The sequence below is a fragment of the Kribbella sp. NPDC055110 genome (assembly GCF_053607525.1).
Genome location: NZ_JBSGTS010000010.1, coordinates 112353 through 168766, shown reverse-complemented (window position 1 = coordinate 168766; position 56414 = coordinate 112353). Strand labels below are relative to the sequence as shown.

Here is a 56414-nt window from a genome sequence, read left to right as displayed (position 1 = left end):
TGATGCCGGCCAGACGTTCATCAGGTGTTCCCTGGATGGTCAGAATGCCGGCGATGCCGTCCAGCCAGCGGTCCAGGAGTTCGGCCGCCAGTTGCTCCTTGGTGGCGAAGTAGTACGAGACGAGGCCGCGGGAGACGCCCGCGGCGGCGGTGATGTCGGAGATCGACGCGGCCTCGAAGCCCTTGGCGGCGAAGGTCTCCAGCGCCGCGGCCAGGATGCGTTCGCGGGAGCGCTCCCGCAGTTCCTGGTTGAGGCTCGCCGATCGCGGCACGGATACCCCTTCTGGACGGAGTACGACGCCGCCGGTCGAAGCCTGAAGCGCCGGGCAACCCCCATCCTCGTGCCCGGCGCCTCGGGCTGACCCCCCGTGGTTTTCGGCCCCTCCCCAGGCGCCGTCTATAGACTGGACGTCCAGTCAACAAATGTCAAAGACCGAGTCGATGTCCTGGCCCGTTTTCTGGACACGAGCGGTGACGGGTAGAATGAGAGGGCTGCGCCCTGTGTCGAGTGGCACGTGAAACCGCCGTAGCCACCGCCAGATCCCTCTCATTGCTTGGAGCGCTTCCTCATGCCTGTCCGTAACGACCTGCGCAATGTCGCGATCGTGGCCCACGTCGACCACGGGAAGACCACCCTCGTCGACGCGATGCTGTGGCAGTCCGGCGCCTTCGGAGCCCATCAGCACGTGGATGAGCGGGCGATGGACTCCGGCGACCTGGAACGTGAGAAGGGCATCACGATCCTCGCCAAGAACACCGCCGTACGGCACAAGATGGCCAACGGCGAGCAGATGACGATCAACATCATCGACACCCCCGGCCACGCCGACTTCGGTGGCGAGGTCGAGCGCGGCCTGTCGATGGTCGACGCGATCGTGCTGCTGGTGGACGCCTCAGAGGGCCCGCTGCCGCAGACCCGGTTCGTGCTCCGCAAGGCGCTGGCGCGGCAGATGCCGGTGATCCTGGTGGTCAACAAGGTCGACCGGCCGGACGCCCGGATCTCCGAGGTCGTCGACGAGACGTACGAGCTGTTCCTCGACCTGCTCGACCACGACGCCGACCAGTCCGCCCTGGACTTCCCGGTCGTCTACGCCTCGGCCCGGGCCGGCCGCGCCTCGCTGAACCAGCCTGCCGACGGCGGTATGCCGGACTCCGAGGACCTCGAGCCGCTGTTCGAGACGATCCTGAACAACGTGCCGGCCCCGGAGTACACCGAGGGCGCGCCGCTGCAGGCGCACGTCACCAACCTGGACGCGTCGCCGTTCCTCGGCCGGCTCGCGCTGGTCCGGGTCCACGAAGGCACCCTGAAGAAGGGCGCGCAGGTCGCGTGGTGCCGCCACGACGGCACGATCCAGAAGGTCAAGATCACCGAACTTCTGGTCACCGAGGCGCTCGAGCGCGTCCCCGGCGACTCGGCCGGCCCGGGCGACATCGTCGCGATCGCGGGCATCCCGGAGATCATGATCGGCGACACCCTGACCGACCCCGAGAACCCCAAGCCGCTGCCGCTGATCACCGTGGACGAGCCGGCCATCTCGATGACGATCGGCACCAACACCTCGCCGCTGGCCGGCCGGGTCAAGGGCACCAAGGTGACCGCCCGCCTGGTCAAGGACCGGCTCGACCGCGAACTGGTCGGCAACGTGTCGCTGAAGGTGCTCCCGACCGAGCGCCCGGACGCCTGGGAGGTGCAGGGCCGTGGTGAGCTGGCGCTGGCCATCCTGGTCGAGCAGATGCGCCGCGAGGGCTACGAGCTGACTGTCGGCAAGCCGCAGGTTGTCACCCGCGAGATCGACGGCAAGCGGCACGAGCCGGTCGAGCGGCTGACGATCGACTGCCCCGAGGAGTACCTCGGCACGGTCACCCAGCTGCTCGCGGTCCGCAAGGGCCGGATGGAGCAGATGACCAACCACGGCACCGGCTGGGTCCGGATGGAGTTCCTGGTCCCGGCCCGCGGCCTGATCGGGTTCCGCACCGAGTTCCTCACCGACACCCGCGGTACGGGGATCGCGCACCATGTCTTCGAGGGGTACGAGCCGTGGTTCGGCGAGCTGCGCACGCGGCCGTCGGGTTCGCTGGTGTCGGACCGGTCCGGCGCGGCCACGTCGTACGCGATGATCAACCTGCAGGAGCGCGGCACCATGTTCGTGGAGCCGACCACCGAGGTGTACGAGGGCATGATCGTCGGCGAGAACTCGCGCGCCGACGACATGGACGTCAACATCACCAAGGAAAAGAAGATGACGAACGTCCGCTCGAACGCGGACGAGTTCGAGAAGCTGGTGCCGGCCCGCAAGCTGTCGCTGGAGCAATCGCTGGAGTTCTGCCGCGAGGACGAGTGCGTCGAGGTGACGCCGGACGCGATCCGGATGCGCAAGGTCGCCCTCACCCAGATCGAGCGCGCCAAGCTCGGCCGCAAGTCGAAGAGCTGATGACGGTGGACGAGCTCTTCCCCGCCGACCTTCCGGAGCCGGCGCACTGGGAAGAGCGGTATCCGGCGCGGGAGCTGCCGGAGGGGGCGAAGGTCACGCGGATCGGACCGTCGCCGACCGGGTTCATCCACATCGGCGGCATCTACGTCGGGATGATCGACCGGGACGTCGCGACGGACTCCGGCGGGGTGTACCTGGTGCGGATCGAGGACACCGACCAGGCGCGTGAGGTGGAGGGGGCGCTGGAGCAGTTCGACCGCGCCTTCGACTACTTCCACATCAGCAGCGACGAGGACCGGAACCACGGCTCGTATGGGCCGTACATCCAGTCCGAGCGCGAGCAGATCTACCTCACCTACGTGCGGCACCTGCTCCGGCAGGGCAAGGCGTACCTGTGCTTCGCCACGAAGGACGAGCTCGCCGACATCACGTCCCGCCAGCAGGCGTCGAAGGTCCCGACCGGGTACTACGGCAAGTGGGCGATCTGGCGCGACGCCGACCCGTCCGCCGTCGCCGAGAAGCTGGCCGAGGGTACGCCGTACGTCGTGCGCTTCCGAGCACCCGAAGGCGAGGCCCGGACCAGCTTCGTGGACGCGATCCGCGGCCGGCTCGAGCATGAGGCGAATCGCAACGACGCGGTGATCCTGAAGTCGTCGGACCAGTCGCCGCGACTTCCGACGTACCACTTCGCGCACGCGGTCGACGACCATCTGATGCGGGTGAACCTGGTGATCCGCGGCGACGAGTGGATCTCCTCGGTTCCGCTGCACCAGCAGCTGTTCGCGGCGCTCGAGTTCGAGCCGATCACGTACGCGCATATCGCGCCGCTGATGAAGCAGATCCCGGGCGGGAAGCGGAAGCTGTCCAAGCGCAAGGATCCCGAGGCGGGCGTCGACTTCTACATCGGCGCGGGCTACCCGGCCGACGCGGTCCTGTACTACCTGCGTGGCCTGGCCAACGGTCGGCTAGCGGAGCTGCCGCTGGCCGAGGCGCTGACGACGCCGATCGACCTGAGCCTGTGCGGGGTCGCCGGTCCGCTGGTCGACCTGGTGAAGCTCGAGGACATCAGCGCCGACCACATCGCGACGTTGAGCGGACAGCAGATCCTCGACGCGGTGCGCGCCTGGGCCGTGCAGTACGACGCCGAACTCGTTCCCGTGCTCGACAACGAGAAGGACCTGGCGCTGCGTGCGCTGGCGGTCGAACGCGACGGCGTCGAGAACCCCCGCAAGGACCTCCGCAAGTGGTCGGACTTCCGGCCGGCGTACGGCTTCTTCTTCCCCGAGCTGTTCGTCCCGGTGGCCGGTCCGGGCGACGAGCGGCTTGCTCCGCTCGGTGTCGCGGCGGACGTCGTCACGGCGTTCGCGGGCGATCTCGTGGCGAACTACGAGCATCTGGACGACCCGCAGGAGTGGTTCGACCAGATCCGTACTCGGGCCGGCAAGCACCGGTTCGCGCCGAACGCCAAGGAGTACAAGAAGGACCCGGACGCGTACGTCGGTTCGATCCGGGAGGCCTCGCAGCTCGTGCGCGTCGCGATCACCGGCGCCACCCGCAGCCCCGACCTGCACGCGACCGCGCAAGCGCTCGGCGCCCCCGAGGTGCTGCGTCGCCTGCGCGCGCTGACGTCCTAGAGCACGAACTGGAAACGGTGGCTGACAGAGCGTGCCCTGGGCTCTGTCGGTGTGATACACCATTTCTCGGCCACCGGTGGGGCAGGGGCCGGGGGGAAGAAAGTTTTGATTCGTTACCAACCAGACGTGAAGTAGCGACGTCTGTCTTGTGGAAGCACTCTTTGGGGGAAGGACAAGGGAAACATGGGCATTCTGCGTAAGTTCGGCGCTACCCTGACGGCCGCCGCGTTCGTGGGCGTCGGCGCTCTGTCGGCGACCACGTCGGCCGAGGCCGCGCCTCAGGTTTCGGCGTCGGCGCAGAACTCGATCACGGCACCGGCTCCGGTCGGTCTGCCGCCGAAGGCCGCGGCGGCGACGCCGAAGGCGGCCTCGACCAGCAAGGCGATCGCCAAGTACCGGATCGACAGCCGGTGCCTGACCAAGGGTCGCGTGCTGTGCATCAACAAGAAGACCCGCAAGCTGGTCTACCTGGTGAACGGCAAGCCGGTGCAGGTGATGGACGTCCGGTTCGGTTCCAGCCGCACCCCGACGCGTAACGGCGTCTTCCGCGTCTACCGCAAGTCGAAGAACCACGTGTCGTCGCTGTACCACTCGAAGATGCCGTACGCGATGTTCTTCAGCGGCGGCCAGGCCGTCCACTACTCGTCGGACTTCAAGGCCCGTGGCTACAACGGCGCGTCGCACGGCTGTGTGAACGTCCGCGACAAGAAGAAGGTCGCCTGGATCTTCTCCCGGGTGAAGGTCGGCGACAAGGTCGTCGTCTACAGCAAGTGACCTGAAGCACCATCTCGCACAGCGGCCGGGGAACTACTCCCCGGCCGCTGTCGCGTTCCGGAACGCCTTGTACAGCCGCGGTTCCAGCAGACAGAACGTGGCCTCGACGACGTTCGTCGGCGTCCGGCGCAACGCCCGTACGGCGATGTCCGCGGCCGACTGCGCGGGCCAGCCGTAGATCCCGGCCGAGACCGCAGGCAGCGTCATCGTCCGTACGCCGAGCTCGTCCGCGATCCGCAGCGCGTTGCGGTAGCAGGACTCGAGCAACGCCGGATCCCGCTGCCCGGCGGTGTAGTTCGGCCCGACCACATGGATCACGTACGTCGCGGGTAGAGCGCCGGCCATGGTCCACACCGCCGTACCTGTGGGAGTGCCGTTCGGGTACCGCTCGATGAGCTCGGCGAGGATCTCACGCCCGCCCGCCCGGTGGATCGCGCCGTCGACGCCACCGCCGCCGCGCAACGCGTTATGAGCGGCGTTCACGATCGCGTCCGCGGGCACCGTGGTGATGTCGGCGGTGCTGAGTGCGATCTCCATGCGGAGTTCCTCCGGTACGCTGAGGAGCCAACCGAAATGGCCGTGAGGACGTCCTACAAGTGTAGGAACGGGGCTACCAGAGGGGTGTCCGATGCGTGGGCTGCTGATTCGCAAGTTGCTGAGCGGGCTGGTCGCCGGGGGCGCGATTGCTGCGCTTCTGAGTACCGGAACGAGTGCGAACGCGGCCCCGCAGGATCTGAAGACGGTGCCCTTCGAGGTCAGCGGGGAGTTGCCGATCTTCCCGAAGGCGCTGTGGAAGAACGGCTCCAGCGGCGTGAACGTCCGCAAGGTCGAGGCGCGGCTGGTGCAGCTGAAGCTGCTCGAGAAGCGCTACCTGGACAACGAGTTCGGGACCATGACCCGGTCCGCGGTGAAGAAGTTCCAGAAGTCGAAGGGCATTCCCCAGCTCGGGTACGTCGACCAGAACACGCTGGACCAGCTGGCCAAGGTGACTCACGAGCCGACCCAGACCGAGCTGTACCCGCCGGTGCCGGTGGTGAACGGCAAGAAGCTCGACGCGCGCTGCGCGACCGGTGTGGCGCTGTGCATCGACAAGACCACCCGCAAGCTGCGGTACGTCGTCGACGGCGTGGTGAAGATGCAGCTGGACGTCCGGTTCGGCGCGGTGAAGACCGCGACCCGGGAAGGCAGCTTCACGGTCGGCTGGAAGAGCCGGAACCACGTCTCGAAGCTGTACGACTCGAAGATGCCGTACGCGATGTTCTTCAGCGGCGGCCAGGCGGTCCACTACTCGTCCGACTTCGCAGCCCGCGGCTACAACGGCGCCTCCCACGGCTGCGTCAACGTCCGCGACCTGGCCAAGATCAAGATCCTCTTCGACGAGATCCACGTAGGCGACAAAGTCATCGTCTACCGCTCCTAACCCCGAAGCACAGCGCCCCCTCGGCCCCGTGCACCACGCGCCGGGGAGCGAACAGCATCTGGTGCGGTGCGCCCGGGCCCCCCCTCCGGGGTTGTGAGACAGGTAGTGGTGGGTGGGGACCTGGTATTGCCTGTCTCCTGCAGCCATTTCCTGTCCCCCGGTCTCCTGACCCGCGCTGATCGCGCCGCTTGGCCAGCGAGCCGGACGACGACCAGAAAACGAGCGGATATCCCCTCGCGTTGTGGGTTCTCCCCTCTAGCACCAACGGAGAAGCCACAACCCCGCCGGATATCCCCTCGTGTTGGGGTCCTCGCCGCGGTCGGTGCGCGTGCGGCGTACGTCGGCGTGGTGCGGTGCGCTGTGGTGCGCGGCGTACGGCGAGGTGCTGCGACGTACGGTGACGGGTTACAGGGGGCGGGGGCCTCGGCGGCGGCGGAGGGCGCCCCAGCCGCCACGGCCGCGGCCGGTGGCGGCGCGGAGGGCGGGGCGGGCGTCGACGAGGTAGACGGCGGACGCGACGATGCCGATCAGGCCGAAGAAGCTCAGCCAGCCCTGGAACACCTGACTCAGCGTGAACACGACCAGGATCAGCACCCAGCCGGGTTTGGTGAGCTTGTCGGCGGCGACGAACACCGCCCGTGGCCGGAAGACCGCGTCGGCGAGCGCGACCAGCTTGAACGCAAGCAGCACCCACCAGATGACCGACAGCGGATCGTCGAACCCGGGGATCAGGCCCTGGAAGGTGATCATGCTACGAGCCTAACCGACAGACCGGGCGGCCCACCTCTGCTCAGTCGCAGCTGTGGACCGCCCGATCCCAGGATTCACCCGGAGATGGGTGAATCGTCACCGTCTGTGGTGTATCGAAACAGGTGCTCAGTCGCCGATCTTGTCGGCGGCGGCCTCAGCAGCCTTGCCGGCCGCCTTCGCGGTCTTGCGGGCGCTGGTCGCGGTCGCCTTGACGTTGCGGGTCGCGCTCGTGGCGGTCTTCTTCACGGTGGTGCGGGTGGCCTTGGCCTTGCTCACCGTGGTCTTGGCGGCCGCCTCCAGGTCCTCGGTGGCCTGCTGGTGGCGGATCCGCTCGACCAGGTCCTTGCCGCGGCCGGCCAGGTCCTCGTAGGTCTCCTCGGCCTGACCGAGGACGGTGGTGAAACCAGCCTGCGCGGTCTTCGGCAGCTCACGCAGCTTCGCCGGGGCGGTGCGCGCGTCGGCGACGATCGCCTCGAAACGCTTGGTCAGCTCGGCCTGCGCCTTGGTGAACTCCTTGGTGAGCTCGGTCTGCAGGTTCTTCTGGTCGATCTTCGCGAACCGGGCGGTCACGTCCTCGCCGACGGCGCGGACCTTCTCGACCGCGAGGTCGCCGGCGCCGGCGATCGCGTAGAACGGGGTAACTGGCGTACGGGTAGCCATCGGGCTTCTCCTCGGGTGTGTTCAGCAGGTTCAGTCGGTGCTGCGTTTGCGAGCCGTTGGCTTCTTGGCCGGCGGCTCTTCAGGGGCGTTCTCGCGGACGAACGACGTGTACACGTCCAGCAGGACGCGCTTCTGGCGCTCGGACAGTGCGGGGTCGAGCAGGACGGCGTCGACCACGCCGGTGGCCTGCCGGGCGCCATCAGGGTTGTCGTCCGGATCGAGAATTCCGGCCCGTACGTAGAGGGTCTCCGCAGAGATCCGCAACGCCTTCGCGAGCTGCTGCAGTACGTCGGCCGACGGCTTGCGCAGACCGCGCTCGATCTGGCTCAGGTACGGGTTGGACACTCCGGCCAGGTCGGACAACTGCCGCAACGACAGCTGCGCGTGCCGCCGCTGCTCGGCGAGGTACTCCCCGACGGAGCCCACCGCCCCAGCTGCCCGATCACTCAACTTGGCCATGTCCCCAGTGTGCTAGCAAGCTGCTTGCAATTGCAAGCACCCACCCCGTGACCCGCCTCACGCACGCAAAACGTGCGGACAAACCTGGCGGATCAGGACTCGCGGTGGACCTTGTGCTGGGCGGCCTGGGCGCGGGGGCGGACCGTGATGCGGTCGATGTTGACGTGGGCGGGGCGGGTGGCGATCCAGGCGACGATGTCGGCGACGTCGTCGGACGTGAGCGGTTCGCGGACCCCGGCGTACACGGCGTCGGCCTTGGACTGGTCGCCGTTGAAGCGGGTCAGGGCGAAGCCTTCGCTCCGGACCATGCCGGGGGCGATCTCGCTGACCCGGACCGGCTGGTCGTAGAGCTCCAGGCGGAGCGTGTCGACGACGGCCTTGGCGCCGTGTTTCGCAGCGGCGTACCCGCCACCGCCCTCGTAGGCGACCTGGCCGGCCGTCGAGCCCATCACGATGATCGTGCCGTGCCCGGCGATCAGTGCCGGGAGCAACGACTTGGTGACCGCGGCGACCGCGATCACGTTCACCTCGTACATCCGCCGCCAGGCGTCCAGATCGGCGTCGGCCACCGGCTCCAGACCGAACGCACCGCCGGCGTTGTTCACGAGCACCTGCAACGAGGAGCCGACCGCCGCGGTCAGTGCGGCGACGTCCTCGGCGGACGTGACGTCGCACTGCACCGCGCGGCCGTCGATCTCCTTGGCCAGCGCCTCGATCCGGTCCAGCCGCCGCGCGGCGCAGATCACCTCGAAACCCTCGCGGGCGAGGTACCGCGCCGACGCGGCCCCGATTCCACTGCTAGCACCCGTCACCACGGCCAGAGGACGATCGCTCGAAGTCATACCCCAAGCTTCTCAAACCGGCCGGACGACGAAACCGGCTGTCTCACGACCGCCCCGCGTCGACGGGCTGCCGCGGCGCCGCGTGCGCCGGTACGACGGGACGCCGCCGAGCGGATGTGACGACGCCGGCGGCCGCCGCGAGGCTGACGGCCAGGAAACCGCCGACCATGCCCAGCGTCTGTACGTCGGGGTGAATCAGCGCCTGCCCGCGGAACGCCTGGACCGTCACCGTGATCATCACGCCCGTGTACCCGAAGGCCGCGACGCCGACCAGGCGGTGCCGGACGCGCTCCGGCCGCAGCCACTCGACGCGCGCGGCGAGGAGGCTCAGCGCGAGGACCGTCAGCAGCAGGAAGTGGATCGCGTGCAGCCCGACGAAGTGTGGGATCCGTAGGTCGCCGCCGACGGTGCTCCAGTGCGTCAACGGCATACCAGGACCGCCCGCCTCGACGCCGATGCCGTGGCTGCCGGCGAGCGTGACCGGGTGCCCGTACGCGTCCGTGACCTCTTGCCGCTGACCCTGCGAGCCGACCAGGTAGAACGCCAGCGCCATACCGGCGACGGCCAGCCCGATGCCGACCCGGATCGCCCGGTTCAGCGGCGCGTCACCGATCCGCTGGAACAGCAGCATGATCGCGACCACCAGACTCGCCCCGAACAGCCCCATGACCCCCGACATGAAGACCTTCTGCCCGACCTGGTTGAACGTGTCGGAGTTGTCGTTGAAGTGGCTGAACGTCCCGCGCGCGGCCTGTACGGCGATGAACCCGACGTCGACGATCCCGGTGATCGCGAACACGGTGCCGGTCCACCAGCCGAAGCGTCTCGCCTTACGCAGCTTGGAAAGCAGCCACGCGAGCGTCGCGCCGTACAGGACGAACGACAGGCCGAACTTGAACGGCTTGAGCCACACGGACTCGTTGAGGATCTCCCGGCCGTCGACCGCGAGCCCGATGCCGGCGGTGAGGACGAGACCGGCCATCGCGAGCACCATCAGCATCAGCGGGCGATGCCAGGACTTCACTTCTTCGAGGACTGTACGCATGGCTCAATGCTTTCGGCGCACAGTCCGTGAAGCAGTGGTGTGAGTCTGTCAGTGGTGGTGGACGTAGGCCCACCACCCGGTCACGCCTGGCGGGTCGGCAGCGCGATGATCTGGCGCAGGTTCAGCTCCCGGCGTCGGCTCACCGCGAACGTCACCACGTCGGCGATGTCCTCGGCGGCCAGCGGCCCGATCTGCTCGTTCATCGACGCGATCAGGTCCTGTCCGGGGGTGTCCAGGTGCGTCGCCAGCTCGGTGTCCGTCAGCCCGGGCTCGATGTTCGTCACGCGGACGTCGTACGGCGAGAGGTCGGCGCGCAACGACGCGGACAGGTGGGTCAGCGCCGCCTTCGTCGCGCCGTACACGGCGTACCCGGGGAAGACGGCATGCGCCCCGATCGACGAGATGTTCACCAGGTCGGCGGTCCGCCCCTCGCCGGCCGCCGCGATCAGGTCGGGCGTGAAGGCCCGGACCAGACGCAGTACGCCGGTCAGGTTGGTGTCGATCATCCGGGTCCAGTCGTCGAGCCGCCCGTCGGCGACCGGCGCGGCCAGCATCACGCCCGCGGCGTTCACGACCAGGTCGACGGTGCCGAGCCGCTCGTGGATCCGGGCGACTCCGGCGTCCACGGAATCCTGCGACGTGACGTCCAGGCCGACGCCGAAGGTCCGCGGTCCGAGCTTGCCGGCCAGGTCGTCGAGGCGATCCTGCCGCCGTGCGACCAGCGCGACCGCGGCTCCGGCCTCGGCCAGTTGGGTGGCGATGGCGGCCCCGATACCGCTCGCGGCGCCGGTGACTACTGCGTTGCGAATGCTCAAGTTGGTCATGGCATCGATCCTGGAGCGGTCGCGGAGGCTTACCCAGGTGTCTGCTGAACCTGGTTCTGGCAGGACCAGGTTGCGGTTCGTGCCCGCCCTGGATACTGGAGGGCATGGATCGACGCGCGGAGCTGACCGAGTTCCTCACCTCGCGCCGGGCCCGGGTGCGGCCCGAGGACCTCGGCATCAAGGTGTACGGCGGGCGGCGCCGAGTCCCCGGCCTGCGCCGCGAGGAGCTCGCCCAGGCGGCCGGCGTCAGCGCCGACTACTACGTCCGCCTCGAACAGGGCCGCGCCGACAACGTCTCGCAGGAGATCCTGGACGCCGTCGCCGACGTACTCAAGCTGACCGACGACGAGCGCAAACACCTGGCCCTGCTGGCGAAACCGGCTCGCCGCCGGACCACTCGCCGTACGACGCAACGGATGCGACCCGGCCTGCAACGGTTGCTGGACTCGATGCCCGACGTACCGGCGTTCGTCCTCGGCCGCCGGATGGACGTCCTGGGGTGGAACCGGCTCGCCGCGGCCCTGATCGCGGACTTCGACGGCATGGACCCCAAGGACCGCAACATCCCGCGGCTGGTCTTCCTCGATCCGGCGACGCGCGACTTCTACCCGGATTGGGAGGCGGTCGCGGAGGAGACCGTCGGCTACCTGCGGATGTACGCCGGGCGCTACCCGGACGACCCGGAGCTCGCGGAGCTGATCGGGGAACTGTCCATCCACAGCCCCGAGTTCCGCGTGCACTGGGCCCGGCACGATGTGAAGGACAAGACGTTCGGGACGAAGACGCAGCACCACTCACTGGTGGGCGACATCACCGTCGGGTACGAGACCCTGCAGCCGCCCGGCGAACCGGATCAGCTGCTGGTCACCTACACCGTCGAGCCCGGGTCGCCGTCCGAGCAGAATCTGCGACTGCTGGCGAGCTGGACGGCCGCGGATAGGGAGAAGTCCCGATTCCCGGCGGAAGCCCCGGAGTTACCCTGACCGGGTGATCGAATCTCCCCTCCGGCGGGTCGCGATGATCAGCCTGCATACCTCACCGCTCGACCAGCCGGGGATCGGGGACGCCGGCGGGATGAACGTGTACGTCGTGGAGCTGTCCAAGCAACTGGCCGGCCTGGGGATCGAGGTCGACGTCTTCACCCGGTCGACCGCGTCGGTGCTGCCGGCCCGGGTCGAGCTGATGCCCGGCGTCATGGTCCGCAACGTCGCCGCCGGCCCGTACGAGGGCCTGACGAAGAACGAGCTCCCGGCCCAGTTGTGCACGTTCGCTCGCGCCGTCCTGCGCGCCGAGGCGATCCACGAGCCCGGCTGGTACGACGTGATCCACTCGCACTACTGGTTGTCCGGCCAGGTCGGCCTGCTCGCCCGCGATCGTTGGGCGGTCCCACTGGTCCACACCATGCACACCATGGCCAAGGTGAAGAACGCCAGCCTCGCGGACGACGACGTACCCGAGCCGCCCGCCCGGCTGATCGGTGAGGAGCAGGTCGTCGAGGCCGCGGATCGCCTGCTGGCCAACACCGACGACGAGGCCCGCGAACTCATCGACCTGTACGGCGCCCAGCCCGCGAAGGTCGGGGTGGTCAATCCTGGTGTGGATCTGGACCTGTTCAGCCCGGGGGATCAGGCCGCGGCCCGGCGCGAGGTCGGGTTGCCGGCCGATGCCGTCGTACTGGCGTTCGTCGGCCGGATCCAGCCGTTGAAGGCACCCGATCTGCTGATCCGGGCGGCGGCGCGGATGCTCGAACGGGACCCGTCGCTGCGGTCGCGGCTGGTGGTCGCGATCATCGGCGGGCCGTCAGGCAACGGGATGGAGCACCCCGAGTCGCACGCCGAGCTGGCGCGGGCGCTCGGGATCTCCGACGTGACAAGATTTGTGAAGCCGATGGAGCGGGCGCGGCTGGCTTCGTGGTACCGCGCCGCGTCCGTCGTGTGCGTCCCGTCGTACTCGGAATCCTTCGGGCTGGTCGCGCTGGAGGCCCAGGCCTGCGGTACGCCGGTGGTCGCGGCGGCCGTCGGCGGTCTGAGTACGGCGGTCCTCGACGGGCGGACCGGATACCTGGTCCGCGGGCACGGGGTGGACGACTTCGCCGACGCGCTGGCGCGGATCGCGACGGATCCGGCCGTCCGCGAGAGCATGAGCCACGCGGCGGTCGGCCACGCACGGAGATTCGGCTGGGAACGGACCGCCCGGAAAACGCTGGCGGCGTACCGGACCGCCGCAGACACGATGGCGACCGAAATCGCCGCGGAGGTAGCCGGGTGAGAGTTTCTGCGGCGGACGTGATCCGCCAGGTGCTGACCGAGAACGAGCTCGAGTTCACCGAGAGTGAGCCCGGCGCGTTTGTTGTGGACCTGCCGGGGGAGCGGAAGCTCAAGACCGCGGTGTCGCTGACGGTCGGGGCGCAGGCGGTCCAGGTGCACGCGTTCGTCGTGCGGCACCCGGACGAGAACCACGCGGCCGTGTACCGCTGGCTGCTGGAGCGGAACCTGAAGATGTACGGTGTCGCGTTCGCCGTCGACCACCTGGGCGACATCCACCTGGACGGGCGCGTCCCGCTGCACGCGATCACACCCGGTGAGGTCGACCGGTTGCTCGGTGCGGTGCTGGAGTACGCCGACTCGTCGTTCAACACGATCCTCGAACTCGGGTTCGCGTCGTCGATCCGGCGCGAGTACGAGTGGCGAGTGTCGCGCGGCGAATCCACCCGAAACCTGGACGCGTTCAAGGGCTGGCTGGAGCCTCGATAACATGCGGGTATGACCTATCGCCTGATCCTGCTCCGCCACGGCCACAGCGACTGGAACGCCAAGAACCTCTTCACCGGCTGGGTCGACGTCGACCTCAACGCCCAGGGCGTCGAGGAGGCGCACCGCGGCGGTCAGCTGCTGCTCGAGCGTGGGCTGCTGCCCGACGTCCTTCACACGTCGGTGCTCCGTCGCGCCATCCGGACCGCGAACATCGCGCTCGAAGAGGCTGGGCGTCAGTGGATCGACGTCCGCCGGTCCTGGCGACTGAACGAACGGCACTACGGCGGCCTGCAGGGCAAGGACAAGAAGCAGACCCTCGAGGAGCTCGGCGAGGAGCAGTTCATGCTCTTCCGCCGCTCGTACGACACCCCGCCGCCCGCGATCGAGCGCGGCTCCGAGTACGACCAGGCCGGCGACCCCCGGTACGCCGCCCTCCCGCCGGAGCTCCTGCCCGCGACCGAATGCCTCAAGGACGTCGTCGAGCGGATGCTCCCGTACTGGTACGACGCCATCGTCCCGGACCTCCGCGCCGGAAAGACCGTCCTCGTCACCGCCCACGGCAACTCACTCCGCGCCCTGGTCAAACACCTCGACAACCTCGACGAACAAACCATCGTCGGCCTCAACATCCCGACCGGCATCCCCCTCTACTACGAACTCAACGACGACTTCAAGCCGGTCACCCCCGGGGGCGAATACCTAGACCCCAAGGCCGCCCAAGCCGCCATAGAAGCCGTCAAAAACCAGGGCCGCTAACCCCACTCGCCCGCGCCTAAACCACACACCCCCACCGCAACCACCAGTTGCCGCCTCAGCCGGGGCGGGGGGGGGCTTTTGGGCGAACTCCCCGGTGCAGGCCGGTCGTTCGGGTGAGTCCCCTGCCGCGGAGCGGGCTACCGGGCGAAGGCCGCGGCACGACAACCGGCGTGGCGGTGGCGTTGAACAGGTTATTTCCTGTGCACGCCCACGCGTTCCTCGGCGACGCCCCGCCGGGCGCGGGTCAGCCAACGAGCAAACGCTCCGGCGAGACCACCTGCAGTTGCTAAGAGGACGCGCCTCCGGCGCGGCCGACTTGGTGCCGGCTCCGCCGCGGGGTGCTGTTGGGCGGATGCCCTGGCGCGGGGTGGGTTGTTGGGCGAAGGCCGCGGTACGGCAACCGGCGTGGCGGTGGCGTTGAACAGGCTATTTCCTGTGCACGCCCACGCGTTCCTCGGCGACGCCCAGCCGGGCGCGGGTCAGGCAACGAGCAAACGCTCCGACGAGCCCAGCTGCAGTTGCCAAAAGGACGCACCTCCGGCGCGGCTGACTTGCTGCCGGCTCCGCCGGGGCGGTGGTGCTGTTGGGCGAATGCACGGGCGCGGGGCGAGGTGTTGGCGATGCCTGGGGCGGGGCGAGGTTGGCGATGCCCAGGCGCGGGGTCGGCTGTTGGGTGGACGCTCTGGTGCGGTGGCCGGCGTGGCGGTGGGGTTGAACAGGCTATTTGCTGTTCACGCGTACGTGTTCCTTGGCGTTCGCACCGTGCGTGGCCGGGGATTTGTCACGTTGGCGTTGGGGGGTTCTCGAGGGGTAGGTCTTCGAGGTCGAGGGTGCGGAGGTGGGCGAGGTGTGCCTGCAGCTCGGGGCGTTGTGCGACGATCTCGGGGCTGCCCTCCAGGAGAGCTAGCTCGGTACGGCGCAGCTTTCTCATGTGCTGCTCTACCGCGTCGAGGTGCGCACGGAGCTCAGGCCCGTCCATGCCTGACACGTCAACGCTGATCAGCCGATCGGTCTCCGAGTGGTCACTCATGCCGCTGAACCTATCCATGCCCCGTCGACTCCGCCCCGCCCGGTACCACTCGACTTCACGACAGCACCAATCCACGCAACCAGGCGGTTCCACGCGGCACACGCCCAAAAACACACGGCGCTAAACAGGAACGCGTGGCGCTGCACAGGAAATAGCCTGTTCAACCCCACCGCCACGCCGGCTACCGGACCAAAGCATTCACCCAGCAGCCTGCCCCACGCCAGAGCGGTCACTCGACAGCACAGTCCGCGCCCCGGCGGAGCCGGCAACAAGTGAGCCGCGCCGGAGGCGCGTCCTTCTAGTACCTGCAGCTGGTCTCGCCGGAGCGTTTGCTCCTTGTCCGGTCGGCTGTCGGGGTGTGCGCTGAGGAACGCGTGGGTGTGCACAGGAAATAGCCTGTTCAACGCCACCGCCGCGCCGGCTGCCGGACCAGAGCGGTCACCCAGCAGCCCGCCTCGCGCCAGAGCGGTCACCCGAACACCGCTATCCGCGCCCCGGCTACCAGCTGGTTGCCGGGGGCTACTAAGAGGTCAGTTGCCGTTGGGGTTGGGGGTGGAGGCGCCGGCGCCGGAGCCGGCGGCGGTGCCGCCGATGGCTACGGGGAGTTCGCCGGTGACGAGGTAGACGACGCGGCGGGCCATGGCGACGGCGTGGTCGGAGATGCGCTCGTAGTAGCGGCTGAGCAGGGCCATGTCGACGGCGACCTCGACGCCGTGGGGCCAGTTCTCGTCCATCATCAGGCGGAACTGGTTGGAGCGCAGTTTGTCCATCTCGTCGTCGCTGGCCTCGAGCCGGCCGGCGGCCTCGACGTCGCGGGTCGAGATCACGTCGCCGGCGGCGTCGACCATCTTGCCGGCTACGGAGCCCATGGACTCGATGACGTCGTGCAGTTCGACGGGGATCGCCGGGGCCGGGTACCGCATTCGGGCGATCTTCGACACGTGTGCGGCGAGGTCGCCCATCCGCTCGAGGTCGGCGACCATCCGCAGCGCGGCGACCAGCATCCGCAGCTCGTTGGCGACCGGCGACTGCCGTGCCATCAGCTCGAAGACCTTCTCCTCGACACCTTCGCCGGCGGCGTCGAGCTGGATGTCGGACGCGATGACCTCTTCGGCCTTGCGGATGTCCGCCTCCAGGAGGGCCGCCGTCGACCGGCGTACGGCGGTGGACACCGTCCGCGTCATCCGCTCCAGCTCGGCGAGGATGTCGTCGAGCTGCTCGTGGTACGTGTCACGCATGGTGTTCGAATCCGATCTGTGGTGTCCGGTGCCGCGGCGGGGCACCACCCAGGTACCCGCCCACCGGTGACCGTATGCCGTCGAGGTTGCCGGACGGCGACGAGTGGTGAACGACCGATGAACAGTTAGGTCGTCCCCCGGTCATCCGGTGCTCATTCGGTCTTTCCCTGCTGGTCGCCCGCGTAGCATCGTTGCCGTGGACCCCACGCTGGCTGCGGTGCTGGGCGGCGTCATCGGCGCGGCCCTGGCTCTGCTTTCGCTCGGTGCGATGATGCTTTCCGAGCGGGCCCAGCGCAAGATCCCGGAGTCCCCGGAGCCCGCCGTACCGTCGGGTGTCGCCACGGTCCTGTCCGTACTGCGTTCCTCGGCAGTCGTGATGGGACCCGAGGACCAGGTGCTGCAGGCCAGCGCTCCGGCGCACGTGCTCGGTATCGTCCGCGGTGAGCGGCTCGTGGTCGACGACATCCTGGCCATGGTCCGCCAGGTCCGCCGCGACGGCGAGATCCGCCAGCAGGACCTGGAGATCGTCCGGGGCCGGCTCGGCGCCACGCAGTACGTCAGTGCCCGGGTGGCGCCGCTGGGCAGTCAGCTCGTGCTGGTGCTGGTCGAGGACCGCACCCGTGAGCGCCGTCTGGACGCGATCCGGCGAGACTTCACCGTCAACATCAGCCACGAGCTGAAGACCCCGGTCGGCGCGCTGATCCTGCTCGCGGACGCGGTCTCGGAGGCCTCCGACGACCCGGAGGCGGTGCAGCGGTTCTCGGACCGGATGCGGATCGAGGCGTCCCGGCTGAGTCAGCTGGTCAAGGAGATCATCGAGCTGTCCCGGCTGCAGGGTGACGACCCGCTGGAGAACCCGGGCCCGGTCGACATCAACGCCGTGATCGAGACCGCGGTGGACCGCTGCCGGATCGACGCCGAGGACCGCGACATCAAGATCGTGGTGAAGACCGAGCCTGCCCTCGAGGTGATGGGCAGCGAGGACCAGTTGGCGATGGCGATCGGCAATCTGGTCGAGAACGCGATCAACTACAGCCCGGACGGCACCCGGGTCGCGGTCGCCGCGCACCCGATCGGGGACCTGGTCGAGGTCACCGTGTCCGACCAGGGCGTGGGCATCCCGAGCAGCGACCTGGAACGCGTCTTCGAGCGCTTCTACCGGGTCGACCGGGCCCGCAGCCGGGAGACCGGCGGCACCGGTCTCGGCCTCTCGATCGTCAAGCACATCGCCTCGATCCACGGCGGCGACGTGCGGGTCTGGAGTGTCGAGGGCCAAGGTTCCACCTTCACCGTGAGACTCCCGTTGCGGCTCGAACCCGCGCCGGGGCAGACCGACTCCGTCAGCCAGGAGGAGGCGGCCGTCACCCTGACGCCTACCCCGTCAGGTCAGATCGCAAAGGAGACAGCTTCGTGACCCGAGTGCTGGTCGTCGAAGACGAAGAGAGCTACAGCGACGCGCTGTCGTACGTGCTGCGCAAGGAAGGGTTCGAGGTCGCCGTCGCGGAGACCGGGCCGGACGCGCTGGACGAGTACGACCGCGCCGGTGCGGACATCGTCCTGCTCGACCTGATGCTGCCGGGTCTGTCCGGCACTGAGGTCTGCCGGGCGCTCCGGAGTCGGGGCAACGTCCCGGTGATCATCGTCAGTGCCAAGGACACCGAGGTCGACAAGGTCGTCGGGCTCGAGCTGGGCGCGGACGACTACGTGACCAAGCCCTACAGTCCGCGGGAGCTGCTGGCCCGCGTTCGCGCCGTACTGCGTCGCGGTCAGGACGTCGAGCTGCTGCCGGACACCCTCGAGGCCGGACCGGTCCGGATGGACGTCGAGCGGCATGTCGTGACGGTGTCGGGGACCGAGATCCGGCTCCCGCTGAAGGAGTTCGAGCTGCTCGAGATGCTGTTGCGGAACACCGGCCGGGTGCTCACCCGCGGTCAGCTGATCGACCGGATCTGGGGCGCCGACTACGTGGGCGACACCAAGACCCTGGACGTGCACGTGAAGCGGCTGCGGTCCAAGCTCGAGAAGGACCCGTCGAACCCTGCCCATCTGGTGACGGTGCGTGGCCTGGGCTACAAGTTCGAGTCCTGAGTCACACCCCCGCAGGTCGCCACGACCTGTGGGGTTAGCTTAGGCTCTCCTTAGTTGAGGCAATTGGTCTAAGGAGAGTTCACCATGTCCTGGTCCCGTACGCGGGTCGCCCGAACTGTCACAGGTGCGGTCACCGCCGTACTGCTCGCCACGACCACGCTGGCCGCCTGCGGCAGTGACGGCGACAGGCAGGCCGACACATCGGCCAGTGCGGCGTCGTCCGGGTTCCCGGTCACGTTGAAGAACACGTTCGGCGACACCACGATCACCAAGAAGCCGGAGCGGATCGTCACGCTCGGCTGGAACGCGCAGGACGTGGTCTACGCGCTCGGCGAGACCCCGGTCGGGATGCCGAAGGTCACCTACGGCCCGACCGCCGACGGCGTCACCGCGTGGGACGCGGAGAAGTTCGACAAGTCGAAGACGACGTTGCTGGACACCGGCGACAAGTACCCGTTCGAGAAGATCGCGGCGCTGAAGCCGGACGTCATCCTGGCCCCGTACGAGGGCTTCGACGAGGCGACGTACAAGACCCTGAGCGGGATCGCGCCGACCGTCGCGTACCCGGGAGCCCCGTGGCAGACCACCTGGCAGGACCAGACGCTGCTGGTCGGCGAGGCGCTCGGTAAGAAGGCCGACGCGGAGAAGCTGATCACCGGGATCTCGGACAAGATCAAGCAGGTCGCGGCGGAGCACCCCGAGTTCAAGGACAAGACCATCACGGTCGGCTCGTTCGGCGCCGAGAACTACGTGTACATGCCGGGTGACCCGCGGGTGCAGATCCTGAACGAGATGGGCTTCAAGAACGCGCCGGGGGTGGAGGCGCTGGAGAAGACCAACACGAAGAAGGAGTTCTCGCTGACGATCAGCAAGGAGAAGGTCGCGGACGTCGACGCCGACGTACTGATCGCGTACGTCGACGGGATCGGGACGCAGAAGTTCCTGGCCGACCCGGTCTACTCGTCGCTGAAGGCGGTCAAGAGCGGCGGTGCGTACGCGATGCAGGACCAGCAGGTGATCTCCGGCATGAGCGCGGTGAGCGTGCTGAGCGTTCCGTGGGTGCTCGACAAGGTGCTTCCCGGCCTCTCGAAGGCGGCCTCGGCAACCAAGAGTTGAGAGCCGGTACGCCGAGCCGCGGCCACTGGCTCGTCCGTACCAAGCAGAACGGGCCGTCCCGCGCCGGGGCGGCCCGTTCTGTCGTTCGAGGGACTACTGCGCCGCTGGGGACGGGGAGTAGTGGTCTTCGGTGAGGACCGGGATGTAGGCGGAGACCGGGGCCGCGGTGCCGAAGGTGATCGTCACGTTGACCATCTGGCCGGGCTTCGCGCCGGTCACGACGATCGCCGGGCCGGCCTCTTCGGCGCCCGGGGTCGGAGCCGACGGAGTCTCGGTCGGGGCCGGCGACGGAGTGCCGCCCCCGGCCTTCGGGGCCTCGGTGCCGGTGCCCGGCAGGATGAGCGCGGAGTGCGGCTCCAGCTCCACCGGCTCGGTGAGCCCGGTGAACTTGACCTCGGCCGGCTGGTCGGCCCCGGCCTGGCCGTCCGCCGTCCCCGGCGCGGCCTGCGCGATGCTGACCAGGGTCTCCGGGGCGTCGCCGTCGTTGACGATCACGCTGTGCAGTTCACCCTTGCCGTCGGCATCGGCCAGCACCAGCATGTTGCGGACCTTCAGCTGGCCGGACTCGATGTTGGTGCCCTCCGCGGCCTGGTACGGCTGCAGGGTCGGCGCGGAGAAGCTCGCGCTGCACGCCGCCAGCGCGATACAGACAGTGGCGGCGGCACCCGCCAGCGCGGTACGCCGGGCGAACCGCGAGGACAACGTGATCGGCACTGGAATCCCTCTCGTGCAAGCTGTTTCGACCTGTCGCGGCACCTCTGTGCGGCAACCGCGGATCGACTGTGGACCACTGTGGACACCGTCAGGCAGCGGCCTCCGGCGCCCCACAGCGTAGCCCTCGGGGTCGGCGAGGCGGACGCCGGGATGCCGCCGGCGGCATCGGGCGGGGGCGCCCGAGCGATACTGAAAGCATCGGTGTGCGCGCGCACGAGGCATGTGAAACGACGTTTGTCAAGGCGAGAAGTGGGCCCTGACCAGCGCAAACGCCCGAACCGGACCACCGGCCGCGTGGTAGGATGGATCTTGGAAAGGGGCACTTCACACATGACTTTCACAGTCGGCGAGACGGTTGTTTACCCCAATCACGGAGCGGCCGTCATCGAGGACATCGAGACCCGTCAGATCAAAGGTGAGGACAAGACCTATCTGGTCTTGAGGATCGTCGCTCAGAACGACCTGGTCGTCCGGGTCCCCGCGTGCAACCTCGATCTTGTCGGCGTGCGTGACGTCGTGGATCAGGCCGGCCTGGAGCGCGTCTTCGACGTGCTGCGTGCACCGCACACGGAGGAGCCGACCAACTGGTCGCGACGCTACAAGGCGAACCTGGAGAAACTGCACTCCGGTGACGTGCTGAAGGTGGCAGAGGTCGTCCGCGACCTGTGGCGCCGTGAGCGTGACCGCGGTCTGTCCGCCGGTGAGAAGCGGATGCTGGCGAAGGCTCGCCAGATCCTGGTCTCCGAGCTGGCCCTGGCCGAGCACACCAACGAGGACAAGGCGGAAGCCATCCTCGACGAGGTCCTCGCCTCCTAATTAGGCACAGTATTAGGCACAGTCCGAAGCAGCTTGCATGAGTAGCGCGGTCGTGATTCCCGCGGCCGGGCTGGGGCTGCGACTGGGTGGCGAGACCCCGAAGGCATTTCGAGAGGTCGGTGGCGACTCGTTGCTGGTCCACGCGGTGCGTGGACTGAAGGCAGCGACCGCCGCCGACCTCGTTTGTTTCGTGGTCGCCGTGCCGCCGGGCTCCGAGGAGACGGTCGCCAAGGAACTCACGCCGTACGTCGGGGACGCGCAGCTGCTCGTGGTGGCCGGTGGCGCCGAGCGGCCTGCCTCGGTGCAGGCGGCGCTCGACGTGGTGCCGGTCGACGGGATCGACTGCATCCTGGTGCACGACGCGGCGCGGGCGTTCGTCCCGGCCGATGCGATCGAGCGCGTGGTGGCGGCGGTGCGAGCCGGCGCCAAGGCCGTCGTACCGGTGGTGCCGGTGTCGGACACGATCAAGCGGGTCGGGCCGACCGGTGACGTGGTCGAGACGCCTGATCGGTCGACGTTGGTCGCGGTACAGACGCCGCAAGGGTTCGCTCCTGAGGTACTGCGACGCGCGCATGCGGCCGGTGCCGACGCGGGCGTGACCGATGACGCGATGATGTGTGAGCGGATCGGGGTGACCGTGCGGACGGTCGAGGGCTCGCCGGACGCGTTCAAGGTGACCCGGCCGCAGGACCTGCTGCTCGCCGAGGCGCTGCTGGCGGAGCGGAGGAGCTCGTGAAGGTTCCACGGGTCGGCAACGGCATCGACGTACACCCGCTGGAGGAAGGCCGCCCGATGTGGCTGGCCGGCCTGCACTGGCCGGAGGAGCCTGCTGGACTGTCCGGTCATTCGGACGGCGACGCGGCCGCGCACGCGATCTGTACGGCGTTGCTCACCGCCGCGAAGTTGGGTGACCTGGGTTCGAACTTCGGCACCGCCGAGCCGGAGTGGGCCGGCGCAGCCGGGGTCGCGCTGGTGGCGGAGGCCGCGCGCCGGGTTCGGGCCGCCGGGTTCGAGATCGGGAACGTCACGGTGCAGATCGTCTGCAACCGCCCCCGGATCGGCGCCCGCCGCGAGGAGGCGGAGAAGGTCCTTTCCGCCGCCTGCGACGCCGAGGTATCGGTGAGCGCGGCAACAACCGACGGCCTCGGCTTCCCCGGCCGAGCCGAAGGAATCGCCGCCTTCGCCACCGCCCTCATCTACTGACCCCTCTTTGAGCCCTCACCGACCATCCACCTCGTCTTTGAGCACGCACCAACCACATTTCGACGTGTTTTTTGGTTGGTGGGGGCTCAAAGACGGACTGGATCTGGAGAGAACCGCGCGGCGCGGGGGTTCAGTTCGTTGCCGATGGGCTGGGTGAGGAGCGTGTAGAGCTCGGGGCGGCGGCCGCGGAGCCAGCGGCGGCCGGTTGCCAGGGGCACCAGGTCGAGATCGAGGTCGCCGACCACCACGGCCTCAGCGGGGACCGGGGTCTCCGCGACGATGCGGCCGTACGGGTCGAGGATCATCGCGTTCCCGGTGCGGAGTTCGTCGTCGTCGCGGCCGACGCCGTTGCTGAACAGCACGAACATCCCGTTGTCGTGGGCCCGCGCCGGCAGCCACCGCATCAGCCATTCGCGCCCGCTCGGCCCGTTGAAGGCTTCCTCGATCGCCGCACGGTCACCGCCGGCCCACAGCTCGAGCGCTATCGGCTTCATGCCGTGCGGGCTGCGCGAGTTCGTGCCGCCGGTCTGGTGCGGCGCGATCAGGACCGTTGCGCCGAGCAACGCGGTGATGCGGACGTTCTCCACCAGGTTGTTGTCCCAGCAGATCAGTACCCCGGCCCGGAACCCCCACGGCGTCTCGAACACCGTGTACGTCGATCCGCTCGCGATCTGCTCGTGCTCGAACGCATGCAGCTTCCGGTGCACGTGGACGGTCCCGTCCGGCAGGCACACGGCGTACGCGTTGAAAAGCGTGCCGTCAGCATCCTCCAGGAATCCGACCCCGATCCCGGCCTCCAGTTCCTTGGCGAGAGCAACGACCCGACTGATCAGCGGTCCGTCGGCCGGCTGGGCCAACTCGTGCAATCGCGCGGGTGTGTGCCGGCGGAGATGCCAGTAGCCGAGCAGGCACATCTCCGGGAACACGATGAGGCGGGCGCCGTCGGCAACCGCCGCGCGGGCGAGTCGTTCGACGGTGGCGAGGTTGGTCGGGGGCTGGTCAGGGGTCGGCTCGAACTGGACGACGGCGGCTCGGAAGGACGTCATACGACCATCGAAACGCCGAGGCACCTATGACGTCCAATAGCGATTCGCGGCCATTCCATATCCTGGGGTTATGGATCTTCGTCTGCTGCGGGCGTTCGTCACGGTGGCCAGGGTGCGGAACTTCGGGGTCGCGGCCGCGGAGTTGTCGACGAGTCAGCCGGCGTTGACCAAGCAGATCCAGGTACTCGAGCGCCGCGTCGGGTCGGTGCTGTTCAGTCGAGGCCGGCACGGCGCGCGGCTGACCCCGGCCGGTGAGCTGTTGCTTCCTGACGCTCTGGACTTGCTGGAGCGGTCCGAGGCGTTCGATCGGCGGGCTGTTCAGGTGGCGTCCGGGGTTGAGGGGTCGCTGGCGATCGGGTTCGGATTGTCCGGGATCGAGCTGGCGCCGCGGGCGGTGGCGCTGTTCCGGAGCCGGTGGCCGGGAGTGACGATCTCGCTCGAGGACATGTCGTCGGCGGTGCAGTGCGAGCGCCTGCTGGCCGGGAGCCTGCAGATCGGATTCGTCCGGTTACCGGTGTCCGCCGGCCTCGAGCACCTCCGGTTACGACGGGATCGCCTCACCCTCGCCGTACCGGCCGATCAGCAGTTGCCGCGTGATCTGGTCAGCTGGATCGACGCGCGCCCGCTGGTGCGGCTGACACCGGAGCGCGGGCCGGGACTGAGCGCCCAGATCAACACGCTGTACGCCGAACTTGGTTGCCACCCGCAAATACTCCAGGAGGCCGGTGACCTGCAGACCGTTCTCGCCCTGACCGCAGCCGGTGCCGGGCCGGCCGTCGTACCGCAGACCGCTGAACGGATCGCGCCGCCCGAGGTTCGCCTGGTCCCGCTCCCCGGCCGCGCGGCCACCTGGTGGACCGGAGCCGCCTGGGCCACCAGAACCCCGTTGACCGAACGCTTCGTGAAGGTCGCCGCCGAGGTGGCCCGCGCCGGCTAGGGACCCGAGGTGAACCCGGGCTTGACGACGTGCTTGACCTGCCCGTTGAGCCGCCGCCGGTTCCAGGCGGCCGCGACCACGATGCCGCTCGCACCCAGCAGGCCGATGACGCTCATCGCCACGTCCAGGGTCAGGTGCTGCTGACCGACCCATCTCGGCTGCAGCATGCCGTGCGGGTCGATCCGCACCTGCACGGCGCCGCCGGGAAACTCCCGTCCGTGGTCGGATCTGAAGTCGTAGCTCTTGCCGTTCGGGCAGTCCGCGGTGAAGTCCCAGACCTCGCGGTTGCGGTAGTTGTGCACCCGGCAGTTCAGCGTCTTGCCGACGTGGGCGAGTCCGAGCGGCGTCGGCGTCATCAGGAACGGCACGGCCGCCATCGCGCTCGCGGCGGCTCCGAGGTAGCCGAAGTACCCGCCGCCGAGGATCGCGATGCCGAAGGTGAAGAACGTTGTACCGAGGACCAGCACCAGGACCGAGATCACCACGTTGTGCGGCGGGAACGTGTAGATCAGGCCGGCGACCACGAACAAGACCGCACCCAGCGCGATGTACCTCCTCGTTGGGCCTTGCGGAGAGCCGCGCCGCCGCAACGGTTTGCCGGCGATGATCGCGATCACGAGGATCACGCTGACCCCGGCGAAGAACTCCAGCGGTGCGTACTTCATCAGCGTCGCCTGGGTAGTGGTGGCAGCTCGTACGAGTCCAGCCAGCCGGCGAACAGGTGGCGCAGTGCCTCCTCGTCCGGGCTGAAGGTGGTGGCCAGGGCGATGAACTCGGCAGTGGTGACCGACCCGTGCCGGTGTGTCTTGGTCCAGGTACGGAGGAGTTCGAAGAACGCGTCGTCGCCGAGGTGCTTGCGCAGCACGTGCAGGGTGATCGCGCCGCGCTTGTAGAGGCGGTCGTCGAACATCAGGTCCGGGCCGGGGTCCGACAGCATCAGGTCCTGGGGCAGGCCCTTCAACCGCATGTACGCCTTGGCCGCCTGCTGTTCGGCGGTGAGTCCGCGTGACTGCTCCGACCACAGCCACTCGGCGTAGCAGGCGAAGCCCTCGTTCAGCCAGATGTGCTGCCAGTTCGCAGGGGTCAGGCTGTTCCCGAACCACTGGTGCGCCAGTTCGTGCGCGACCAGCCGCTCCGAGCCGTTCCGGCCGTCGACGTGGTTGCTGCCGAACACCGAGATGCCCTGCGCCTCGAGCGGGATCTCCAGCGGGTCGTCGGTCACCACGACCGTGTACCCGCCGAACGGGTACGGCCCGAACAGCCGGCAGAACAGCTTCATCATGTCCTGCTGGCGCCCGAAATCGTGCCGGAACTCGCGGCTCCGCCCGGCCGGCAGCACGCCGCGGATCGTCACGGGCGATGCCGCCAGGTCCACCTCGTCGTACCGCCCGATCTGCACGGTCGCGAGGTACGTCGCCATCGGCGCGGCCTGGTCGAACACCCACGTCGTACGGCTCGCCTTCACCCGGCGTGACACCAGCCGGCCGTTCGCGACGACCTGGTACGGCGAATCCGTGGTGATCGAGATCCGGTAGTGCGCCTTGTCGCCGGGGTGGTCGTTGCACGGGAACCAGGTGGCCGCACCGCTCGGCTGACTGGCGACGATCACGCCCTCGGTGAGCTCTTCCCAGCCGAGCTCGCCCCACGGGCTGTCCTCGGGTTTCGGGTTCCCGTTGTACTGGACGTCGACCGTGAACTCGGCGCCGTCCGGGATCGTCGTCGCCGGGGTGACGTGCAGCTTGCCGCCGCGATGGGCGTACCGCTGCGGCCGGCGGCCGTTCACCGTCACCTTCGACACCCGGAGCCCGGACAGGTCGAGGCTGAACCGCGACAGCGCCTCGGCGGCGAACGCGGTGATCGTCGCCTTGCCGGTCAGCCGGTTGCTGCTGACCCGGTAGTCCAGGTCCAGCTCGTACGACTCGACCTTGTAGTCGATGCTTCCATGGCTGGGCACATACGGGTCAACCATCAGCCCTGCCAGGGAGCACTGCTCTGCCAAGGTGCGATGGGGTTCCCAGCCCACCGCGTACCAGCAGGCACACCTTCACCACGCATCACGAGAGACACCGGCCCGATGGTAGCTCCTGCTCCTACCGCGGCCGCCGGAAGGACGATGCCGTGCGGGCCGAGGGTTGCCCCGGCCCCGAAGGTGACTGTGTTCATGGAGAGAACTCGATCATGAAAAAGGTGCGTTTGCAGCACGCAACCGCGATTCACCGTGGCACCGTCGCCCAGGGTGACCAGATCCGCCTCCGGCAACCAGTACGTCTCGCACCAGACGCCCTTGCCGATCTTCGCTCCGAGTGACCGCAGCCAGAGCGTGAGCACCGGCGTACCGGCGGCGGCGTTCGCGAACCACGGCGCGGCGACCAGCTCGACGAAGCTGTCGACCACCTCGTTGCGCCAGACGAACGAGCTCCACAGCGGGTACTCGACGGCTCTCGTCCGCCCCACGATGACCCATTTGGCGACCGTCGCCATCCCGCCGGCGACCGCGCCGGCGGCGAGGATGACCGCGCCGGACAGCAGCATCGTCCACCACGGACCGAGCCAGAGGTCGAGCGCCTGCAGCGCGAACAGCACGCCGAGGGCAATCAGTACCGTGCACATCATCGGCACGAACCGGCACAGCTCGACCAGCGCGCGAGCGACCTTCAGCTTGTACGGCGGGTTGAACGTGCGGCTCTGATCACCCGAGACGGCCTGCCGGCGGAGCTTCACGGGCGGCGAACCGAGCCACGACGTACCGGCCTTGGACTTCTTCGGAGCCGCGGAGAGCACCGCGACCAGGCCGTTCTTCGGAACGCTCCGCCCCGGCGCCGTCATCCCGGAGTTGCCCAGGAAGGCGCGCTTGCCGACCTTTGCGCCGGCCACGTGCAGCCAGCCGCCGCCGAGCTCGTACGACGCGATCATCGTGTCGTCGGCGAGGAACGCGCCCTCGCCGACGGTGGTCATCTTCGGCAGCAGCAGGACCGTCGACGCCTCGACGTCGCGGCCGATCTTGGCGCCCAGTGCGCGCAGCCACCACGGGGTCAGCAGGCTCGCGTACAGCGGGAAGAGCAGGGTGCGCGCGGAGTCGAGGAGCCGCTCGGTCGCCCAGACCTGCCACCCGATCCGGCTGCGGACCGGGTAGTGGCCGGGCTTGATCCCGATACCGAGGAGCCGTACGCCGATCAGCGTGAGGACCGCGATCGTGGCGAACCCGACCAGCGTCATCAACGGGATCGCGCCCAGCGCATCGAGTGCAGCGTCCGACAGCGTCTGCGTGCCGCGCAGTGCGTACCCGAGGACGACGAATGCCGCAGCGGCCCCGGCGACCGGGATGAGGGACATGATCGCGGACTGGGCGCCGTACGCCGCAACCCACCACGGGGCCCGTGCGGGACGGTGGTCCGGCCACGGGTGCCGCGCGCGGCCGATCCGCGCCGCGGGCGAGCCGGACCAGCGCTCGTTCTCGGGGACTCTGCCGGAGACAGCCGAGCCGGCCATGATCTCGGCGCTCCGGCCGATCTCCGTGCCGGGGAGCAACGTGCTGCGTGAGCCGACGACCGCGTCGGGGCCGATGGAGATCTCTCCGACGTACAACCGGTCGCCGTCGATCCAGTAGCCGGCCAGGTCGACCTCGGGCTCGATCGAGGCGCCGCGGCCCATGGTGAGCATGCCGGTCACCGGCGGCAGCGTGTGCAGGTCGACGCCGCGGCCGACCTTCGCGCCGAGCGCGCGGGCGTAGTACGCGATCCAGGGCGCGCCGGCCAGGTTGGCTGCGCCGGCTGCGTCGGAGAGATTCTCCGCGGCCCACAGCCGGACGTGGACACTCCCGCCTCGCGGATACGTGCCCGGTTTCAGGCCGCGCAACAGGAGGCGGGCGCCGACGACTGCGATGCCCATCCGGCCCGCGGGGCTGATCAGGATCAGCCAGCCGGCCAGGATCCACCACCAGGACACGGTCCGCGCCCACGGGAGCGGCTCGATCAGGGCGGCGAGGAGATTGTTCAACGTGAACACATAGACCAGCCAGCGGACGCCGACGACGGTCTGCAGGATCAGTGTCAGCGCGGTCTGCAGGAGCTGTGTGCTCTTCGGGGTCGGCCGGATCTCCCGGAGCTCGACCGGCTCGAGGGCTGCGGGCTTGAAGTCGTCGAGCCGCTCGGCGAGCGCGCCGAGCCGCGGGTACTCGTAGATGTCGCCGACCGTGACGTCCGGGAACCGCTCGCGGAGCACGGAGACCAGTTGGGCCGCGGCGAGGCTGCCGCCGCCGTGCATGAAGAAGTCGTTGTCGGGTCCGGTGACCTTGGCGCCGAGGATCTTCGTCCAGCGCTCGGCCAGCCAGCCCGCGGTCCCGTCGAGTTCGGCGGCCGGGCCGTCACTGTCCATCCCGGGCAGCGGCCAGGGGAGTGCGTTGCGATCGACCTTGCCCGAGGTCCGGGTCGGCAGCGTGTCGACGATCGCCAGCAGCGGTACGAGCGCGGCGGGCAGCGCTTCACGCAGTCGCTCGGTGGCCTTGGCGTTGTTGAAGGGGGCGGCCTCGTCCGGTACGACGTACCCGACGAGGAGCTGATTGCCCGCGGCGCTGTTGCGTACGGCGGCCGCGGCGCCGGAGACACCTGGGAGGGCCTGCAGAGCGGCGTCGACCTCGCCGAGCTCGATCCGTCGGCCGCCGAGCTTGACCTGCTCGTCGGCGCGGCCCTGGAACAGCAGGCCCAACGGATCGGAGCGCACCAGGTCGCCGCTGCGGTACGCGCGTTCCCAGCCGAGGGTCGGCATCGGCGCGAACTTCTCGGCGTCCTTGGCCGGGTCGAGGTACCGGGCCAGGCCGACGCCGCCGATGATCAGCTCACCGATCTCGTCGTCGGCCACTTCGTTGCCTGCGGCATCTACGACGGCGAGGTCCCAGCCGTCCAGCGGGAGACCGATCCGGACCGGGCCTTCGCCGGTCAGCTGGGCGGCGCACGCCACGACGGTGGCCTCGGTCGGCCCGTAGGTGTTCCAGACCTCACGGCCCTCGATCGCGAGGCGCTCGGCCAGTTCCGGCGGGCAGGCCTCGCCGCCGAAGATCAGCAGGCGGACCTGGTCGAGCGCGTCGGCCGGCCAGAGTGCGGCCAGTGTCGGTACGGTCGAGACGATTGTGATGCCCTGGGCAACCAACCACGGGCCGAGGTCCATACCGGTGCGAACCAGGCTTCGAGGTGCCGGGACGAGGCAGGCGCCGTGCCGCCAGGCCAGCCACATCTCCTCGCAGGACGCGTCGAACGCGACGGACAGGCCGGCCAGGACCCGGTCGTCCGGCCCGATCGGCTCGTCCTGCAGAAACAAGCGGGCCTCGGCGTCGACGAACGCGGCCGCCGATCGGTGCGTGACGGCGACGCCCTTCGGTACGCCGGTCGAGCCCGAGGTGAAGATGATCCACGCGTCGTCGGTCGGCTCCGGGCCGCCCGGGCCGCGCGAGTTCGTCGTACTCGTGGCGTCCATGCGGGCCGAGTACGGATAGTCGAACGCTCCGTTGGCCGCGTCGTTGTCGGCCATCGGAAGCTGTTGCGGGCGGGTGATCGTGAGCTCGAGCTCGTCGCCGACCGTGGCCGCGACGGCTGCCTCGCCGAAGACGAGTTCGGCGCGCTCCTCCGGGTCGTCCGCATCGACCGGGACGTAGGCCGCTCCCGCCTGCAGGGTGCCGAGAATCGCGACGTACAGGTCGTTGTGCCCCGAGGAGATCCGGATGCCGACACGATCGCCGGGCCCGATGCCCGCGGCGGTCAACCGGCCGGCGAACTTGGTGGTCTGCACCAGCAGTTCGCGATAACTCAGGCTGATGCTGCCGTCGTCGAGCGCGGGTTCGTCGCCGTACTTGGCGGCCGTGTCCTCGAGCACATCGACCAGCGTCCGCGCGGCCGTCGCCAGGTCCCCGCGTCGCAACGTCACGGGCGGATAATACGCCGCCCAGTTGCAAGTTCGATAACCCGAAGCAAACACGTGGGTGCGTCCATCAACCGCTTGTTGGCCGATCAGACGGGAACGTTGATGGAGTTGTCGCGGGTTATGGAGCGGGGCGGTTTGTTCATGTCCCGGACGGTAGGTCCGGTTGCCGGGGACCCCTCCCGAGCTCAGTCCAGTACGTCGAGGTCGGCCGGGACCAGTGTGGTTGTCAGCAGCAGTTCTCGGAACATGTTGTCGTTCAGGGCGTTTCCGACCGGCTCACCGACCTCTTCACGAGTCAGCCCGGGTACGCCGTCCCGCGACAGCCGACTGCGGACGTTCGACACCAGGTGCTCGACCCGCTTGGCGGTCCAGCCCTCCGTCGGCTGCAGCTCGGCCAACTGGTCCGCAGCCTGGCGCCAGGACAGCGGTAGCGGGTGCAGGTCGTGCAGCAGGTACCGCTGGCCGACGACGATCAGTGCGAGCTTCTCCGCCGGAGACAGTCGCCAGACGCGTGGCGGGTGCGTTGAGTCACGTGGCCTCGGTACGGGGCGGGCGCCGCTGTCGCCGACGACGTACACCTCCAGGAGGTGCTCGCGTCCGCTGGAGCCCTGCACGAAGAGCGGTGTGTAGCCGGCCGCGAGCGGTACCGGGTCCTCGCCGGCGAAGAGCGTCCGCTGACGTGGGAACCGTACGGGCAGCCGGCCGGTCACTGCGACGTACCAGTGGCCGCTGCGGTGGCTGATCGAGCCGTGCAACCGACTGACGCGCGGATCGTCCTCGCCGATGCAGACATGCACCTCGGGACGGTTCCGTCCGAACAGGATCGTCCGGTGCGGTCCAGCGTCGAGGCTGACGCCACCTGCGACGCTCAGCACGAAGATGGTGCCTGGCTGCGCGTCAGGTACGCCGCCTGCCAGGCTGGTCTGGTTCGGAGGGAGACGCTCCATCTCATGCCCTCGGCAGCTTCGCAGCGACCGACTGACCGAGCTTCGTGGCCAGTCCGCACAGCGCGGTCTGCGTACCGGGACCTCTCGCGATCACCGTCACCAGCTCGACCGTGTCGGCGTACTTCCGGAACACGATCAGCACCGCACAGGTCCCCGGACCGTCGTCTTCGCTCGACACGAACGCGGACCGGCCGGACATCGTCATCGGGCGCCCGTCCGACGCGTCCAGTGGCTGGTCCCGGTCGAACCGCACATCCACCGACAGATCGCTGGTCGTACTCTCCCAACCGCACGACCAGCCACCGAACGACGTGTCCGGATGCTTCGCGTCCACAGCCGGGATCAGCTCGAGCGCCTGGTTGTCCAGCAGCGTGCACGCGTTCAGATGCGCCAGCGACGCGGCCGGCAACGGCTCCGTACGACGGGGGATCGGCCCGGCCTCCAGTACGCCGATCGCCTTCTGCGTAACGGCTTCCGCCATCGCGCACACGTCCATACCGGACCCGTCCGTGTGCCGGGCCTCGACTACCACGTGCGTACCGTCCGACAGCACGAGTACGCGCTCGCAGTCGCCGTCCTCGGCCCGCGCGCGGACGAGCTTGTTCAGGTTGCCGGTGAGCTTCGCCACCGCACCCTGAGGCAGTTCGTTGTCCGCTTCGTCGAGCTCCGCCCGTACGTCGACCTGCTGGCCGCCGCTGCCGTTCACCACCACGTCGCACCGGTCGAAGTTCCCGTACGCCGGTTCCAGCGTCGCGTCCCCGAACTTGCTCAACGACGCCTCGGCGATCAACGAGCACGGGTCCACCGTCAACGGATCACCGACCGGACCGGCAACAGCCGTCGTCGTGGGCGGGGCCGACGGCTCGGACGGTCCCGACACGGCTCGTCCGATCAGCACACCGAGTACCGCGACCACTGCAACGCCGGCAGCCGCCATCGGGATCACCCATCGCTTGCGTCGACTCACAGGCGCGACCGGCGTACCACCGAGCTCGCTCACCACCTCGGCGAGCGACGGGCGATCAGCTGGTTCGACAGCGAGCATCCGCGTGATGATCGGCGTCAGCTCGCCACCGCGTCGCAGCGGCTCGAGTTCACCGCGTGCTGCGCGCCGTAGTACCACCAGCGGGTTCGGGTCGCTTCCGAACGGCGAGTGGCCTTCCAATGCCGTGTAGAGCACCGCGCCCAACGAGAACACGTCGGAGGCGGTCGTCGGTTCGTTGCCGTTGGCTACTTCCGGTGCGAGGTGGTTCGGCGTACCGACCGTCGCGCTGTCCGTCAGCGTCGCATCGGCCCACATCCGCCGCGAGATGCCGAAGTCCGCGAGTTTCGCCGTACCGTCCGCGGTGACCAGGATGTTGGCCGGCTTGAGGTCCCGGTGGATGATGCCCGCCGCGTGCACGGCCTGCAGCGCGGACGCGATCTGTACGGCGATCCGCGCGACCTGGTCGGGTGGCAGCTTGCCCAGTTCGTCCAGGCTCCGCGACGGCAGGTACTCCAGGACCAGCCAGTGCTCGTCTCCGTCCGTCACCACGTCGAAGATCGTCACCACGTGCGGGTCGTGCAGCCGGGCACCGGTCCGCGCCTCGCGGCGCAGGCGGCGTCCATCCGGGTCGTCCACACCGGGATGCGCGCGCTTCAGCGCGACCACCCGGTCCAGTTGCTGATCGTGGGCACGCCAGACCGATCCCATACCGCCCGAACCGAGCGGTTCCCCCACCAGGTAGCGGCCCCCGATCAGCCGGTCCGTCACTTCACCAGGTCCGCCGATACCGCGAACGTGTCACAGGCCTTGTTCTCGCCGATGTTGAAGCCGTTCTGGATCCAGAAGCCCTGGCTGGTCGCCAGGCCGTGCGTCCGCTCGTCCTCCGGTGTGTCCGCCGACTCACCGAAGCTGTTGCTGGACTGCTCCTTGAACTCGCTCAGCCGATCCGTCAGCGGGTACGACTTCGCCACGGCCTTGCTGAACACGCCGCCGAAGCAGGAGGCCTGCAACTCGTTGCGGCGCGAGCTCTCCAGCTTCTGCTCCGGGTGGTCCTGCAGATAAACGGCACGGGCATAGAACAGCCCGCTGACGCCCTGGACGTGGTGGCCGTACTCGTGCGCGATCGTCATCAGGTACGCCAGGTCCTGTTGCGGACCGAAGGCACGGTTCATCTGCTTCACGTCGACGTACATCACCTGGTTGCCGTAGCAGTAGAACGCCAGTACCCGCCCGGACAGCGGCTGGAAGTTGCCGCACGCGGTCGTCACCGGCTGGTCGAAAACGACCAGCCCCGGATCCGGCTTCTCCTGGCCGAGCTCCTTGAAGATCGGGCGCCACGCGTCGTTCAGGCACTTGAAGAGCCGCTGGTAGTAGACCTTCTGCGCCGCCAGGCTGCCGCTGCCGAGGTTGGCGGCCGGGCAGTTCTGCTCGGGCAGCGCACCGGTGCGATAGATGTCGGCGTTCAGCAGGAAGTCCTCGGCGGTGCCCTTCTCCGGGGTGGTCGTCGGCGTCGGCACGATCGACGGACCGCTCACCTTCGGATCGGCCGTGTCCGTGGTGCTGTTGGAGCCGAGCAGCACGGCCAGCACGGCCACCGATACGCCGATGAAGGTCAGGAAGATGAAGCTCACCAGGATCAGCCGCAGCGGGCCGCCGCGCTTCCGGGGCGGCTGGAACCCGTTGAACTGGCCCGGACCGTAGTACGGCTGGAACTGACCTGGGTACGGCTGGCCCTGGTACTGCGGAGCGGGGTACTGCTGGCCCGGGTACGGCGTACCTTGCATCGGACCCTGCGGGTACTGACCCTGCTGCGGTGGCCACGGCGAGGCCTGCGGCGGTGGCAGCACACCAGGCGGCGGGCCGAGTGGCCGGCCTTGCGGTGCGCCCTGTGGTGGGCCGCCGTACCCGTACGGGCTGCTCACAGGTCTGGCCTCCAGGTGGTCGGGTCACGCGGGTCTAATCTGGCTATGGCGGGTTCGCTGCACGAACCGGCACGAGACTACTCTCGACCCATGTCACCGAAGCGCCGCCTCCTCCCGGCTGCACTGCTGATGTCCCTGACCGCCCCGTTGTTCGTTGCCCTGAGCACTATGGCCGCCGAGGCGGTGGCCCCGATGGCAGGGGACCAGATCACCGCATACGCCGCGGACGCGACGCTCACCAAGGACGGCGAGCTGCAGGTCAAGGAGACGGTCGACCTGAACGCCGGCGGTACGACGTTCAGCCGCACCCTGACCACCCGGGTCCGGTCGGACTCCGAGCGGGACCGCACGTACGAGCTGAAGGACGTGTCCGCGACGGTGAACGGACAGCCCGCCCAGGGCTTCCAGAACGACAAGACCGACGACGGCCGCAAGCTGACGCTGAACGTGTCCGGGCAGTCGAAGATCGTCTACAGCTACACCGTGGACAACGTGGTCGCCGACTCGACTGAGGGCCGCCAGGTGAGCTGGCCGATCGTGCAGGGCTTCGCCACGTCGATCCCGAAGGCGACCCTGAGCATCGGCGTCCCGTTCGCGACCTGGGTGACCTGCTTCGCCGGCCGCACCGGCTCGAGCCTTCCGTGTACGTCGTCCCAGCTGGGCGAGTCGGCTGCCGTCGAGATCGAGCAGAACGGTGTACCCGCTGGTGGCCGGGTGACGTTCCTGACCGGGCTGAGCGACCAGGCGACCGTGCAGGCGAACGCGCAGTACTCCACCCGCTGGACGCTCGGGAGGGCGTTCACGGTCGACAAGACCACCGTCGGGCTGGCCGTTATCGTGTTCGGGCTCGGTCTGCTCGGTGCAGTCGGTCTGTGGTTCTTCCGCGGCCGCGACGCCGGGAAGGTCGGTGACGGCGCGCCGGAGCGTCCGGTGCTCGACGGAGCCGACGGCCCGCAGTTCGCCGCGCCGGACGGCATCCGGCCCGGCCAGGTCGGCACCGTGGTGGACGAGACGGCCGACGTCGTCGACATCACCGCGACCCTGCTGGACCTTGCCGTGCGCAACTACCTGACGATCGTCGAGCAGCCGCGCGAGTCGCACTTCGGCAAGCTCGACTGGGAGCTGCAGCGGCTGCACCCGGGCGGCCCGGAGCTGCTGGCGTACGAGAAGGCCTTGCTGGACGCGGTGTTCGCCGACGGTGACTCGGTGCTGGTCTCCGCGCTCGGCCCGTCGCTGCGGCCGCGGCTCAACCTGGTCCGCGAGCAGCTGTACGCCGACGTCGTCACGCAGGGCTGGTTCAACAGCCGTCCCGACGCGGTCCGGAACCGGTGGATCACCGCCGGCCTGGTGCTGCTCGGTGCAGGCGTCGTACTGACCATCGTGCTCGCGATCGTCAGCAAGTTCGCCCTGGTCGGTTTCGCCGTGATGGCAGCCGGTCTGGCGCTCGCACTCGTCGGACAGGCCGCACCGGCCCGGACCGCGCGCGGTGCCGCCGTGCTGGGTCGCGTGGCCGGTCTGCAGCACTACCTGGCCAACGAGACCTCGTCCGACCTGCCGCAGAGCCACCGGCTCGAGTTCGCGTCCCGCTGCCTGCCGTACGCCGCTGTGCTCGGTCTGACCGAGAAGTGGGCGCTCGAGATCGCCGCGACCGATGACGACGACGACCCCGACGCCGGCATCGGCTGGTACTCCGGTCCGGAGAACTGGCACCTGTCCGACATCGGGGAATCGCTCAGCAACTTCGTCACGTCGTTCGGCGGCTCCCTGACCACCGCCCGCCGCCTCTTCGGCTGAGGGCGCCGGCCGCCACGCCGAGCCCTCCCCACCCGCTGCGGGCCTGCCCTTGTGAGTGATGTGGGCGGTGACTGGTGCGGGGAGGCGGGGTCGCGGGGGCTTGAACAGGTTATTGCGTGTCGCCAGTCGCCAGTTGCTGTCCGCGGCCACCAGTTCCTGTCTCCGGCACAACAGCTCACCCTCCCGGGACTCCGGGGACTGGGGGGACTGGGGAGGATGTTCTGCCCTGATCGGGAAGCAATCCTCCCCTCACTCAGTCACGCGCCGTCGACACGCGGGACGATACGGCCAATCGATGACCCACACATGCGTCACAAGGGCCCGTTCACCCTTGAGATGGCGGGTTGTGGCTCGGGCATGGCGAGAGCCGATCCATCGGGTGAGGACCGGCTCTCGGGGGCGATGCGTTAGTTCACCCGTACGTCTGCTGCGGTGAAGGTGTTGCAGGAGTCCGGCTTCTTGTTGTTGTAGCCGGTGAGCGACCACTGGTAGTTGCTGACCCGGTTGCCGTGGTCGTGCACCCGCGGCCGGGCGTAGTCGTCACCCGTATGCGAGATCAGGAACTTCCAGTTGTTCAGCAGTACGCCGTTCATCGGGATGTACGTCGCGTTCGCGCCGAGGTAGACCGCGCCGAGACAGGTCGCCTGCAGCTCGCGCCGGCGGCTCTCGGTCAGCTTCTGGTTCGGCGTCATGCTCTGCTGCCGGGCCATCGACGAGGCGAGGATCCCGCTCAGCTTCTGGATGTGGTGGCCGTACTCGTGCGCGAACGTGTTCAGCATGATCGCGCGGGCGTACGCCGGATTGGTCGTGTAGTACTTGTTGTCGACGCTGAACGGCAGGTAGATCGTCTCGTTCGCACCGCAGTACGCCGCCCGCACGCTGCGCTGCACGCCGCAGGGCGAGGGCACCTTGCCGACGTACACGACGGCCTTCGGGTTGCGGAACGGCAGGCTGGCTTTCTTCATCGCCAGCCACCAGGTCCGGTTCAGGCACGGCAGCAGACGGTTGTAGTACTGCTGCGCCGCCGCGACGGTGACCGGTGCGAACGGCGGCTCCGCGCACTTCGACGCGGCGAGCGGGCCGATCGTGTAGAGCCGGCTGCCCTTCACGACCTCGTCGACCGTCGGGCCACGCGGCGTCGACGGTGAAGGTGACGCGGACGGGGTTTCCGCCGGGGACGGGGACTCCGAGGCCGAGGTCGTCGGGGTCTGCTTCGCCTCGGGCTCGCCGCCGATGCTCCGGATCAGCAACGCGAGGCCGGAGCCGACCACTAGGACGGCCAGCACTACCAGGCCGATCAGGAGCGTGCGGGACATCTTCTTCTTGCGCCGGCGGCGGCCGCCCGGTGGCTGCGGGATCGGGATGGGCGGGTACTGCCAGGTCGGTGCCTGCTGGACAGGCTGACCCATCGGGCCGATCTGACCACCTTGACCGCCTTGGCCGCCTTGGCCGCCTTGGCTGCCGCCCTGCGGGGCGGCGTGGCGGGCGCCGGTCTGCTGTTGCTGCGGTGGGAGCGCGTTGCTCCACGGAGAGGACTGCTTCTGGTCCTGTCCGCCCTGCGGGCTCCACAGGTACGAGTCTTCCGAGCGCGGACCGGTCTGCGGCCGAGGCTGCTGCGAAGGCGACGCCAGCCAAGCGCTCGACTCGGACTGCCGTGGACCCTGCTGATCGGGCTGCTGGGGAGCTGACTGCCACGGGCTGGGTGTGGTGGCGCCGGGCTGAGGTGCCGGCGGACCGGACTGCCAGGAGGCGGGCTGGTTCACACCCTGCTGACCGGCACCGGACTGAGCTGGACCGGGCTGGCGCGGACCCGACTGGCCGGGACCGGACTGCGCTGGACCGGGCTGGCGCGGACCCTGCTGGCCGGGACCTGACTGAGCTGGACCGGGCTGGCGCGGACCCGACTGACCGGGACCGGACTGAGCCGAACCCTGCCAGCTCGGACCCTGCTGGTTCGGACCCTGCTGGTTGGGGCCGGGCTGGTTGGGGCCTGGGCGACCGGGGCCGGGCTGGTTCGGGCCGGACTGGGGCCACCTGGACTGCGTCGGACCCGACTGCGAGGGGCCAGGCTGGGTCGGGCCGGACTGGGGCCACCTGGACTGCGTCGGACCCGGCTGCGAGGGGCCGGGCTGGTTCGGGCCGGGTTCCGGCCTGCCGGGCTGAGGCTGGCCTGGCTGGGGCTGGCCCGACTGGGGGCGGCTTGGCTGGGGTTGGCCGGTGGGGGGTTGGTCGGGGTGTTCTCGGCGGGTGGGGTCCCAGCCGCCGTCGAACCAGCTGCTGGCGGGCTGGTCGGACTGGGCCGGGTTGGTGAACTCCCGCTTGGCGTCGGAGTCGCCGGTCCACCAGGTGGCCGACTGCCCTTCCCCAGGGCTCTGCTCGCCGGGACCACGAGGACCGGCCTCGTTGTCCCGGGATCCGAACCAACCACCACTACCGGGTCCTTGGCCGGCAGGCGGCTGGCCGGGAACGGGCTCCTGCGGACGGTCCGGCTGATCGTCAGCCGGGTCGCTCCCCGGGGGCTGGTTCCTGTTGTCCGACATCGATGCTCCTCACGACCTTGCTGGGTCTTGCGCTGCAGCTCGTTGGTGGGGCGCCGAAGCCGCCTCCCCCCTACATATCCTCCGCGACATACTTTGCGTGATACGGACCCACCAGGCTAGCTACTCCGGCCAGTCGTTTCGAAGTAGACCGGTGACGCCCCTCACTGCACCCTGACAGCAGATGCGGCGAACGTATTGCAGACGCTCGGGTTGCGGGCGTTGTACCCGCGGGTGGCCCAGTACTGGTGGTTGTTCGCGTCGCCGTGGTCGTTCGCGTAGTCGGTCACGTGCCCGATCAGCCAGCGCCACTGGAACAGCGACTGCCCGGTGACCGGATAGGTACGCCGGTTGGCGCCGATGAAGATGTCCGAGAAGCAGGACGCCTGCAGCTCCAGCCGCCGGCTGTCCTGCAGTTCCATCGCGTACGTCGGCCGCTCGTACCGGATCCGCGCGTACGCCTGCAGGATCCCCATGTTGTTCTGGATGTGGTGCCCGTACTCGTGCGCGAACTGGTGCAGCATCCACATCCGCGCCCACACCTTCTGGTAGGACTGCGGGTAGCGGTTGTAGTTGCCGAGGTCCTCGGTGAGGTTCATGTAGATGGTGTCGGTGGTGCCGCAGAAGAACGGCGGCCCGGTTTCGCTGTGGGTCCCGCACGGCGTCGTGATCGTGCCACTGAACATCTGCACGGTCGGTGCCCGGAACCGCCCACCGGCCTTGGTGACCAGCGGCGCCCACGCCTTGTTCAGGCAGCCCCAAAGGTTCCGGTAGTTGGCTCGTGCGCCGGCCACGGTGCTCTGCCGCGCCTTGGACTCCTTGCAGCTCACCGACGCCATCGCACCGGCCTTGTACAGCCTGTTCCGCAGCACGAGGTCGCTGTCGGTCGGGCCCGGGTTCGCCGTCGGCTTGGTGGTCGCGGTCGACCGGGTCGCTGTCGGCCGCGGCGCCTGCGTGGTCGGCTGTGTAGTCGGCTGTGTAGTCGGCTGGGCGGTGGGCCTGGTCGTCGGCACGTTGGTCGGCTGGCCGGACGGTTCCTCCGTCGGCTCGTTCGTCGGGCTGTACGACGTGGTGGTCGTCGGATTCGCGTACGACGGGTTGCCGTCACCCTTGAGCGCCGCCGAGACGATCTTCAGTGCGGTGACGCCGACCAGCAGCACACCGATCAGCACCAAGACCGCGATCAGACCGCCGCGCCCTTTCTTCGGCGGCCTCGGTCCACCAGGCGGAGCGCCCCACCCGAACTGCGGCTGCCCAGGCCCCGGCATCGGCTGCCCCGGAAACGACTGCCCATGAAAAGGCTGCCCCGGAAACGGAGGCCCCTGAAAAGGCGGACCACCAGGAGGCGGTCCGTAAGGCGGACCAGGTGGGCGTCCAGGGGGTGGCTGGGCGCCGTAGCCGGGGGCTTGCTGCCAGGGCGGAGGTGGTTGCTGCGGCGGGTACTGCTGCCCGGGAGGAGGGCCCCATTGGTTGCCTGACACATCCGGGACGCTACCGGAGCCAGGGCTCAACTTACCCGGGCAGGTGATGCCGACCAGGTGTTGCAGCTGGCCGGATTACGGCTCTGGAAGGCCGCGCGGCTCCAGGCCCCGTGGTTGGTGGTGCTGCCGTGGTCCCGCGGGTACGGCGGACGGTCGCCGCTGTTGTTCACGTCGTACAGCCACATCTGGTACGCGTACCCGGTGATGCTGTAGCTGGTGCGGTTGGCGCCCAGGAACACGTTGCCGAGACAGGAGGCCTGTAGCTCGAGCCGTCGACTCAGCTGCAACGCCCCGGCGGCAGAAGCGTCGTACCGGAGCTCCTGGTAGGCGACACCGAGTCCGGTCATCCACTGCACCGCATGCGCGTACTCGTGGGCCATGGTGAACGAGCCGACCATCCGGCCGAACGTCGGGTTCTGCTTGTAGAACGAGATGGTCGACGGTGACTCCATATAGATGGTGTGCGTCGTGGGGCAGTAGAACGAGCGCCCGACTCCGCCGCCGCACGGTGTGTTCACCGAGCCGCCCCAGACGACCAGACCGGGCGACCGGAACCGGCCGCCGGCCGCGGCAACCTGTCTCGGCCAGGCCCGGTCCAGGCAGACCTTGATCGCCTTGTAGTACGCCAGTGACTGGGCACCGTTGCCGAGACCGGTCTTGGCCCGCCTGCAGTTCACCGTCCGCATCACACCGGTCTTGTAGAGCCGGTGGGTCGCGTTGTACGTCGCCGGGCTCACGGTCTGCACCGGCTTCGGCGGAGTGACCTTAGTGGTCGTCCGAGTGGGCCGCGGAACAGCTGTTGTCGGAGCAGGTGCGCTAGTGGGAGCCGTAGTCGGCTCGGGTGTCGCAGACTCCGTGGCAACCGGTGCGGCGATCGCAGGTCCGTCGCCGCCGCCCTGTGTGAGCTTCACGGCCAGGAACACGCCGCCGGCCGCGACGACCGCCAGCACTGCGACGACGAGCAGCGCCGTACCGCCGGACTTCTTCCGCGGCGGCTGAGGCGGCATCGGACCCCACCCGTACTGGGGGCCGGGCTGCGGCGGAGGAGCGTAGTACTGCGGAGGCACCGGGTACTGCGCCGGCGGCGGACCGCCTTGGTAGCCCTGCTGTGGCGGCGGGCCGAATTGTCCGGGTCCCGGTCCCCATTGGTTGCCTGACACCCCGCAGACGCTATCGTGCCCCGTGTCAACCTAACCCTCTTTCTACGGTGTGATTGGGCGATGCGTCTACGTCTCCTCGGGCTCTCCCTGTGTGCCCTCGGCCTGCTCGGCCTTTCCACTGTCCCAGCCGCTGCGGCCGGCGCGGACGCAACCAGCTCCGCCGCCGACCCGGTGGTGACCAACTACGACAGCCAGATCCGCGTCGAACGTGACGGCTTGCTCCGGGTCGCCGAGACCTGGAAGCTCAGCAACGTCACCGGGACGTTCACCCGGTTCGTCGTGACGCGGGACCACCTGCCGGACGACATCGACCACGTCCAGGAGATCGGCGACCTGCAGGTCAAGTCCGGCGGCCAGGACAAGAAGGCCGAGCTGAAGACCGAGGGCGACGTCACGTCGATCGCCGTACCGGACCTCAGCGGCGCCACGACGCAGCTCGACGTGACGTACACCGTGAAGGGCGCGGTGGCGAAGACCCTGGACGGCACCGAGGTCCGGTTCGCGCCGCTGACCGGGATCAACCTCGCGATCCAGACCGCGAACGTGGTCTTCAGCGTTCCCGAGGTCTCGCACGTCGCCTGCTTTGCCGGCCCGATCGACAGCAACATCCCGTGCACGCTCGCGCAGATCGGCGAGACCTCCGGCCCGACCTTCCAGCAGACCGCACTGCCGCCGGGCAACACGGTCAAGATGGCAGTCGGCTTCCCGAAGGGCCAGATCGCCGACAACTCGATCATCGAGTACCGGCACACCTTCAAGCGCGCCTTCTCCACCGACGCGGCGCAGCTGATCACCGCGCTGGCGGTGCTGCTGCTCGGCGCGATCGCGCTGTTCGTGCTGTACCGGCTGCGCGGCCGGGACCAGGTCGACCCGCGGCGCGTCGTACCGGCGTCGCTGTTCAGCCTCGGCACCGACACGCGGATCGACTTCACGCCGCCGTCCGACCTGCGGCCCGGTGAGGTCGGCACGCTGATCGACGAGCGGATCGACCCGGTCGACGTGACCGCGACGATCATCGACCTGGCCGTCCGCGGGCACATCCAGATCGTCGAGCTCGAACACAGCACCGAGTTCGCGCGGCCGGACTGGGAGCTGCGCCGGGTCTCGAACGCCCCCGCGGAGGAGCTGCAGCGGTACGAGAACGTCCTGATCCGCGCGATCTTCGGCGACGCCGACTCGGTGCTGGTCTCCGAGCTCGGCAAGCAGGTCCGGGCGAACCTGGCCCAGGTCCAGGACGCCCTGTACGACGGTGTGGTCAAGCGCGGCTGGTTCACCGAGCGCCCGGACCGCACCCGGTCGCTGTGGGCAACGATCGGTATCGGGACCACCGTGGTCGGTGTCATCGCGACCGTCCTGCTGGCCCTGCTGTCGACGTGGGGTCTGCTCGGCCTCGCGATCACGCTGGTCGGCGTCGGCCTGCTCGTGGTTGGCCGCTACATGCCGGCCAAGGCCCCGGCCGCCGGCCGTGTGCTCGGCCAGGTCGCCGCGATCCGCGGTGAGCTGCTGGAGATGGACGTCAGCGAGCTGCCGACCGACCAGCACGCCGAGCTCTGCTCCCGCGCTCTGCCGTACGCCGTCGTACTCGGCGGCTCCGAGCGCTGGATCGACGCACTGGTCGCGACCGACAGCACGCCGGACGAAGAGGACGAGGGCTTCACCTGGTACCGCGGCCCGAGCGGCTGGCACCTGCAGTACCTGCCGGACTCGCTTCGCAACCTCACCACCAACCTGACAGGCGCACTCTTCGCCCGCTGAGGTCTTACAGAACAGGGCCCGCCACGCCGCCCCGGCGTGGCGGGCCCTGTCGATTCTGGGGTCGTCTCTACCAGTTGTGCTGCGGGTCCGAAGGCGCCGGCAACGGCAGGCCCTCCGGGTGCACGACGTACACCAGTCCACCCGAGTGCGGCACCCACGCGTTCTCGAAAGCCGTTCTGTCGTACGTGGTCCGCACCTGGTCGTCACTCGCGATCAGGTGCGACGCGGGGTCGTTGACGACCACATTGCCGTTCTGGTCGAACCCGACGATCACCATCAGGTGCCCGTTGGTCCCGTAGCCCGCACCGGGCAGGTCGCCCTTCTTGAACGACAGCGACGCGATCAGCGGGATCCCGGCCTTGATGAACTGTTCCGCCTCCGTCAGCGACCGCAACCGCGTCACGAAGGCGTCCACTCCGCGCGACCCGGCGTACGCCGTGTTGAACGGCCAGTTGCCTGCACCGTCGTACGCGTAGTCGAAGACGGACCGGGCCGAGTGGTCGACCTGTGGATCCAGGTCGGACGGATCGACCCACGCGGTCTCGGCCGCGGTCGGACCGGCGCCGTAGTAGTCCAGGACCATCGCGGTGGACGTCGCAGAGCACCAGGCCTCGCCGCCACCGTCCCACTGCGGATAGTGGCCGATGTGTGTCTCCTGCGAGTACGTCCGTACGTCGAGGACGATGCCCTCCGCGCCGCCGAGGGGGCTGACGGCAACCCTCTTGTCGGACGGCAGCTGGGAAGCCATTGCTCCGACGGACCGGACCACGGGCGACTGCGTCGTACCGCTCAACCGGTACAGGGTGACCTTGAGCTGCCAGCGGTCGAGCCACTGACCTGCGGCGGACTGGAAGGTGTCGACGGCAACGGATCCGTTGGCGTCGCCCTGGCTGGGCACCGACGTCCGGTGGATGTCACCGGCCGCGGTGTCGTCGCCACCGGACCAGCGACCCAGCACGTACCACTTGGTGGTCGTGCCGAGGTTCGTCGTACCTGCCATCGACACCTCGACCCAGGTCCCCGGTGGAGTGGTCGCGTTCCAGGACGCGACCAGCTCGGTCAGCCCGAAGCCGGTGCTGACATGCGGTGAGACCCAGCTGGTCTGGTCGTAGGACTTGGCGGTGCCGTCACCGAACGGGTCGACGTACGACGTGGTGCCGGTCGCCGTACCGAACGTCAGGGCGCCGTCGGCGACCGTCGTACCGAACTGCTGGCCGGCCAGGAAGTCGGCGTTCGAGGTCCACGTGCGATAGGCGATCTGCCGTGCCGGTGCGACCTTCACGGCTTCGCTCGGCAAGCTGCCGGCGCTGAGCACAACCACACCGAGAATCAGCGCGGTGACAGAACGGGCGGAAGTCATACTCCGACGGTAGACCGGACGACAGTCGCTGTCAGCATTTCGGCGTGGCGCGACAAATACTTACGAACGCTTGTCCCAATCGCTGTACAGCATGGCGAAAACCAGTTCGTCGGTCCACTCGCCCTTGAGGTACTCGTTCTGCACGAAGTGCGCCTCCTGGCGCAGACCGAGCCGCTTCAGCAGGTTGACCGAGCCGGTGTTGCGAGCGTCCAGCCGCGCGATGATCCGGTGCAGGCCGAGCTCCTCGAACCCGAGCCGCAGCAGTTCGACCGACGCCTCGGCGGCGTACCCGTGGCCGTGCGACTCCGGGTGGAAGACGTAGCCGAGTTCGCCGGTGCGGTGCTCGACGCTGTTCATGAACAGCGTCACCTCACCCAGGTGCTGACCGGTGTCCCGCAGGACCACCGCGACGGTGAGCGCTTGACCGTCAGAGTCCATCGGGACATCGGCCAGCCGACCGGTGAGGGCCTCCTTGACCTGCTCCGGCGTGCGCACGTCGTACAGCAGAAAACGTGTGACGTCAGGGTTCGACTGCAGTTTCAGCAGGTCGTCGTAGTCGTTCTCGACGTAGCGTCGAAGGGTCAGGCGGTCGGTCTCGATCGGCAGCGAGTAGCTCACCGATCGAGACTAAGCGACCGCGGCAACAGAATTATCCGTTCGCGAGCGCCTGCAGCCGGGACGTGTCGCCGTTGAAGTGACTCTGGTCGATCGGCGACGAGGTGAACTGCCAGAACGTGTAGAACGGCCAGGCGCCGGGCAGCGTCCCCACGGTGGAGGCGTAGCGCGCGACCCACAACGGGTTGGTCGAGTTGAACGCGGTCGTGTTGCCGGTGCAGGTGCTCCACCAGTCGTAGTTCGTGTAGATCACCGCGTCGCGTCCGGTGCGGGACTTGTAGGTGTTGAGGAAGTCCCGGATCCAGCTGACCATCGCGGACTGGCTCAGTCCGTAGCAGGTCGCGCCGTACGGGTTGTACTCGATGTCGAGCGAACCCGGGAGCGTCTTGCCGTCCCCGGACCAGCCGCCGCCGCTGCTGGCGAAGTAGTTCGCCTGCGTCGCGCCGCTGGAGTTGTTCGGCAGTGCGAAGTGGTACGCACCGCGGATCATGCCGACGTTGTAGGACCCGTTGTACTGCTGGGCGAAGTACGGGTTCTTGTACGACGTGCCTTCGGTCGCCTTCACGTAGGCGAACCGCTTGCCTTGACCCCACCAGTAGGCCCAGTCGACGTTGCCCTGGTGACTGGACACGTCGATGCCTTCGACGGTCGCCGTGATCCCCATGTCGGCGGGCGCAGCGCTGCTGCTGGTGGTAGTGGTGTTGTTGGTCCAGCCCATATAGGCGTCGCCGGCCTTGTCGATGCCGTGCCGGCGGGCTTGTGCGGTGGGCTGGGGCGTGCTGCTTGCTTGGGCGGAGCCGGTCGAGGCCAGGAGCAGGCCAAGAGCGACGGCGGCACCCGTGAAAAGGGCGGACTTCACGGTTTCCTCCAGAGCGATGAGGGGCGGACAGAGCGCTCGGCGATGGTCTTACCCGCATCCGGCACAAACCAACCCTTACTCCAGTTTGTTCGGTGATTATTTACCGGCGTCACCTCCCGTTACCCTTGACCGGTGACACTTCGCTTGTACGACACCGCAACAGCAGCAGTGCGAGATTTCCAGCCGGTCCACCCGGGCAAGGTCGGGATCTACCACTGTGGGCTGACGGTGCAGGGTGCCCCGCATGTCGGGCACATCTACAAGGAAGTGGTCTTCGACGTACTGCGGCGCTGGCTGGAGCGTTCCGGCTACCAGGTGACCGTGATCGCGAACGTGACCGACATCGAGGACAAGATCCTCACGAAGTCGGCCGAGCGCGGCATCCCGTGGTGGGCGCACGCCTACGAGTTCGAGCGCGAGCTGCACTGGGCGTACGACGTGCTCGGCTGCCGCCCGCCGACGTACGAGCCGCGCGCCACCGGGCACATCCCGGAGATGCTCGAGATGATCGCCGACCTGATCGAGCGCGGGCACGCGTACGTCGCTCCCGACGGCTCCGGCGACGTCTACTTCGACGTGAAGTCCTGGCCGGCGTACGGCGCTCTGTCGCACCAGCGGATCGACGACATGGAGGCCGCCGAGGACGCGGACCCGCGCGGCAAGCGGGACCCGCGCGACTTCGCGCTCTGGAAGGGCTGGACCGAGGCGACGCCGCGGACCGCGTCCTGGCCGGCGCCGTGGGGTCGCGGCCGGCCGGGCTGGCACATCGAGTGCTCGGCGATGGCGGGTAAGTACCTCGGCGACGAGTTCGACATCCACGGCGGCGGCCTGGACCTGCGGTTCCCGCACCACGAGAACGAGTTGGCCCAGTCGACCGCGGTCGGGCAGAAGTTCGCCCGGTTCTGGATGCACAACGCGCTCGTCACCACGGCCGGCGAGAAGATGTCGAAGTCGATGGGCAACAGCGCCGTCGTACGGAACGTGGTCGAGCGGGTCCGCCCGATCGAACTGCGGTACTACCTGGTGCAGTCGCACTACCGCTCGGTCGTCGAGTTCTCGTTCGAGGCGCTCGACGAGGCAGCGAAGAGCTTCCAGCGGATCGAGGGCTTCGTGACCCGGGCCGCCGAGGTGACCGGCGGCGTCGAGCCGGACGCCGAGCTGCCGGGTGACTTCGTGGCCGCGATGGACGACGACCTGGGTACGCCGGCCGCGATCGCCGTACTGCACAACACCGTGCGCGACGGCAACAAGCTGGTTGCCGACGGCGACTCGGAGGCGCTGCGCGAGGTGCTGGCGTCGGTGCGCGGGATGCTCGGCGTGCTCGGGCTCGACCCACTGGCCGAGCAGTGGGTGTCGCGGGCCGGTGGTAGTGACGAGCTCACCGAGGTGGTCGATGGCCTGGTGAAGGCTTTGCTCGAGCAGCGGCAGGCAGCGCGTGCACGCAAGGATTACGCCGCCGCGGACGACGTCCGCGACCGGTTGAAGGCGCTCGGCGTCGTCGTCGAGGACACACCGCAAGGGCCCCGTTGGTCTCTCGCGACAACTACCACCGACGAAGGAAACTGACGTGCCAGGCAACAGCCAGCGTAAGGGCGCCATCCGGAAGAAGCCGCGGGGGAACCCGACGGCCGGGTCCGGCGGGCGGGTCCGCCGCGGACTCGAGGGCAAGGGGCCGACGCCGAAGGCCGTGGACCGGGTCAAGCACCCGGCGCACAAGCGGGCGAAGGCGGCCGAGCGGGCCAAGGACCGCGAGCGACCCCGTCGCCCGGCGCGGAAGGACAACGAGTCCGCGGTCGAGTGGGTGTACGGGCGGAACCCGGTGGTCGAGGCGCTGCGGGCCGGCGTACCGGCCGCGGCACTGCACGTTGCCGAGGGCACCGAACGGGACGCCCGGCTGCGTGAGGCGTTGCTGGTCGCGGTCGAGACCGGGGTCTCGGTGCTCGAGGTGCCGCGTGCGGAGCTCGACCGGGTCACCGCGGGCGGCTCGCACCAGGGCGTCGCGCTGCAGATCCCGCCGTACGAGTACGCGCACCCGGACGACCTGCTCGACCGGGCGCACGCGGCCGGCGAGGTGCCGCTGATCGTCGCGCTCGACGGTGTGACCGACCCGCGCAACCTCGGCGCGATCACCCGATCCGCCGCGGCCTTCGGGGCGCACGGTGTCGTGGTCCCGGAACGCCGTACGGCGTCGATGTCGGCCTCGGCCTGGAAGACCTCGGCCGGCGCCGCGGCCCGGATCCCGGTCGCCCGCGCGGGCAACCTGAACCGGGCCCTCAAGTCCTACAAGGACGCCGGCCTCCTGGTCATCGGCCTCGACATGAACGGCGAGGTGGACCTCCCGTCCTTCGAGGCCGCAACCGAGCCGATCGTCCTGGTGATCGGTTCCGAAGGGAAGGGTCTGGCCCGCCTGGTCCGCGAGAACTGCGACCTGATCGTCTCGATCCCGATGACCAGCGCCACCGAATCCCTCAACGCCGGCATCGCCGCCGGCGTAACCCTCTACGAAATCTCCCGCCGCCGCGCGAGCTGAACAGAGCTGTGGGGGCGGGGAGGTCTCCCCGGCCCCACAGTCACGTCTGGATCAGTAGACGCTCACGCCGTAGCGGGAGAGGGCTTCGGTGACGGGCTGGAAGTAGGTGGTGCCGCCGGAGGAGCAGTTGCCGGAGCCGCCGGAGGTGAGGCCGAGGGCTACAGTGCCGGCGAACAGCGCGCCGCCGGAGTCGCCGCCTTCGGCGCAGACGTTGGTCCTGATCAGGCCGGAGACCGAACCCTCGGCGTAGTTCACCGTGGCGTTCGTCGCGGTGACCGAACCGCTGTGCACACCTGTCGTGCTACCGCTGCGCTTGACCGCCTGCCCCACCGAGGCGTTGCCGGCGGACGTGATGTCCTGGGACGAACCGTTGTAGAGGTCCACGGTCCCGGGGTGGTTCGTGTACGACGTGCTGTACTGCACGATCGCGTAGTCATTACCCGGGAAGCTCGACCCGTACGTCGTGCCGAGCAGTGTGGTCTTGCTGGAGTTCGAGTACCAGCTGGACGCGATGTTGCCGCAGTGTCCTGCGGTCAGGAAGTAGTACGTGCTGCCGCTGCGCACGTTGAAGCCGAGCGAGCAGCGGTACTGCCCGCCGTAGATGGCGTCGCCGCCGGCGATGTACTTCGTCAGCTTGCCGGACAGTTTCTCGAGCTTGATCCGGTCGCCGTACTGCTTGGTGACACCGGTCAGCTTCGACAGCTTCGTGCCGGTGACGGTTTCGTCGTACGACACGATGATCCGGCCGTCCGGTTCGGTCTGCCACGCCGTACCGGGGATCGTCGCGTTCTCGGCCAGGGCGGACGAGATCGCGGCAGAAGACAGGGTGGACAGGGTGGACGGATTGACCGGTGCGGCCGAGGCCTGCGTTGCCAGAAGTCCGGCGGCGGCAAGCCCGGCCGCGGCCAGGAGTGCGGTGGTACGGCGGAGTGGGGACATGTTCACGGTTTCAGCCTCCTCACGATGAGGACGCCTTCGGGGCGGGGCGTCCTTGACTTCAACCGTGACGAGTCCTACCCACAATCTCCGTGAGTATTCAGACAAACTCGGAGCGTAGGGGAAACCTGCGCTCAGTAGATCGAGACCTGCGCTCAGTAGATGGAGACCCCGTAGACGTTGAGGGCTTCCACGACCGGCTGGAAGTAGGTCACGCCGCCCGAGGTGCAGTCGCCCGAACCACCGGAGGTCAGACCGAACGCCCACTGCCGGTAGAACAGCGGACCGCCCGAGTCACCCGGCTCCGCGCACACGCTGGTGCGGATCAGGCCGGCCACGCGGCCGTCGCCGTAGTTCACGACCGAGTTCAGCCCGGTCACGCGGCCGCTATGCAGGCCGCTGGTGGCGCCGGAGCGGTAGACGAGCTGGTTGAGGCCCGGGTTCATCGCCTTGGTGATGTCCTGCGAGTGACCGTTGTAGAGGTACACGCTGCCGCCCGGCACCTTCAGCGGGATGTCGGTGCGGTACACGACCAGCGCGTAGTCGTTCCACGGGTAGCTGGCGTTGTGTACGGCGCCCGTGTACACCTTGTGGGCCTGGTCCTGGTACCAGCGGGCCGCGTCGACACCGCAGTGACCGGCAGTGAGGAAGTAGTACTTGCCGCGTCGCTGCACGTTGAAGCCGACGCTGCACTTGTAGTCGCCGCCGAATGTCGCCATACCGCCGCTGATGTACTTCTGCAGTTTCCCGGGCAGCTTCTCGAGCTTGACGTTCGTCCCGAGCTGCTTGGTCAGGCCGGTCAGCTTGCTCAGCTTCGTACCGGTGACGGTGGGGTCGTACGACACCAGCACGGTGCCGTCCGGCTGCGTCATCCACGCCGTACCAGGAGTGTGGATCTGGTCGTTCAACGTCGAGGTGATCGCCTTGGCGGACAGGCGGGGCGGCTTCACCGGATCAGCCCCGGCCGGCACAGCGGCCGTCAGTGTGAGTGTGGTGGCGGCGACCATCACCGCGGCTCGTCGTAGAGATTTCATCGGATTTGTTGCGGGGAAGCCCCGTCCTGCGGAGCGGGGACGAACCGCAACTCTCTCCCTTCAAGTGATAACTGTCGGTGTCGTCTGTTTGGGTGTGTGCTGTGTCTCGCTACCGCCTCGTGCCAACTCCTGCCCAGGTGTCTGGGTTGCTGGAGCACTGCCGGCACGCGCGGTACGTGTGGAATCTGGGTTTGGAGCAGCGGCTGATGTGGCGGCCCGGCCGCCCCGCAACGCCTGGGTACGCGGCGCAGTCCGCGCAACTGACTGAGGCCCGCGCGGCGGAGCCGTGGTTGAGGGCTGGGTCGCAGACTGTGCAGCAGCAGGCGCTGCGGGACCTCGACCAGGCCTGGCGCAACTTCTACGGGGGCACCCACGGGCGACCGACGTGGCGCCGCCAAGGTGTGCATGAGGGGTTCCGGATCGTCGGTCCGATGGCGCAGCGGGTGGAGAAGCTGAACCGGACGTGGGGCCGGGTGCTGGTGCCGAAGGTCGGCTGGGTGAAGTTCCGGCTGTCCCGGAAGCTGCCGGACGCCAAGTCGTACCGCATCACGTGCGACCGGGCCGGGTGGTGGCACATCGCCCTCGCAGTCGTCCCCGAACCCATCCAGGCACCCGGAAACGGCGAAGTGGTGGGTGTGGATCGTGGAGTCACCATGTCCGCTGCGCTGTCGACCGGGGAGCTGCTGTCCTGCCCCGGCCTGTCGAGGCAGGAACAGTGGCGAATGACGGGCCTGCAACGCAAACTCGCCGGAGCCAAGCCGGGCAGCAACCGGCGCGGGAAGATCCGAATCGCGATCGCACGGCTCAAGGCGCGGGCGAGTAACCGGCGGAAGAACTGGGTCGAGCAGACGACCACCGATCTCGCCTGGCGGTTCGACGTGATCGGTGTCGAGGACCTGTATATCCGCAACATGACGAAGTCGGCGCGCGGCACCCGCGAAGCACCGGGCCGCAACGTGCGGCAGAAGGCCGGACTCAACCGGGCAATCCTCGCCCAGGGCTGGGGCCTGCTCGTGCAACGTCTGGAGCACAAGGCACCCGGCCGGGTCCAGAAGATCAATCCTGCGTACACCTCGCAGACCTGCAGTGCCTGTGGGCACGTCGCATCGGAGAACCGCGAGAGCCAAGCGGTGTTCCGGTGCGTCGCCTGCCGGTACGAGGCCAACGCCGACGTGAACGCGGCCATCAACATCGCACGCATCGCCGCGGCCGGACGGGCCGTGAACGCACGCCGAGAGACTGCCGTGCTGGACTCTGAGAAGCGTGAACCTCAACACGCGCCTCCAATGGTCGCGTAGTTGGAATCCCCGCCTCCGGGCGGAGGAGGACGTCAAATCATCAGCCTTCCGGGCTGCTCTGATGCGCAATGTGGCAGCAAGAGGACGTGAGAGACACCCTAAAGGTGTCTGCGGTTCAGTCAGGCGGTTGGTCGAGGCGCAGGGAGTGCAGGACGAACGAGGCCAGTTCGCGGTAGGCCTCGGCGTCGTTCAGTCCGGTACGCCGGGCGATGTCGCCGCGCTGGATCGCCTGCATGGTGTGCGCGATCATCTCGGCCGCGAACGCGATGTCGACCTGCCGGAAGATCTTGTGGTTGATCCCGTCCTCGATCAGCTGCCGGACCCGCTCGGCGGCGATCCGGGTGTTCCGCTCGTACACGGACCGGGCCGGCGCGAAGGTCGCCACGTCGTCGAGGAAGGTGCGGCTGGCCGGCCGCAGCGCGTCCGCGACCGCATTCAGGTACGCCGCGATCCGCCGGTCGTGCCGGGTCTGCCGGGCCACCGCGGACTCGACCTGGGCGGTGGCGTTCTTGAAGTAGTGCTTCACCACCTCGACGGCGAGCTGTTCCTTGCTCGGCGCCAGCGCGTACAGGGTCGTTTTGCTGCAGCGCAGCTCGGCGGCGAGGTCGTCCAGGGTGAACCGGCTGAACCCCTGCTCGAGGAACAAGGACAGGAGCCGGTCGAGCAGTTCGGACTGCCGGCGGGTCCGCCGCCCCGGCACGACTGTTGTCATATCGAGACAGCATAGAACGATACTGAATTATGTGCTCCAGTATCGTCTGGAGTATCATTTCGTCAGTTGTTGAGAGGGGGCTCCTGATGGCTGTCGACCGACTCCTGCCCACTGACGAATCCATTGACCTGCTCGCCCTGGTCCGCGACCTGTGCGAGCACGAGCTCGCGCCGCACGCCGCACAGGCGGAGGAGAGCGAGACCTTCCCGCGGGACGCGTTCCGGACCCTCGGCAAGGCGGGCCTGCTCGGTCTGCCCTATCCGGAGCAGTACGGCGGCGCCGAGCAGCCGTACGAGGTGTACCTGCAGATGCTCGAGGAGATCGCGGCCGCCTGGATGTCGGTCGGCGTCGGCGTCTCGGTGCACACGATGACCAGCTACGCGCTGGCGACGTTCGGGACCGAGGAGCAGCGCGACCGGCTGCTGCCGGACATGATCGGCGGCGAGCACCTCGGTGCGTATGCGCTGTCCGAGCCGCAGGCCGGCTCCGACATCAGCTCGATGACGACCCGCGCTGTCCGTTCCGGTGATTTCTATGTGCTGAACGGGACCAAGGCGTGGATCAGCCATGGCGGGCACGCCGACTTCTACACGACGTTCGCCCGTACGTCGGACGACCCGAAGCACGGGATCTCTGCGTTCCACGTGCCGGCGTCGGCGGAGGGTCTGAGCTTCGGTGCGCCCGAGCGGAAGATGGGCCTCACCGGGTCGACGACCACGCTCGTCAACTACGACGACGTACGCGTTCCGGCCGCCAACCTGATCGGCGCCGAGGGTGACGGGATGCGGATCGCGTTGTCCGCGCTCGACTCCGGCCGGCTCGGGATCGCAGCCTGCGCGGTCGGCCTGGCGCAGGCGGCGCTCGACCTCGCCACGACGTACGCGAAAGAACGGCAGCAGTTCGGGCAGTCGATCGCCGACTTCCAGGGCATCCAGTTCCTGCTCGCCGACATGGCCGCCGCGGTCGAGTCCGGGCGCGCGACGTACCTGCACGCTGCTCGGCGGCGCGACCTCGGCCGGACGTTCACCCGGGAGGCCGCGATCGCGAAGCTGGTCTGCACGGACGCGGCGATGAAGGTCACCACGGACGCGGTGCAGGTGCTCGGTGGGTACGGTTACACCCGGGAGTTCCCGGCCGAGCGGTACATGCGCGAGGCCAAGGTGACCCAGATCTTCGAAGGTACGAACCAGATCCAGCGGCTCGTGATCAGCCGTGATGTGTTGAGGAGTATTTGATGGAGTTCAGCCCGTCCGACGTCGCTCTCGTCACCGGTGGTGGTTCCGGGCTCGGAGAGGCGACGGTACGACGGCTCGCTGCCGACGGACTGGGTGTCGTGATCGTCGACCTGCCCTCGTCCGCGGGCAAGGCGGTCGCGGACGAGCTGGGCGACCGGGTGGTGTTCGCGCCGACCGACGTCACCGACGAGACCGCGGTGACCGCGGCGCTCGACGCGGCCGAGGCGCTCGGCACGCTGCGGGTGGTGGTGAACTGCGCCGGCGTCGCGACCCCCGGCCGGGTCGTCGGCCGCAAGGGTCCGTTGCCGCTGGCCACGTTCCGGCAGGTGATCGAGATCAACCTGATCGGCACCTTCAACGTGCTCCGGCTGGCCGCCGAGCGGATGATCGCCTCCGACCCGTCCGCGGACGGCGACCGCGGCGTCGTGATCATGACCGCGTCGATCGCGGCGTACGACGGTCAGGTCGGCCAGGCGGCGTACGCGTCCAGCAAGGGCGGCATCGTCGCCCTCACCCTGACCGCCGCCCGCGACCTGGCCGACAAGGGCATCCGCGTCGTCACGATCGCCCCCGGCACCATGGAAACCCCCATGCTCGCCGGCCTCCCCGAGGAAACCCGCACCGTCCTCGAGCAGCAGGTCCCCCACCCCTCCCGCCTAGGCAAGCCCTCCGAATACGCAGCCCTAGTACGCCACATCCTCGACAACCAACTCCTCAACGGCGAAGTAATCCGCCTAGACGGCGCCCTCCGCATGCCACCCCGCTAACGCACCCCTTCTGCTGCGTGCGACCGGCCGGTTGTCGGGCGAGGTGACGCTCTCTGGGGGCTGCGGACAGGAAATACCGGGTCCCATCCCACCAGAACCTGTCTCACGGTCCCGCAGTCGGGCGCCTCAGGTGTATTTGAGCCAGCGAACGCCATGCGCTGGGACGACGTGCACGCGCTTGGAAGTGGGTGTGCCGGTCCACAGGTCTTGCTTCTGGGCGGGGAGTTCGGCAGGAAGTGGAATCTCTCGAGATGCGGCGCCGGTCCAGAAGATTGCTGCGTAGGAGCAGTTCTGGCCTTGGGCGGTCCAGGCGATCAGTTCGCCGTCGTCGAGTGGTTCGCGGATGATTTCGCGGCCGTCGTGTGAGGTGTTGAGGACCTCGGCGAGGGCCGGATTCTTCAACAGGGCAAGGGTCTCCGGGGAGGTGGTGGGCAGGTCGCCGCCCATCATCAGCGGGGAGCGGGCCATCGCCCACAGCGTGAGCAGGGTCTTCTGTTCGTCGACGGTGAGGCGGCTGTCGCGGTCGTCGCCGCGTTCGGCGCGGATGCCGATATGGCCGAGTGGCAGCATGTCCGCGTCCGCCCAGCCGCCGGTCTGCTGGAACGGCGCCCACCGGGCCAGTCGCGCGAACTGCGCGTGCACGTCCTCCCACCGGTCCCACAGGTCGTCGGAGATCCGCCACAGTTGCGCATTGGCCCGCAGATGCTCGACATGATGCGTCGACAGCTGCGTGCCGGGCGACAGCGACAGCACGATGTCCCGCCCGCTGCGCTTGATCGCCTGCGCGTACGCCGCGATCTCGCGATCGTGGTACGGCGCGAGCATGTCGTCCGCCTTCACGAAATCGACACCCCACTCGGCGAACTGCGCGACCTGGGCGTCGTAGTACGCCTGCGCTCCGGGATGATCGTGGTTCAGCCCGAGGTTGTCCGGGTTCCACGCGCAGACGTGCTCGGGGTCCGCGATCTCCCGCGCCGTCCACTCCGTCCCGTACACCGGCAGGTCGAGCTCGACCGCCCGCCGCGGGATGCCGCGCATGATGTGCAGCCCGAACTTCAGCCCGAGCTCCTGCACCTTCGCGGCCAACGGCCCGAAGCCGGCACCGCCCGCGGCTGAGGGGAACCGCAGCGGCGCCGGCAGTTGGCGGCCGTAGTCGTCCACGACGATCGGCGCGTTCTCGTTGTAGCCGTGCGATCGGGCGGTCGGGTCGTACCAGGCGATGTCCACGACGACGGTGTCCCACCCGAACGGCAGCAGCTGGTCGTGCATCACCTGCGCGTTGGCCAGTACTTCAGCCTCAGTCACCGTCGTACCGAAACAGTCCCAGCTGTTCCAGCCCATGGGCGGGTTCACCATTCTGCGAAGGACCCGTCGTCGTGCCGCAGCACGGGCGACCGCCATCTGTGTGGCTCCGCGGCCGCTGCTCGTACGACGTCCTCGTTGACCTCGATGCCCAGGCCAGGACCGGTCGGGCGTTGTACATGCCCGTCGGTGAACGCGAACACGTCCGGGTCCACCAGGTAGTCGAGGAGCGCGTTGCCGCCGCCGTACTCGATGCCGAGGCTCTGTTCCTGGATCAGGAAGTTCGGGATCGCGAAGTCGAGCTGCAGGCTCGCGGCCAGCGTGATCGGTCCGAGTGGGCAGTGCGGCGCGACGCTCACGTCGTACGCCTCGGCCATCGCGGCGATCCGTCGTACTTCGGAGATGCCGCCCGCGTGCGAGATGTCCGGCTGAGCGACCGCGATGCCGGTGGTCAGCACGTCGCGGAAGTCCCAGCGGGAGAACAGCCGCTCGCCGGTGGCGATCGGGATGCTGGTCGATTCGGTGATCCGCCGCAGGTCGCGGGCGAACTCGGGCAGCACCGGCTCCTCGACGAACATCGGCAGCAGCGGCTCGAGCAACGGCAGGATCTGCCGCGTCGCCGCCGTACTGAACCGGCCGTGGAAGTCGAGCGCGATGTCGACGCCGTCGCCGAGTGCGCCACGCAAGGCCTCGACCCGACTCACCGCCGCCCGGAGTTGCGCGGGCGACGGGATCG

The 56414-nt window shown here is 68.7% G+C and carries 51 protein-coding genes (2 of these 51 cut by a window edge); 22 read left to right on the top strand and 29 right to left on the bottom strand.

Annotation, left to right across the window (positions count from 1 at the left end):
- Positions 1-271, bottom strand: partial view of a TetR/AcrR family transcriptional regulator gene (locus ACWF0M_RS18335; protein ID WP_452236852.1) — the 5' end (the start) only. It extends 365 nt beyond the left edge of the window; only the first 271 of its 636 coding nucleotides appear in the window; its start codon is at positions 269-271; its stop codon lies beyond the left edge, outside the window.
- A gap of 297 nt (positions 272-568) precedes the next feature.
- Here ACWF0M_RS18335 and typA point away from each other — a divergent pair, with 297 nt between their 5' ends.
- From typA to ACWF0M_RS18320, 3 genes are all read left to right on the top strand, one after another.
- Positions 569-2431 (top strand): translational GTPase TypA, encoded by a 1863-nt coding sequence (typA, locus tag ACWF0M_RS18330; protein WP_452236851.1) that lies wholly within the window; start codon positions 569-571, stop codon positions 2429-2431.
- On the top strand, positions 2431-4065 hold the full coding sequence (locus tag ACWF0M_RS18325; RefSeq protein WP_452236850.1) for a glutamate--tRNA ligase: 1635 nt from the start codon (positions 2431-2433) through the stop codon (positions 4063-4065). The genes typA and ACWF0M_RS18325 overlap by 1 nt, the downstream gene beginning before the upstream one ends.
- A 183-nt stretch (positions 4066-4248) precedes the next feature.
- Entirely contained in the window at positions 4249-4839 is a 591-nt protein-coding gene (locus ACWF0M_RS18320; RefSeq protein ID WP_452236849.1) for a L,D-transpeptidase, read from the top strand.
- Between the two features lie 33 nt (positions 4840-4872).
- Here the strand turns inward: ACWF0M_RS18320 and ACWF0M_RS18315 are convergent, their stop codons facing one another.
- On the bottom strand, positions 4873-5376 hold the full coding sequence (locus tag ACWF0M_RS18315; protein WP_452236848.1) for a macro domain-containing protein: 504 nt from the start codon (positions 5374-5376) through the stop codon (positions 4873-4875).
- A gap of 91 nt (positions 5377-5467) precedes the next feature.
- Between ACWF0M_RS18315 and ACWF0M_RS18310 the strand changes: the two genes are divergently transcribed.
- Positions 5468-6259 carry a L,D-transpeptidase family protein gene (locus tag ACWF0M_RS18310; protein ID WP_452236847.1) on the top strand — a complete coding sequence of 264 codons (792 nt, stop codon included), beginning with the start codon at positions 5468-5470 and terminating at the stop codon, positions 6257-6259.
- Between the two features lie 405 nt (positions 6260-6664).
- Here ACWF0M_RS18310 and ACWF0M_RS18305 read toward each other — a convergent pair whose 3' ends face one another.
- From ACWF0M_RS18305 to ACWF0M_RS18280, 6 genes are all read right to left on the bottom strand, one after another.
- Positions 6665-7009 (bottom strand): DUF2516 family protein, encoded by a 345-nt coding sequence (locus ACWF0M_RS18305; RefSeq protein WP_452236846.1) that lies wholly within the window; start codon positions 7007-7009, stop codon positions 6665-6667.
- A gap of 126 nt (positions 7010-7135) precedes the next feature.
- Positions 7136-7669, bottom strand: a complete 534-nt coding sequence (locus ACWF0M_RS18300; protein WP_452236845.1) for a hypothetical protein — start codon at positions 7667-7669, stop codon at positions 7136-7138.
- A gap of 30 nt (positions 7670-7699) precedes the next feature.
- A complete protein-coding gene (locus tag ACWF0M_RS18295; RefSeq protein WP_452236844.1) occupies positions 7700-8128 on the bottom strand; it encodes a helix-turn-helix domain-containing protein in 429 nt (142 codons plus the stop codon).
- Positions 8129-8220: 92 nt separating this feature from the next.
- Entirely contained in the window at positions 8221-8970 is a 750-nt protein-coding gene (locus ACWF0M_RS18290; RefSeq protein WP_452236843.1) for an SDR family NAD(P)-dependent oxidoreductase, read from the bottom strand.
- Between the two features lie 43 nt (positions 8971-9013).
- Positions 9014-10015, bottom strand: coding sequence for a hypothetical protein (locus ACWF0M_RS18285; RefSeq protein ID WP_452236842.1), 1002 nt, complete (start codon positions 10013-10015; stop codon positions 9014-9016).
- A gap of 80 nt (positions 10016-10095) precedes the next feature.
- Entirely contained in the window at positions 10096-10839 is a 744-nt protein-coding gene (locus ACWF0M_RS18280; RefSeq protein WP_452236841.1) for an SDR family oxidoreductase, read from the bottom strand.
- A 104-nt stretch (positions 10840-10943) separates the two neighbouring features.
- Here ACWF0M_RS18280 and ACWF0M_RS18275 point away from each other — a divergent pair, with 104 nt between their 5' ends.
- From ACWF0M_RS18275 to ACWF0M_RS18260, 4 genes are read left to right on the top strand one after another with little or no spacing between them, the layout of a single operon-like run.
- Complete coding sequence (locus tag ACWF0M_RS18275) at positions 10944-11822, top strand: helix-turn-helix transcriptional regulator (protein WP_452236840.1); 879 nt, start codon at positions 10944-10946, stop codon at positions 11820-11822.
- 34 nt (positions 11823-11856) lie between these two features.
- Entirely contained in the window at positions 11857-13107 is a 1251-nt protein-coding gene (gene mshA / locus ACWF0M_RS18270) for a D-inositol-3-phosphate glycosyltransferase (RefSeq protein WP_452236964.1), read from the top strand.
- Entirely contained in the window at positions 13104-13592 is a 489-nt protein-coding gene (locus ACWF0M_RS18265) for a YbjN domain-containing protein (protein WP_452236839.1), read from the top strand. Before mshA ends, ACWF0M_RS18265 begins: the two co-directional genes overlap by 4 nt.
- Positions 13593-13601: 9 nt before the next feature.
- The gene (locus ACWF0M_RS18260; RefSeq protein ID WP_452236838.1) at positions 13602-14348 is read left to right on the top strand and encodes a phosphoglyceromutase; all 747 of its coding nucleotides are present in this window, start codon (positions 13602-13604) and stop codon (positions 14346-14348) included.
- A gap of 781 nt (positions 14349-15129) precedes the next feature.
- On the opposite strand, the gene ACWF0M_RS18255 is transcribed toward ACWF0M_RS18260, so the two are convergent.
- On the bottom strand, positions 15130-15378 hold the full coding sequence (locus ACWF0M_RS18255; RefSeq protein ID WP_452236837.1) for a hypothetical protein: 249 nt from the start codon (positions 15376-15378) through the stop codon (positions 15130-15132).
- 530 nt (positions 15379-15908) lie between these two features.
- On the bottom strand, positions 15909-16616 hold the full coding sequence (gene phoU / locus ACWF0M_RS18250) for a phosphate signaling complex protein PhoU (protein ID WP_452236836.1): 708 nt from the start codon (positions 16614-16616) through the stop codon (positions 15909-15911).
- Positions 16617-16812: 196 nt separating this feature from the next.
- Here phoU and ACWF0M_RS18245 point away from each other — a divergent pair, with 196 nt between their 5' ends.
- The 3 genes from ACWF0M_RS18245 (at position 16813) to ACWF0M_RS18235 (ending at position 19820) form a co-directional block, all read left to right on the top strand.
- A complete protein-coding gene (locus ACWF0M_RS18245) occupies positions 16813-18030 on the top strand; it encodes a sensor histidine kinase (protein WP_452236835.1) in 1218 nt (405 codons plus the stop codon).
- A complete protein-coding gene (locus tag ACWF0M_RS18240; RefSeq protein WP_130383318.1) occupies positions 18027-18704 on the top strand; it encodes a response regulator transcription factor in 678 nt (225 codons plus the stop codon). Before ACWF0M_RS18245 ends, ACWF0M_RS18240 begins: the two co-directional genes overlap by 4 nt.
- A gap of 84 nt (positions 18705-18788) precedes the next feature.
- Positions 18789-19820 (top strand): iron-siderophore ABC transporter substrate-binding protein, encoded by a 1032-nt coding sequence (locus ACWF0M_RS18235; RefSeq protein ID WP_452236834.1) that lies wholly within the window; start codon positions 18789-18791, stop codon positions 19818-19820.
- A gap of 93 nt (positions 19821-19913) precedes the next feature.
- Here the strand turns inward: ACWF0M_RS18235 and ACWF0M_RS18230 are convergent, their stop codons facing one another.
- Positions 19914-20534 (bottom strand): hypothetical protein, encoded by a 621-nt coding sequence (locus tag ACWF0M_RS18230; protein WP_452236833.1) that lies wholly within the window; start codon positions 20532-20534, stop codon positions 19914-19916.
- A gap of 330 nt (positions 20535-20864) precedes the next feature.
- Here ACWF0M_RS18230 and ACWF0M_RS18225 point away from each other — a divergent pair, with 330 nt between their 5' ends.
- The 3 genes from ACWF0M_RS18225 to ispF are packed head-to-tail and all read left to right on the top strand — an operon-like array spanning position 20865 to position 22553.
- Positions 20865-21350, top strand: a complete 486-nt coding sequence (locus tag ACWF0M_RS18225) for a CarD family transcriptional regulator (protein ID WP_130446326.1) — start codon at positions 20865-20867, stop codon at positions 21348-21350.
- 37 nt (positions 21351-21387) lie between these two features.
- Positions 21388-22086 carry a 2-C-methyl-D-erythritol 4-phosphate cytidylyltransferase gene (gene ispD, locus ACWF0M_RS18220; RefSeq protein ID WP_452236832.1) on the top strand — a complete coding sequence of 233 codons (699 nt, stop codon included), beginning with the start codon at positions 21388-21390 and terminating at the stop codon, positions 22084-22086.
- Positions 22083-22553: a 2-C-methyl-D-erythritol 2,4-cyclodiphosphate synthase gene (ispF, locus tag ACWF0M_RS18215; protein WP_452236831.1), complete on the top strand. Its 471-nt coding sequence runs from the start codon at positions 22083-22085 to the stop codon at positions 22551-22553. Before ispD ends, ispF begins: the two co-directional genes overlap by 4 nt.
- A gap of 86 nt (positions 22554-22639) precedes the next feature.
- Here ispF and ACWF0M_RS18210 read toward each other — a convergent pair whose 3' ends face one another.
- Complete coding sequence (locus tag ACWF0M_RS18210) at positions 22640-23599, bottom strand: nitrilase family protein (protein WP_452236830.1); 960 nt, start codon at positions 23597-23599, stop codon at positions 22640-22642.
- Between the two features lie 70 nt (positions 23600-23669).
- Here ACWF0M_RS18210 and ACWF0M_RS18205 point away from each other — a divergent pair, with 70 nt between their 5' ends.
- Positions 23670-24536: a LysR substrate-binding domain-containing protein gene (locus tag ACWF0M_RS18205; RefSeq protein ID WP_452236829.1), complete on the top strand. Its 867-nt coding sequence runs from the start codon at positions 23670-23672 to the stop codon at positions 24534-24536.
- On the opposite strand, the gene ACWF0M_RS18200 is transcribed toward ACWF0M_RS18205, so the two are convergent.
- The 6 genes from ACWF0M_RS18200 to ACWF0M_RS18175 form a co-directional block, all read right to left on the bottom strand.
- Positions 24533-25201 carry a hypothetical protein gene (locus ACWF0M_RS18200; protein ID WP_452236828.1) on the bottom strand — a complete coding sequence of 223 codons (669 nt, stop codon included), beginning with the start codon at positions 25199-25201 and terminating at the stop codon, positions 24533-24535. The two genes, ACWF0M_RS18205 and ACWF0M_RS18200, sit on opposite strands and share 4 nt — an antisense overlap.
- Positions 25201-26505, bottom strand: a complete 1305-nt coding sequence (locus ACWF0M_RS18195) for a M1 family metallopeptidase (protein WP_452236827.1) — start codon at positions 26503-26505, stop codon at positions 25201-25203. Before ACWF0M_RS18195 ends, ACWF0M_RS18200 begins: the two co-directional genes overlap by 1 nt.
- On the bottom strand, positions 26505-30452 hold the full coding sequence (locus tag ACWF0M_RS18190) for a Pls/PosA family non-ribosomal peptide synthetase (RefSeq protein ID WP_452236826.1): 3948 nt from the start codon (positions 30450-30452) through the stop codon (positions 26505-26507). Before ACWF0M_RS18190 ends, ACWF0M_RS18195 begins: the two co-directional genes overlap by 1 nt.
- Before the next feature lie 182 nt (positions 30453-30634).
- On the bottom strand, positions 30635-31396 hold the full coding sequence (locus tag ACWF0M_RS18185) for a hypothetical protein (RefSeq protein ID WP_452236825.1): 762 nt from the start codon (positions 31394-31396) through the stop codon (positions 30635-30637).
- Between the two features lies 1 nt (position 31397).
- Complete coding sequence (locus ACWF0M_RS18180) at positions 31398-33149, bottom strand: protein kinase domain-containing protein (RefSeq protein WP_452236824.1); 1752 nt, start codon at positions 33147-33149, stop codon at positions 31398-31400.
- Positions 33146-34303, bottom strand: coding sequence for a neutral zinc metallopeptidase (locus tag ACWF0M_RS18175; RefSeq protein WP_452236823.1), 1158 nt, complete (start codon positions 34301-34303; stop codon positions 33146-33148). Before ACWF0M_RS18175 ends, ACWF0M_RS18180 begins: the two co-directional genes overlap by 4 nt.
- Before the next feature lie 90 nt (positions 34304-34393).
- Here ACWF0M_RS18175 and ACWF0M_RS18170 point away from each other — a divergent pair, with 90 nt between their 5' ends.
- Positions 34394-36097, top strand: a complete 1704-nt coding sequence (locus ACWF0M_RS18170; protein WP_452236822.1) for a DUF2207 domain-containing protein — start codon at positions 34394-34396, stop codon at positions 36095-36097.
- Between the two features lie 407 nt (positions 36098-36504).
- Here the strand turns inward: ACWF0M_RS18170 and ACWF0M_RS18165 are convergent, their stop codons facing one another.
- The 3 genes from ACWF0M_RS18165 to ACWF0M_RS18155 all read right to left on the bottom strand — a co-directional run bounded on the left by ACWF0M_RS18165 (position 36505) and on the right by ACWF0M_RS18155 (position 41122).
- Positions 36505-37860 carry a neutral zinc metallopeptidase gene (locus ACWF0M_RS18165; RefSeq protein WP_452236821.1) on the bottom strand — a complete coding sequence of 452 codons (1356 nt, stop codon included), beginning with the start codon at positions 37858-37860 and terminating at the stop codon, positions 36505-36507.
- Between the two features lie 938 nt (positions 37861-38798).
- On the bottom strand, positions 38799-39806 hold the full coding sequence (locus ACWF0M_RS18160; RefSeq protein ID WP_452236963.1) for a neutral zinc metallopeptidase: 1008 nt from the start codon (positions 39804-39806) through the stop codon (positions 38799-38801).
- A gap of 335 nt (positions 39807-40141) precedes the next feature.
- The gene (locus ACWF0M_RS18155) at positions 40142-41122 is read right to left on the bottom strand and encodes a neutral zinc metallopeptidase (RefSeq protein ID WP_452236820.1); all 981 of its coding nucleotides are present in this window, start codon (positions 41120-41122) and stop codon (positions 40142-40144) included.
- 213 nt (positions 41123-41335) lie between these two features.
- Between ACWF0M_RS18155 and ACWF0M_RS18150 the strand changes: the two genes are divergently transcribed.
- On the top strand, positions 41336-43030 hold the full coding sequence (locus tag ACWF0M_RS18150) for a DUF2207 domain-containing protein (protein WP_452236819.1): 1695 nt from the start codon (positions 41336-41338) through the stop codon (positions 43028-43030).
- Positions 43031-43097: 67 nt separating this feature from the next.
- Here the strand turns inward: ACWF0M_RS18150 and ACWF0M_RS18145 are convergent, their stop codons facing one another.
- The 3 genes from ACWF0M_RS18145 to ACWF0M_RS18135 are packed head-to-tail and all read right to left on the bottom strand — an operon-like array spanning position 43098 to position 45864.
- Entirely contained in the window at positions 43098-44390 is a 1293-nt protein-coding gene (locus tag ACWF0M_RS18145; protein WP_452236818.1) for a peptidase C39 family protein, read from the bottom strand.
- A gap of 60 nt (positions 44391-44450) precedes the next feature.
- Entirely contained in the window at positions 44451-45008 is a 558-nt protein-coding gene (locus ACWF0M_RS18140) for a GNAT family N-acetyltransferase (protein WP_452236817.1), read from the bottom strand.
- Between the two features lie 31 nt (positions 45009-45039).
- Positions 45040-45864 carry a lysozyme gene (locus ACWF0M_RS18135; protein WP_452236816.1) on the bottom strand — a complete coding sequence of 275 codons (825 nt, stop codon included), beginning with the start codon at positions 45862-45864 and terminating at the stop codon, positions 45040-45042.
- Between the two features lie 132 nt (positions 45865-45996).
- Here ACWF0M_RS18135 and cysS point away from each other — a divergent pair, with 132 nt between their 5' ends.
- Positions 45997-47430, top strand: coding sequence for a cysteine--tRNA ligase (gene cysS / locus ACWF0M_RS18130; RefSeq protein ID WP_452236815.1), 1434 nt, complete (start codon positions 45997-45999; stop codon positions 47428-47430).
- Between the two features lies 1 nt (position 47431).
- On the top strand, positions 47432-48394 hold the full coding sequence (rlmB, locus tag ACWF0M_RS18125) for a 23S rRNA (guanosine(2251)-2'-O)-methyltransferase RlmB (RefSeq protein WP_452236814.1): 963 nt from the start codon (positions 47432-47434) through the stop codon (positions 48392-48394).
- A 51-nt stretch (positions 48395-48445) separates the two neighbouring features.
- Here the strand turns inward: rlmB and ACWF0M_RS18120 are convergent, their stop codons facing one another.
- Both ACWF0M_RS18120 and ACWF0M_RS18115 read right to left on the bottom strand, forming a co-directional pair.
- Positions 48446-49333, bottom strand: a complete 888-nt coding sequence (locus ACWF0M_RS18120; protein ID WP_452236962.1) for a S1 family peptidase — start codon at positions 49331-49333, stop codon at positions 48446-48448.
- Between the two features lie 152 nt (positions 49334-49485).
- Positions 49486-50364: a S1 family peptidase gene (locus ACWF0M_RS18115; RefSeq protein WP_452236813.1), complete on the bottom strand. Its 879-nt coding sequence runs from the start codon at positions 50362-50364 to the stop codon at positions 49486-49488.
- A 77-nt stretch (positions 50365-50441) separates the two neighbouring features.
- Here ACWF0M_RS18115 and ACWF0M_RS18110 point away from each other — a divergent pair, with 77 nt between their 5' ends.
- On the top strand, positions 50442-51662 hold the full coding sequence (locus ACWF0M_RS18110) for an RNA-guided endonuclease InsQ/TnpB family protein (protein WP_452236812.1): 1221 nt from the start codon (positions 50442-50444) through the stop codon (positions 51660-51662).
- Between the two features lie 115 nt (positions 51663-51777).
- Here ACWF0M_RS18110 and ACWF0M_RS18105 read toward each other — a convergent pair whose 3' ends face one another.
- Positions 51778-52374, bottom strand: a complete 597-nt coding sequence (locus ACWF0M_RS18105; RefSeq protein WP_452236811.1) for a TetR/AcrR family transcriptional regulator — start codon at positions 52372-52374, stop codon at positions 51778-51780.
- Between the two features lie 86 nt (positions 52375-52460).
- Here ACWF0M_RS18105 and ACWF0M_RS18100 point away from each other — a divergent pair, with 86 nt between their 5' ends.
- Positions 52461-53609, top strand: coding sequence for an acyl-CoA dehydrogenase family protein (locus ACWF0M_RS18100; protein ID WP_452236810.1), 1149 nt, complete (start codon positions 52461-52463; stop codon positions 53607-53609).
- On the top strand, positions 53609-54376 hold the full coding sequence (locus tag ACWF0M_RS18095) for a 3-hydroxyacyl-CoA dehydrogenase (protein WP_452236809.1): 768 nt from the start codon (positions 53609-53611) through the stop codon (positions 54374-54376). Before ACWF0M_RS18100 ends, ACWF0M_RS18095 begins: the two co-directional genes overlap by 1 nt.
- 126 nt (positions 54377-54502) lie before the next feature.
- Here ACWF0M_RS18095 and ACWF0M_RS18090 read toward each other — a convergent pair whose 3' ends face one another.
- On the bottom strand, positions 54503-55681 hold the full coding sequence (locus tag ACWF0M_RS18090) for an alpha-galactosidase (protein ID WP_452236808.1): 1179 nt from the start codon (positions 55679-55681) through the stop codon (positions 54503-54505).
- Positions 55682-55725: 44 nt separating this feature from the next.
- On the bottom strand, positions 55726-56414 hold the 3' portion of the coding sequence (gene dgoD / locus ACWF0M_RS18085; protein ID WP_452236807.1) for a galactonate dehydratase. 457 nt of this gene lie beyond the right edge of the window; 689 of the gene's 1146 nt are visible here — the last part of the coding sequence; its start codon lies beyond the right edge, outside the window — the gene reads right to left on this strand; the stop codon is at positions 55726-55728.

Excerpts from the sequence above, each read along its gene's own strand:
- ACWF0M_RS18150 (WP_452236819.1), top strand. The coding sequence starts at position 41,336 with ATGCGTCTACGTCTCCTCGGGCTCTCCCTGTGTGCCCTCGGCCTGCTC.
- ACWF0M_RS18320 (WP_452236849.1), top strand. The coding sequence starts at position 4,249 with ATGGGCATTCTGCGTAAGTTCGGCGCTACCCTGACGGCCGCCGCGTTC.
- ACWF0M_RS18285 (WP_452236842.1), bottom strand. The coding sequence starts at position 10,015 with ATGCGTACAGTCCTCGAAGAAGTGAAGTCCTGGCATCGCCCGCTGATG.
- ACWF0M_RS18095 (WP_452236809.1), top strand. The coding sequence starts at position 53,609 with ATGGAGTTCAGCCCGTCCGACGTCGCTCTCGTCACCGGTGGTGGTTCC.
- ACWF0M_RS18275 (WP_452236840.1), top strand. The coding sequence starts at position 10,944 with ATGGATCGACGCGCGGAGCTGACCGAGTTCCTCACCTCGCGCCGGGCC.
- ACWF0M_RS18170 (WP_452236822.1), top strand. The coding sequence starts at position 34,394 with ATGTCACCGAAGCGCCGCCTCCTCCCGGCTGCACTGCTGATGTCCCTG.
- ACWF0M_RS18225 (WP_130446326.1), top strand. The coding sequence starts at position 20,865 with ATGACTTTCACAGTCGGCGAGACGGTTGTTTACCCCAATCACGGAGCG.
- ACWF0M_RS18115 (WP_452236813.1), bottom strand. The coding sequence starts at position 50,364 with ATGAAATCTCTACGACGAGCCGCGGTGATGGTCGCCGCCACCACACTC.
- ACWF0M_RS18260 (WP_452236838.1), top strand. The coding sequence starts at position 13,602 with ATGACCTATCGCCTGATCCTGCTCCGCCACGGCCACAGCGACTGGAAC.
- ACWF0M_RS18315 (WP_452236848.1), bottom strand. The coding sequence starts at position 5,376 with ATGGAGATCGCACTCAGCACCGCCGACATCACCACGGTGCCCGCGGAC.
- ACWF0M_RS18280 (WP_452236841.1), bottom strand. The coding sequence starts at position 10,839 with ATGACCAACTTGAGCATTCGCAACGCAGTAGTCACCGGCGCCGCGAGC.
- ACWF0M_RS18145 (WP_452236818.1), bottom strand. The coding sequence starts at position 44,390 with ATGACTTCCGCCCGTTCTGTCACCGCGCTGATTCTCGGTGTGGTTGTG.
- ACWF0M_RS18155 (WP_452236820.1), bottom strand. The coding sequence starts at position 41,122 with ATGCCGCCTCAGCCGCCGCGGAAGAAGTCCGGCGGTACGGCGCTGCTC.
- ACWF0M_RS18290 (WP_452236843.1), bottom strand. The coding sequence starts at position 8,970 with ATGACTTCGAGCGATCGTCCTCTGGCCGTGGTGACGGGTGCTAGCAGT.
- ACWF0M_RS18105 (WP_452236811.1), bottom strand. The coding sequence starts at position 52,374 with ATGACAACAGTCGTGCCGGGGCGGCGGACCCGCCGGCAGTCCGAACTG.
- ACWF0M_RS18195 (WP_452236827.1), bottom strand. The coding sequence starts at position 26,505 with ATGGTTGACCCGTATGTGCCCAGCCATGGAAGCATCGACTACAAGGTC.
- phoU (WP_452236836.1), bottom strand. The coding sequence starts at position 16,616 with ATGCGTGACACGTACCACGAGCAGCTCGACGACATCCTCGCCGAGCTG.
- ACWF0M_RS18205 (WP_452236829.1), top strand. The coding sequence starts at position 23,670 with ATGGATCTTCGTCTGCTGCGGGCGTTCGTCACGGTGGCCAGGGTGCGG.
- ACWF0M_RS18100 (WP_452236810.1), top strand. The coding sequence starts at position 52,461 with ATGGCTGTCGACCGACTCCTGCCCACTGACGAATCCATTGACCTGCTC.
- ACWF0M_RS18120 (WP_452236962.1), bottom strand. The coding sequence starts at position 49,333 with ATGTCCCCACTCCGCCGTACCACCGCACTCCTGGCCGCGGCCGGGCTT.
- ACWF0M_RS18305 (WP_452236846.1), bottom strand. The coding sequence starts at position 7,009 with ATGATCACCTTCCAGGGCCTGATCCCCGGGTTCGACGATCCGCTGTCG.
- typA (WP_452236851.1), top strand. The coding sequence starts at position 569 with ATGCCTGTCCGTAACGACCTGCGCAATGTCGCGATCGTGGCCCACGTC.
- ACWF0M_RS18325 (WP_452236850.1), top strand. The coding sequence starts at position 2,431 with ATGACGGTGGACGAGCTCTTCCCCGCCGACCTTCCGGAGCCGGCGCAC.
- ACWF0M_RS18200 (WP_452236828.1), bottom strand. The coding sequence starts at position 25,201 with ATGAAGTACGCACCGCTGGAGTTCTTCGCCGGGGTCAGCGTGATCCTC.
- mshA (WP_452236964.1), top strand. The coding sequence starts at position 11,857 with ATGATCAGCCTGCATACCTCACCGCTCGACCAGCCGGGGATCGGGGAC.
- ACWF0M_RS18295 (WP_452236844.1), bottom strand. The coding sequence starts at position 8,128 with ATGGCCAAGTTGAGTGATCGGGCAGCTGGGGCGGTGGGCTCCGTCGGG.
- ACWF0M_RS18300 (WP_452236845.1), bottom strand. The coding sequence starts at position 7,669 with ATGGCTACCCGTACGCCAGTTACCCCGTTCTACGCGATCGCCGGCGCC.
- ACWF0M_RS18255 (WP_452236837.1), bottom strand. The coding sequence starts at position 15,378 with ATGAGTGACCACTCGGAGACCGATCGGCTGATCAGCGTTGACGTGTCA.
- ACWF0M_RS18235 (WP_452236834.1), top strand. The coding sequence starts at position 18,789 with ATGTCCTGGTCCCGTACGCGGGTCGCCCGAACTGTCACAGGTGCGGTC.
- ACWF0M_RS18210 (WP_452236830.1), bottom strand. The coding sequence starts at position 23,599 with ATGACGTCCTTCCGAGCCGCCGTCGTCCAGTTCGAGCCGACCCCTGAC.
- ACWF0M_RS18185 (WP_452236825.1), bottom strand. The coding sequence starts at position 31,396 with ATGGAGCGTCTCCCTCCGAACCAGACCAGCCTGGCAGGCGGCGTACCT.
- ispD (WP_452236832.1), top strand. The coding sequence starts at position 21,388 with ATGAGTAGCGCGGTCGTGATTCCCGCGGCCGGGCTGGGGCTGCGACTG.
- ACWF0M_RS18310 (WP_452236847.1), top strand. The coding sequence starts at position 5,468 with ATGCGTGGGCTGCTGATTCGCAAGTTGCTGAGCGGGCTGGTCGCCGGG.